Source organism: Jeotgalibacillus alimentarius, assembly GCF_000829445.1.
In the GTDB taxonomy this organism is placed as follows: Bacteria; Bacillota; Bacilli; order Bacillales; family Jeotgalibacillaceae; genus Jeotgalibacillus; species Jeotgalibacillus alimentarius.
This window is the reverse complement of record NZ_JXRQ01000012.1, coordinates 1-49,924: the sequence shown is the minus strand read 5'-3', so window position 1 is coordinate 49,924 and position 49,924 is coordinate 1. Positions and strand designations below refer to the sequence as shown.

At 44.9% G+C, this 49,924-nt stretch carries 51 protein-coding genes and 10 tRNA genes; 10 read left to right on the top strand and 51 right to left on the bottom strand.

The window, feature by feature from the left end; genetic code table 11:
• Positions 1–128: 128 nt before the first annotated feature.
• The 26 genes from KP77_RS03570 to acpS form a co-directional block, all read right to left on the bottom strand.
• Positions 129–202, bottom strand: a tRNA-Gly gene (locus tag KP77_RS03570).
• An 18-nt stretch (positions 203–220) separates the two neighbouring features.
• Positions 221–297: transfer RNA gene (locus KP77_RS03565), tRNA-Arg, on the bottom strand.
• Between the two features lie 9 nt (positions 298–306).
• Positions 307–392: transfer RNA gene (locus tag KP77_RS03560), tRNA-Leu, on the bottom strand.
• A gap of 72 nt (positions 393–464) precedes the next feature.
• Positions 465–546: transfer RNA gene (locus tag KP77_RS03555), tRNA-Leu, on the bottom strand.
• An 11-nt stretch (positions 547–557) separates the two neighbouring features.
• Positions 558–633: transfer RNA gene (locus KP77_RS03550), tRNA-Lys, on the bottom strand.
• A 9-nt stretch (positions 634–642) separates the two neighbouring features.
• Positions 643–717, bottom strand: a tRNA-Gln gene (locus tag KP77_RS03545).
• Between the two features lie 8 nt (positions 718–725).
• A tRNA-Asp gene (locus tag KP77_RS03540) sits at positions 726–801 on the bottom strand.
• Between the two features lie 30 nt (positions 802–831).
• Positions 832–906: transfer RNA gene (locus KP77_RS03535), tRNA-Glu, on the bottom strand.
• 6 nt (positions 907–912) lie between these two features.
• Positions 913–1,003, bottom strand: a tRNA-Ser gene (locus KP77_RS03530).
• 7 nt (positions 1,004–1,010) lie between these two features.
• Positions 1,011–1,085, bottom strand: a tRNA-Asn gene (locus KP77_RS03525).
• A 480-nt stretch (positions 1,086–1,565) separates the two neighbouring features.
• Positions 1,566–2,039, bottom strand: a complete 474-nt coding sequence (locus tag KP77_RS03520; RefSeq protein ID WP_041121362.1) for a SprT family protein — start codon at positions 2,037–2,039, stop codon at positions 1,566–1,568.
• A 12-nt stretch (positions 2,040–2,051) separates the two neighbouring features.
• On the bottom strand, positions 2,052–2,465 hold the full coding sequence (locus tag KP77_RS03515) for a hypothetical protein (protein ID WP_041121361.1): 414 nt from the start codon (positions 2,463–2,465) through the stop codon (positions 2,052–2,054).
• 15 nt (positions 2,466–2,480) lie between these two features.
• A complete protein-coding gene (locus tag KP77_RS03510; protein WP_041121360.1) occupies positions 2,481–4,649 on the bottom strand; it encodes a Tex family protein in 2,169 nt (722 codons plus the stop codon).
• 267 nt (positions 4,650–4,916) lie between these two features.
• The gene (locus KP77_RS03500; protein ID WP_041121358.1) at positions 4,917–5,513 is read right to left on the bottom strand and encodes a PP2C family serine/threonine-protein phosphatase; all 597 of its coding nucleotides are present in this window, start codon (positions 5,511–5,513) and stop codon (positions 4,917–4,919) included.
• Complete coding sequence (sigB, locus tag KP77_RS03495) at positions 5,513–6,307, bottom strand: RNA polymerase sigma factor SigB (protein WP_041121357.1); 795 nt, start codon at positions 6,305–6,307, stop codon at positions 5,513–5,515. The genes KP77_RS03500 and sigB overlap by 1 nt, the downstream gene beginning before the upstream one ends.
• A complete protein-coding gene (rsbW, locus tag KP77_RS03490) occupies positions 6,285–6,755 on the bottom strand; it encodes an anti-sigma B factor RsbW (RefSeq protein ID WP_456152085.1) in 471 nt (156 codons plus the stop codon). Before rsbW ends, sigB begins: the two co-directional genes overlap by 23 nt.
• The gene (locus tag KP77_RS03485; protein ID WP_041121355.1) at positions 6,755–7,090 is read right to left on the bottom strand and encodes an STAS domain-containing protein; all 336 of its coding nucleotides are present in this window, start codon (positions 7,088–7,090) and stop codon (positions 6,755–6,757) included. Before KP77_RS03485 ends, rsbW begins: the two co-directional genes overlap by 1 nt.
• Before the next feature lie 143 nt (positions 7,091–7,233).
• Positions 7,234–8,244 carry a PP2C family protein-serine/threonine phosphatase gene (locus KP77_RS03480; RefSeq protein WP_041121354.1) on the bottom strand — a complete coding sequence of 337 codons (1,011 nt, stop codon included), beginning with the start codon at positions 8,242–8,244 and terminating at the stop codon, positions 7,234–7,236.
• A 16-nt stretch (positions 8,245–8,260) separates the two neighbouring features.
• The gene (locus tag KP77_RS03475; RefSeq protein WP_039807354.1) at positions 8,261–8,662 is read right to left on the bottom strand and encodes an anti-sigma regulatory factor; all 402 of its coding nucleotides are present in this window, start codon (positions 8,660–8,662) and stop codon (positions 8,261–8,263) included.
• A gap of 4 nt (positions 8,663–8,666) precedes the next feature.
• Positions 8,667–9,023, bottom strand: coding sequence for an STAS domain-containing protein (locus tag KP77_RS03470; RefSeq protein WP_039807352.1), 357 nt, complete (start codon positions 9,021–9,023; stop codon positions 8,667–8,669).
• Positions 9,024–9,026: 3 nt separating this feature from the next.
• Positions 9,027–9,854 (bottom strand): STAS domain-containing protein, encoded by an 828-nt coding sequence (locus KP77_RS03465; protein ID WP_041121353.1) that lies wholly within the window; start codon positions 9,852–9,854, stop codon positions 9,027–9,029.
• Positions 9,855–9,969: 115 nt separating this feature from the next.
• Entirely contained in the window at positions 9,970–10,320 is a 351-nt protein-coding gene (locus KP77_RS03460) for a type II toxin-antitoxin system PemK/MazF family toxin (RefSeq protein WP_041121352.1), read from the bottom strand.
• Positions 10,321–10,324: 4 nt separating this feature from the next.
• Positions 10,325–10,606: a CopG family ribbon-helix-helix protein gene (locus KP77_RS03455; protein WP_039807347.1), complete on the bottom strand. Its 282-nt coding sequence runs from the start codon at positions 10,604–10,606 to the stop codon at positions 10,325–10,327.
• Between the two features lie 154 nt (positions 10,607–10,760).
• The gene (gene alr, locus KP77_RS03450; protein ID WP_041121367.1) at positions 10,761–11,906 is read right to left on the bottom strand and encodes an alanine racemase; all 1,146 of its coding nucleotides are present in this window, start codon (positions 11,904–11,906) and stop codon (positions 10,761–10,763) included.
• A 52-nt stretch (positions 11,907–11,958) separates the two neighbouring features.
• Positions 11,959–12,972, bottom strand: coding sequence for a LolA family protein (locus KP77_RS03445; protein ID WP_041121351.1), 1,014 nt, complete (start codon positions 12,970–12,972; stop codon positions 11,959–11,961).
• A 523-nt stretch (positions 12,973–13,495) separates the two neighbouring features.
• Positions 13,496–13,852 carry a holo-ACP synthase gene (gene acpS / locus KP77_RS03440; protein ID WP_041121350.1) on the bottom strand — a complete coding sequence of 119 codons (357 nt, stop codon included), beginning with the start codon at positions 13,850–13,852 and terminating at the stop codon, positions 13,496–13,498.
• 65 nt (positions 13,853–13,917) lie between these two features.
• Here acpS and KP77_RS03435 point away from each other — a divergent pair, with 65 nt between their 5' ends.
• Positions 13,918–14,514, top strand: coding sequence for a rhomboid family intramembrane serine protease (locus KP77_RS03435; RefSeq protein WP_041121349.1), 597 nt, complete (start codon positions 13,918–13,920; stop codon positions 14,512–14,514).
• 37 nt (positions 14,515–14,551) lie between these two features.
• Here KP77_RS03435 and KP77_RS03430 read toward each other — a convergent pair whose 3' ends face one another.
• Positions 14,552–16,069, bottom strand: a complete 1,518-nt coding sequence (locus KP77_RS03430) for a PH domain-containing protein (protein ID WP_041121348.1) — start codon at positions 16,067–16,069, stop codon at positions 14,552–14,554.
• A complete protein-coding gene (locus KP77_RS03425) occupies positions 16,062–16,544 on the bottom strand; it encodes a PH domain-containing protein (protein WP_041121347.1) in 483 nt (160 codons plus the stop codon). Before KP77_RS03425 ends, KP77_RS03430 begins: the two co-directional genes overlap by 8 nt.
• 163 nt (positions 16,545–16,707) lie before the next feature.
• Here KP77_RS03425 and KP77_RS03420 point away from each other — a divergent pair, with 163 nt between their 5' ends.
• Positions 16,708–17,265: a hypothetical protein gene (locus tag KP77_RS03420; RefSeq protein ID WP_041121346.1), complete on the top strand. Its 558-nt coding sequence runs from the start codon at positions 16,708–16,710 to the stop codon at positions 17,263–17,265.
• Positions 17,266–17,886: 621 nt separating this feature from the next.
• Here KP77_RS03420 and KP77_RS03415 read toward each other — a convergent pair.
• The 5 genes from KP77_RS03415 to KP77_RS03400 form a co-directional block, all read right to left on the bottom strand.
• Positions 17,887–19,341, bottom strand: coding sequence for a DEAD/DEAH box helicase (locus KP77_RS03415; RefSeq protein ID WP_052473937.1), 1,455 nt, complete (start codon positions 19,339–19,341; stop codon positions 17,887–17,889).
• Positions 19,342–19,701: 360 nt separating this feature from the next.
• Entirely contained in the window at positions 19,702–20,415 is a 714-nt protein-coding gene (locus tag KP77_RS03410; protein ID WP_041121345.1) for an alpha/beta hydrolase, read from the bottom strand.
• A gap of 77 nt (positions 20,416–20,492) precedes the next feature.
• Complete coding sequence (locus tag KP77_RS18075) at positions 20,493–20,651, bottom strand: hypothetical protein (RefSeq protein ID WP_160289498.1); 159 nt, start codon at positions 20,649–20,651, stop codon at positions 20,493–20,495.
• 37 nt (positions 20,652–20,688) lie between these two features.
• On the bottom strand, positions 20,689–22,050 hold the full coding sequence (locus KP77_RS03405; RefSeq protein WP_041121344.1) for a UDP-N-acetylmuramoyl-tripeptide--D-alanyl-D-alanine ligase: 1,362 nt from the start codon (positions 22,048–22,050) through the stop codon (positions 20,689–20,691).
• Between the two features lie 13 nt (positions 22,051–22,063).
• The gene (locus KP77_RS03400) at positions 22,064–23,125 is read right to left on the bottom strand and encodes a D-alanine--D-alanine ligase (RefSeq protein ID WP_041121343.1); all 1,062 of its coding nucleotides are present in this window, start codon (positions 23,123–23,125) and stop codon (positions 22,064–22,066) included.
• Between the two features lie 283 nt (positions 23,126–23,408).
• On the opposite strand from KP77_RS03400, the gene KP77_RS03395 reads away from it, so the two are divergent.
• Complete coding sequence (locus KP77_RS03395; RefSeq protein WP_041121342.1) at positions 23,409–24,596, top strand: dicarboxylate/amino acid:cation symporter; 1,188 nt, start codon at positions 23,409–23,411, stop codon at positions 24,594–24,596.
• Positions 24,597–24,837: 241 nt separating this feature from the next.
• On the opposite strand, the gene KP77_RS03390 is transcribed toward KP77_RS03395, so the two are convergent.
• The gene (locus KP77_RS03390) at positions 24,838–25,923 is read right to left on the bottom strand and encodes an NAD(P)/FAD-dependent oxidoreductase (protein WP_041121341.1); all 1,086 of its coding nucleotides are present in this window, start codon (positions 25,921–25,923) and stop codon (positions 24,838–24,840) included.
• Positions 25,924–26,058: 135 nt separating this feature from the next.
• Between KP77_RS03390 and KP77_RS03385 the strand changes: the two genes are divergently transcribed.
• Positions 26,059–27,792, top strand: a complete 1,734-nt coding sequence (locus KP77_RS03385) for an ABC transporter ATP-binding protein (protein WP_041121340.1) — start codon at positions 26,059–26,061, stop codon at positions 27,790–27,792.
• Between the two features lie 77 nt (positions 27,793–27,869).
• Here KP77_RS03385 and KP77_RS03380 read toward each other — a convergent pair whose 3' ends face one another.
• The 7 genes from KP77_RS03380 to KP77_RS03350 form a co-directional block, all read right to left on the bottom strand.
• Positions 27,870–28,451 carry a CDP-alcohol phosphatidyltransferase family protein gene (locus KP77_RS03380; protein ID WP_041121365.1) on the bottom strand — a complete coding sequence of 194 codons (582 nt, stop codon included), beginning with the start codon at positions 28,449–28,451 and terminating at the stop codon, positions 27,870–27,872.
• A gap of 12 nt (positions 28,452–28,463) precedes the next feature.
• Complete coding sequence (locus KP77_RS03375) at positions 28,464–29,129, bottom strand: TVP38/TMEM64 family protein (protein WP_041121339.1); 666 nt, start codon at positions 29,127–29,129, stop codon at positions 28,464–28,466.
• A 109-nt stretch (positions 29,130–29,238) separates the two neighbouring features.
• Positions 29,239–30,204: an ABC transporter ATP-binding protein gene (locus KP77_RS03370; protein WP_052473936.1), complete on the bottom strand. Its 966-nt coding sequence runs from the start codon at positions 30,202–30,204 to the stop codon at positions 29,239–29,241.
• Positions 30,204–30,992: an ABC transporter permease gene (locus KP77_RS03365; RefSeq protein WP_052473935.1), complete on the bottom strand. Its 789-nt coding sequence runs from the start codon at positions 30,990–30,992 to the stop codon at positions 30,204–30,206. Before KP77_RS03365 ends, KP77_RS03370 begins: the two co-directional genes overlap by 1 nt.
• A gap of 9 nt (positions 30,993–31,001) precedes the next feature.
• On the bottom strand, positions 31,002–31,865 hold the full coding sequence (locus tag KP77_RS03360) for an ABC transporter permease family protein (protein ID WP_041121337.1): 864 nt from the start codon (positions 31,863–31,865) through the stop codon (positions 31,002–31,004).
• Positions 31,846–33,063: an ABC transporter substrate-binding protein gene (locus KP77_RS03355; RefSeq protein WP_041121336.1), complete on the bottom strand. Its 1,218-nt coding sequence runs from the start codon at positions 33,061–33,063 to the stop codon at positions 31,846–31,848. The genes KP77_RS03360 and KP77_RS03355 overlap by 20 nt, the downstream gene beginning before the upstream one ends.
• 287 nt (positions 33,064–33,350) lie before the next feature.
• Complete coding sequence (locus KP77_RS03350) at positions 33,351–34,115, bottom strand: hypothetical protein (RefSeq protein WP_041121335.1); 765 nt, start codon at positions 34,113–34,115, stop codon at positions 33,351–33,353.
• Positions 34,116–34,343: 228 nt separating this feature from the next.
• On the opposite strand from KP77_RS03350, the gene KP77_RS03345 reads away from it, so the two are divergent.
• Entirely contained in the window at positions 34,344–35,525 is a 1,182-nt protein-coding gene (locus KP77_RS03345; RefSeq protein ID WP_041121334.1) for an FtsW/RodA/SpoVE family cell cycle protein, read from the top strand.
• 41 nt (positions 35,526–35,566) lie between these two features.
• Here KP77_RS03345 and KP77_RS03340 read toward each other — a convergent pair whose 3' ends face one another.
• Both KP77_RS03340 and KP77_RS18490 read right to left on the bottom strand, forming a co-directional pair.
• Positions 35,567–36,478, bottom strand: a complete 912-nt coding sequence (locus tag KP77_RS03340) for a diacylglycerol/lipid kinase family protein (RefSeq protein WP_041121333.1) — start codon at positions 36,476–36,478, stop codon at positions 35,567–35,569.
• Positions 36,479–36,592: 114 nt separating this feature from the next.
• On the bottom strand, positions 36,593–36,727 hold the full coding sequence (locus tag KP77_RS18490) for an Lmo0850 family protein (protein WP_268747443.1): 135 nt from the start codon (positions 36,725–36,727) through the stop codon (positions 36,593–36,595).
• Between the two features lie 448 nt (positions 36,728–37,175).
• Between KP77_RS18490 and KP77_RS03335 the strand changes: the two genes are divergently transcribed.
• The gene (locus KP77_RS03335) at positions 37,176–37,583 is read left to right on the top strand and encodes a CBS domain-containing protein (RefSeq protein ID WP_041121332.1); all 408 of its coding nucleotides are present in this window, start codon (positions 37,176–37,178) and stop codon (positions 37,581–37,583) included.
• Positions 37,584–37,673: 90 nt separating this feature from the next.
• Here the strand turns inward: KP77_RS03335 and KP77_RS03330 are convergent, their stop codons facing one another.
• The 3 genes from KP77_RS03330 to KP77_RS03320 all read right to left on the bottom strand — a co-directional run bounded on the left by KP77_RS03330 (position 37,674) and on the right by KP77_RS03320 (position 40,703).
• Complete coding sequence (locus KP77_RS03330) at positions 37,674–40,076, bottom strand: heavy metal translocating P-type ATPase (protein ID WP_041121331.1); 2,403 nt, start codon at positions 40,074–40,076, stop codon at positions 37,674–37,676.
• Positions 40,077–40,153: 77 nt separating this feature from the next.
• Complete coding sequence (gene copZ, locus KP77_RS03325) at positions 40,154–40,360, bottom strand: copper chaperone CopZ (protein ID WP_041121330.1); 207 nt, start codon at positions 40,358–40,360, stop codon at positions 40,154–40,156.
• A gap of 19 nt (positions 40,361–40,379) precedes the next feature.
• A complete protein-coding gene (locus KP77_RS03320) occupies positions 40,380–40,703 on the bottom strand; it encodes a metal-sensitive transcriptional regulator (protein WP_327063101.1) in 324 nt (107 codons plus the stop codon).
• A gap of 259 nt (positions 40,704–40,962) precedes the next feature.
• Between KP77_RS03320 and cls the strand changes: the two genes are divergently transcribed.
• Positions 40,963–42,426, top strand: a complete 1,464-nt coding sequence (cls, locus tag KP77_RS03315) for a cardiolipin synthase (RefSeq protein WP_041121328.1) — start codon at positions 40,963–40,965, stop codon at positions 42,424–42,426.
• 273 nt (positions 42,427–42,699) lie between these two features.
• Here the strand turns inward: cls and KP77_RS03310 are convergent, their stop codons facing one another.
• The 4 genes from KP77_RS03310 to KP77_RS03295 form a co-directional block, all read right to left on the bottom strand.
• Positions 42,700–43,686 (bottom strand): NAD-dependent epimerase/dehydratase family protein, encoded by a 987-nt coding sequence (locus KP77_RS03310; RefSeq protein ID WP_152614659.1) that lies wholly within the window; start codon positions 43,684–43,686, stop codon positions 42,700–42,702.
• A gap of 15 nt (positions 43,687–43,701) precedes the next feature.
• A complete protein-coding gene (locus KP77_RS03305) occupies positions 43,702–44,592 on the bottom strand; it encodes an ABC transporter permease subunit (RefSeq protein ID WP_041121327.1) in 891 nt (296 codons plus the stop codon).
• Positions 44,589–45,533 (bottom strand): ABC transporter permease subunit, encoded by a 945-nt coding sequence (locus KP77_RS03300; protein ID WP_041121326.1) that lies wholly within the window; start codon positions 45,531–45,533, stop codon positions 44,589–44,591. Before KP77_RS03300 ends, KP77_RS03305 begins: the two co-directional genes overlap by 4 nt.
• A 139-nt stretch (positions 45,534–45,672) precedes the next feature.
• Positions 45,673–46,575, bottom strand: coding sequence for a D-alanyl-D-alanine carboxypeptidase family protein (locus KP77_RS03295; RefSeq protein ID WP_041121325.1), 903 nt, complete (start codon positions 46,573–46,575; stop codon positions 45,673–45,675).
• A 168-nt stretch (positions 46,576–46,743) separates the two neighbouring features.
• On the opposite strand from KP77_RS03295, the gene KP77_RS03290 reads away from it, so the two are divergent.
• From KP77_RS03290 to KP77_RS18070, 3 genes are all read left to right on the top strand, one after another.
• The gene (locus KP77_RS03290; RefSeq protein ID WP_041121324.1) at positions 46,744–47,160 is read left to right on the top strand and encodes an organic hydroperoxide resistance protein; all 417 of its coding nucleotides are present in this window, start codon (positions 46,744–46,746) and stop codon (positions 47,158–47,160) included.
• 231 nt (positions 47,161–47,391) lie between these two features.
• Complete coding sequence (locus tag KP77_RS03285; RefSeq protein WP_041121323.1) at positions 47,392–48,531, top strand: MFS transporter; 1,140 nt, start codon at positions 47,392–47,394, stop codon at positions 48,529–48,531.
• A gap of 66 nt (positions 48,532–48,597) precedes the next feature.
• Entirely contained in the window at positions 48,598–48,771 is a 174-nt protein-coding gene (locus KP77_RS18070; protein WP_160289497.1) for a hypothetical protein, read from the top strand.
• Between the two features lie 393 nt (positions 48,772–49,164).
• On the opposite strand, the gene KP77_RS03280 is transcribed toward KP77_RS18070, so the two are convergent.
• Complete coding sequence (locus tag KP77_RS03280; RefSeq protein WP_041121322.1) at positions 49,165–49,764, bottom strand: pyroglutamyl-peptidase I; 600 nt, start codon at positions 49,762–49,764, stop codon at positions 49,165–49,167.
• Between the last annotated feature and the right edge of the window lie 160 nt (positions 49,765–49,924).

Genomic DNA, 49,924 nt, shown 5'->3' with positions numbered 1-49,924 from the left:
TCTCCGTAAAGTGTTTGAAAAGCTCATTGTCTTTTTTGTTCGAAAAAGACTTAAAATCTTAAAACGTTGACGTTTGGTTGTTTAGTTTTCAAGGTTCAAGGTTCAAGGTTCAAGTATTTCAAAAATAATGGAGCGGGTGATGAGAATCGAACTCACGACATCAGCTTGGAAGGCTGAGGTTTTACCACTAAACTACACCCGCATATAAGGTTGTAAAATATGGCGCGCCCGAGAGGAGTCGAACCCCTAACCTTTTGATCCGTAGTCAAACGCTCTATCCAATTGAGCTACGGGCGCTTACTTGTTTGGTGCGGTCGAGAGGAGTCGAACCTCCACGGGATTTCTCCCACTAGGCCCTCAACCTAGCGCGTCTGCCATTCCGCCACGACCGCTCGGTTTCGAGCGACAAGTAATATTATATCAATATAACTTCTAAGTGTCAATACTTATTTGTAAAATAATAATGCGGGTGGAGGGACTTGAACCCCCACGCCTTGCGGCACTAGATCCTAAGTCTAGCGTGTCTGCCAATTCCACCACACCCGCATGAAACAAAATGGTGAGCCATGAAGGACTCGAACCTTCGACCCTCTGATTAAAAGTCAGATGCTCTACCAACTGAGCTAATGGCTCCAATAAAAATGGCTGGGCTAGCTGGATTCGAACCAACGCATGACGGAGTCAAAGTCCGTTGCCTTACCGCTTGGCTATAGCCCAATAAAAAATGGCGGTCCCGACCGGGATCGAACCGGCGATCTCCTGCGTGACAGGCAGGCATGTTAACCGCTACACCACGGGACCAGATGAAACTATGTATTTTTCAAAAATAAGTGGTGACCCGTACGGGATTCGAACCCGTGTTACCGCCGTGAAAGGGCGGTGTCTTAACCACTTGACCAACGGGCCATGTTCTGGCGGAGAAGGAGGGATTTGAACCCTCGCGCCGCTTACGCGACCTACACCCTTAGCAGGGGCGCCTCTTCAGCCACTTGAGTACTTCCCCATAAAAATGGCTCCACAGGTAGGACTCGAACCTACGACCGATCGGTTAACAGCCGATTGCTCTACCACTGAGCTACTGTGGAACGATATCATTCAATTGTTGCAGCAAGCCTTTATGTAAGTTATTCACTTGGCGTCTCTCTTTCCGACGTATAATATCATAACAGATACTCAAAACATAAGTCAATAACTTTTATAAAATAATTTTAGTTATTTTCGTTTGTGTATGCCGTCCGCTTCAAAGGCTAGTGAATGTAATTTACCACATTTAAGAGGCGATGTCAAAAGCAATCCACAAATATCACGAAGAAATCACTCCTTGTCTCTCCCACCTTTCTTCTATTAGAAATGCTCAGTTAGAGCGGGCTCGTGATTTCCACTCCGGGTGAACGCTTTTCGCATAGTTCCTCCGCTTTATGTGCCCTCATGCCTCACTACCCTTCTATTACTGGAGTCACCCTCATGCCTCTACAACCACTTGCTCCGTTCGAACAACATTTAACTTTAATATACCTTTAGAAATAGAAAAGCTCCCGAAGGTTAACACCCAAGGGAACTCTCTACTATACTTTCGACTGATCCACACCTAGAAAAGTCAGTTTGCCGCTGCATTTACCACAGCGGTATTTACTGGTATCAAACCTTCTCTTACGGTGATACAATTGACCGCAGCCTACACATTCATATACCTTGTTACGCGGAAGCTGCCTTTTCTTTTGTGAAGGGAGCGGCGTACAGAACCTTGGCGCTCCTACATTTTTAATCAGTTCTCTGAAGTCGCGGTCACGGTGCTGATACCCTTTTCCTTCTATATGAAGGTGGTAATGGGCAAGCTCGTGTTTAATAATACCTGTCAGTTCTTCATAGCCGTGTTCATCCAGATACTTTTTATTGATTTCAATATGGTGGCTTACCAGCAGGTATCTCCCGCCTGTTGTTCGGAGCCTTGCGTTAAAGTAGGCCTGATGCCGGAATGTTTTTCCGAACGATTCAAGTGAGATATGTTCTGTCAGTTGCTGTAATTCTTCGTTTGTCATGGGATGCCCCTTTTAGATGAACAGAAAAATGAGCGCGACAAGCGGCATTGATGTGATGAGCTGTGTGCTGATCAGTGAAAAAGAACGTACCTGCCCTTTTACTTCTGCCGGCACTTGCTGATTCATTCTGATCAGTACCTGAGTGACACCAAACGCAGCTGAGGCAAGAATGATGATAAGCGGAATGAGTGGCAGCCCGTTATCCGGTCTGTCCATCAGTACATATGCAAGCAGCATAATAACGATTGGTACAAGCTCAATGATCATAGTTGAAAAGAAGAAGCGTGTAAGTACAGCTGATACTGTCATACCCTCCTCGCCGCGTCCTTCTGCGGTTTTTATGACGGTACCCAGGTGCGCAATATAGTTGAATGTGATGCCAAGTGCCGCAACGGCTGCAGCAATGGCGATAACATAATAGACCATTTTTTATTCCTCCAATTAGTCAGTCTGGTCGGCTGGCTGCAGCATGGTGAGTGCGATTCTGCCTTTTTTGACGTCAACCTGTTCAATCCAGACAGTTACGACGTCTCCGAGTGATACAACATCAAGCGGGTGTTTTACAAAGCCTTTTTTCAGTTTTGAAATATGCACAAGTCCATCCTGTTTGACACCGATATCCACGAATGCACCAAAATCTACTACGTTGCGGACTGTTCCCTGCAGTTCCATGCCAGGCTTGAGATCTTCCATTTTAAGCACATCTTTTTTCAGGATCGGTTTGTCAAGCTCATCACGCGGGTCACGGCCAGGGCGGATCAGTGCTTCAATAATATCTTTCATCGTATGAATGCCGATACCTGTTTCCTCTGACCACTGCTCAGGTGTTTTTTGAATGATCGCTTCTTTCAGCTCTTCAGTACCGATTGCATTCAGGTCATACCCCGCCTGCTTGATCATGCGCTGTACATCCTGATAGTTTTCAGGGTGAATCGCTGTTTTGTCGAGCGGATTTTCCCCTTCTGCAATTCGCAGGAAGCCGATACACTGCTCATATGTTTTTGCACCGAGACGCGGAATTTTTATCAGCTGTTTGCGGTTGCTGAATTTACCTGCTTCTTCACGGGCTTTTACGATATTTTGTGCAACGGTTTTTGAGAGACCTGCTACATACTGAAGTAGTGAAGGTGATGCTGTATTCACGTTCACCCCTACTTTATTTACCGCTGTCTCCACAACAAATGTCAGAGATTCATTCAGCTTTTTCTGTGACACGTCATGCTGGTACTGTCCGACGCCGACTGATTTCGGATCGATTTTCACGAGTTCTGCGAGTGGATCCTGCAGCCGTCTCGCGATCGATACAGCACTTCTTTCCTCAACCTGCAGATCCGGGAATTCTTCACGCGCAACGTCAGAAGCAGAATATACACTTGCGCCGGCTTCATTCACAATCAGGTAATACACTTCCTGATCAATTTCCTGAAGCTGATCCGCTACGAATTGTTCCGTTTCTCTTGAAGCAGTACCGTTCCCAATTGCAACAAGCTCAATATCAAAGTCTTGTACCACCTTTTTAAATGTAGCGGCTGCTTTGGAAGGATCTTTTGTTGTATGCGGATAAATCACGCCGATGTACAGCATCTTCCCTGTCTCATCTACGACTGCCAGCTTACAGCCTGTGCGGTAGGCAGGGTCAACACCGAGTACTTTCTTTCCTTTAAGTGGCGCCTGCAGCAGAAGATTTTTCAGATTTTCAGAGAAAATGTGAATCGCCTGATTTTCCGCTTTTTCAGTGAGTTCATTTCTAATTTCTCTTTCAATTGATGGGAGGATCAGTCGTTTGTAGCTGTCTTCAATGGCTTCCGCGATCTGGTCAGCTGATACTGACTGAGGATATTTTACGTGCTTGCGCTTTAATTCTGAAAGGATTCGTTCCTGATCCGGCTGGATCGAGACGCGAAGCACATCTTCTTTTTCACCGCGGTTTAATGCGAGTGTACGGTGCGGAACGATTTTTGAAACCGGCTCTTCGTATTCATAGTACATCTCGAAAATGCCTTTTTCATCAAGCTCTGCTTTCTTGACTGCAGAAGTAATCTTACCGCTTCTGAAAGTCTGATTTCTTATGTATTCACGGATTTTCGCATCATCTGCATACATTTCAGCAATGATATCTCTTGCTCCGGCAAGTGCTTCTTCAGCATTCGGCACTTCTTTTTCCTCTGAGATAAATTCAGATGCTTTTGCTTCCACATTCCCGTTTCTAGGGAAGGATAAGAGCCATTTTGCTAATGGTTCAAGACCTTTTTCCTTCGCTTTGGTTGCCCGTGTTCTTCTTTTTTGTTTATAAGGACGGTAGAGATCTTCTACTGCCTGCAGTTTATCAGCATTTAGAATGGATTGTTTCAGTTCTTCTGTCAGTTTGTCCTGCTCTTCAATCAGACGCAGCACTTCTTCTTTTCGCGTCTCAAGGTTTTGAAGGTAGACCCAGCTGTCAGATATATTTTTGATTTGAACTTCATCAAGTGCCCCTGTCATTTCTTTGCGGTACCGCGCGATGAATGGTACGGTATTTCCTTCATTCAGAAGTTCAATTACTTTTACTACTTTGTCAGCACTAATTGAGATACTGTTTGCCAGACGGGCGATCTGTTGTTTTTGGTCCATGCCTTTCACTGCCTTTCTATAATCATATCCGAGATTAATTGTACCATAGAGTATTTAGCTCTGTTGACCCTGGCTGTTGATTTCCGCTGCAGGGGGACGCTTTCCGCATGAGCCGTTTTCTGGCTCCGGTTCAATTGGACCTCCTCAGCGCTAGGCGCTTGCGGGGTCTCACCTGTCCGACTTCTCCTGCTGGAGTCGCCCCCTTCCGCTTCAATCAACAGCTGTGCAAATTCTAAAGCATGTTTTTTACAAAAAAAAAGAGACTCCTTAATGAGGCAGTCTCCCAATGATAAAGGTTGTATCGTCGCTTCCCGAAACGATTGAATCGAGATAAGTTGAAATATAGTCAATTGAGCGTCCTGACTGTAGCAGCGGTCGTACACGTGTAATCTGCAGTCCGTCTGAATGAATGAGAAATGATGCGCCATCTTCATAAGCAAAGCTCTGCGTCTTATAGCGCTGTGGCCTGCCGGATAAATATCCGGTTACCGGCAACGGGTAGGTCAGCTTGCCTGCTTCTGAATAAAAATAAAAGCGGATATTTCCAACACAGCTGTATGTAACCTGTCTTGTGGCATATTCGATTTTCACAATCGCAACTGCCGCGCCCCTTTTCTTCGCAAGGGACTGATTGGCTCTTTCCATCAGCTGGTCAACGTCTTCATCCATGTTTTCCTCTACTGCACTGCAAACTGCCTGGGAGGCTTCATGTGCATACTTTCCGCTCCCAAGTCCGTCTGCCAGTACGCATATAAAATAGTCATCAGTTGCTGCAAAATAATAACTGTCGCCGCAATCCTGTCTTCCATCCTTTGCGTACTGTCCAGCATGTACGGTAACTAAACTGTGGTCAAGTACTTCCATCAGGCAAAATCCCCATCTTCAGCATTTTCCTGCTGAATGGCATCACGCAGTTTTTTGATGGCTCTTCTCTGCAATCTTGACACATGCATTTGAGAAATGCCGAGCATATCACCCGCGTCTTTTTGACTCATATTTTCTAGATACGTAAATTGTATAATCTGTTTTTCTCTATCACTTAACACATGCAGCACTTTCTCAAGTACCATGCGCTGATCTGTTTTTTCATAGTTATCATCCATGCTGCCAACGATATCGAGCAGTGTAACTGTACTTCCGTCAGAGTCTGCTTCAATCGAATGGTCAACTGATAGTGCCTGATAACTTTTACCCATTTCCATTGCTTCGAGAATTTCTTCTTCAGAAACTTCCAGATGCATGGCAATCTCGCTTACTTTTGGGGAGCGCTGCAGATCTGTTGTAAGCTCTTCAACTGTTGCTTTGATTTTCGGGCCGAGTTCTTTGATTCGGCGCGGTACATGAACGCTCCATGTCTTGTCGCGTAAAAATCTTTTAATCTCACCGATAATCGTTGGAATCGCGAAAGCTTCGAAGCTTTTTCCAAAGGTATCATCATAACGGCGGATCGCACCAAGGAGACCGATCATGCCAACCTGTGCGATATCTTCGTGATATGACTTTCCCTTGGAATATTTTCTGGCGATGGACTCTACAAGATTCTTGTAATGAACAACAAGCTTATGCTGTGCATCTTCATCCTGTGTTTCCTGATAGGCTTTGATCCATTCCAGTACTTCACTTTTGCTTGGTTGATTAGGTTGAGACAGTTTCCGCATCCCTCTCCACCTGCTCTTCCTCAATGTACTTTGTCATGAAGACCGTTACACCCTCTTTTTGACTGATCTTCACGTCATCCATCAGGCTTTCGATCAGGTAAAGACCAAGCCCCCCTTCACGGAGCATGTCAACCTGCGAGCCCTCATTGTAAGGCCCTACTTCTTCTTTTACTTTCACAAAATCAAAACTTGAACCGTGGTCTGCCACGATTACTTCAAGGCGATCGTTGTATAATGCAAATCCGACAACGATTTCTCCCTCATCATCACCTTGATAAGCATGCTGAACAGCGTTGGTAATTGCTTCACTTGTCGCAATCTTCAAATCTTCAATATCATCATAAGTGAAGCCCATGCGGCTGGCCACACCTGAAATCGTCAGGCGGGTCACACCGACATACTGAGCTTTGGCGGGTATCTTCATTTCAATGTAATCAAATGGTTTCATCATTCCATTCCACCTTTTACTTCGGAGTTAATATCCATGATGTCTGCAAGTCCAGTGATGTCAAAAAGGCGTTTCAGGCGATCTGAAAGACCAATAAGCTGAAGATGTCCGCCATTTGCTTTAATTCCTTTGAACAATCCGACAAATACACCAATGCCCGTACTGTCCATATAACTTACATCAGAAAGGTCAGCTACTACGTGAATGCCTTCCTGTTTCGATAGAGGTTCTGTTTTCTCTCTTAAAGCCGGTGCAGTATAAGCATCAATTTCCCCTGCAATTTCAAGTCTTGCAAAATCTTCTCTCTGCTCTGTTATATCAACTTTAATATTCATATTAGTTCCACCTTTTTTTCGAATGTCCAGCCCCCCTGGCCCTCTGATCGTGCAGCGAGGCGCCGGCGCTTTTACACAAAATCTCCGTAAGACGTACTTGTAAACTACCCTAACTGCAGGGAGTTAAACGTAATCAGCCGGAACTATTTTGTTCTTTTTAAAATGATAATTGTAAAGTCATCCCTTAATTGGAAGTGCTGAAGGCGTTCCAGGTCACGGAAAATTTTATTTACAATTTCCTGCGGCGGGAGTTCTATGTACTCATTGATATAGGAAATTAACGTTTCACGTTCAATGAACCCTTCATCGGTACGGCACTCTGTTACCCCATCAGACATCAGAATGACCATATCTCCTACTTCAACTGCCTGCTCATAGCGCTTATACTTTGCGTTTTTATCAACACCAAGTAAAAGCCCTCTCGCTTCAAGGTCAAGAAACTCTTTATCTTTTCCGCGGTAGAAAAAGCCAGGCTCATGGCCTGCAGAAGCAAAGTGCAGGATATTACTGCGCAGCTCATACATACCATAGAACATCGTGATGAACATAGAATCGTCGATGTTCTGTTCTACTACTCTGTTGAGACTTTCAAGCACGGCGCTTGGGTCTTTACGATATTCAGGAAGACTGTCCATCGCATACTTGATCATAGACATGCAGAGTGCTGCCGGAATCCCTTTACCGATGACATCCGCAATAGCTACATTCACAGAATGATCGCCGTCATGAACAAAGTGATAATAGTCTCCGTTCATCTGTTTGGCAGGAACGCTGAGTGCTCCGATTTCGAGACCATCCACTGTTGGAACCGATGTCCCAAGGAGTGTATCCTGTACATTGGAGGCGATTTCCATTTCATTTTTTAATTCCTTTTGTGTATCAAGCAGACTTTGATGCTCTCTGAAAGCGAATCCGTATGCTGTCATGACTTCTAGCAGAATATCAAAAGAATGCCAGACTTCCGGTGAGAGGTCAGGCATTAACTGCTGCATTGCATTCTTTTGAAGACTGATAACTTCCTCCGGCGGCACCTTTTTCGCAAGGGCAGTCCGGCTGAATTGCTGAGCAGCATATAAAGCCTGCTCAGACTGGTTGTTCATATATTCCTGCAAAATTTTACTATATTGTGCTTCTAGTGTCTCTTGTTTATTCATTCGTCAAATGCCCCTCCTATCGGAGCCATTTTGTTGCGCGGATATCTGTACCTTCGCCAGGGTTTGAATCAATGTTGAAATCATCCATTAATCTTCGTACACCCGGCAGGCCAGCTCCTAGACCCCCTGAAGTTGAAAAACCGTCTTCCATTACTTTTCTAATATCTGGAATACCCGGACCTTTATCCAGTGCAATAATTCTGAGCCCTGCTTTACCATTTTCATTCAGCCGGTCAATACATAATTGACCTTCTCCTGCATACAGGTAAATATTTCGGGCGAGTTCACTGATGGCTGTTGTAATTCTAGCCTGATCCACGGTTCCAAATCCCAGCTCTTTCGCTACATTTCTGCCAAGCTGGCGAGCAGCTACGATATCCCACTCGTTCAGAATGGATACACAGGATTGGATTTCCATATGGTCAGTCCCCCAATTCCTGTTGAAGTTTCTCTAAACCTTTTTCCAGATCAAGTGCTGTCATTACATCATCAAGTCTGATGCCAAGCTCGATCAGTGTAATGGCAACTGCCGGCTGAATTCCTGTAATAACAACTTTCGCACCCATTAACCTGGACATATTAATTACATCGCCAAGCACTTTAGCGATAAATGAATCGATAAAATCAATTGATGTAATATCAATGACAACACCGCGCGCATTGGTTTCATGGATTCTTTTTAGCAAATCTTCCTGAAATTCAAGGGCAGTCTGATCATCTAACTCCCATTGAATTGAAATTAAAAGGCAATCATTCAGTTTTAGGATCGGAATTCTCACCGTTTACCCCTCCAATTCCACTATTTTTCTGCCTGTCATCTCTAACGCCAGCTCAACACCCTTTTTCATTGTGCTGGTTGTAATAAACTTGTCCAAATCTATCCCCAGATTAACAATCGTCTGGGCAATTTCAGGCCGGATTCCGACCAGCATGCACTTCGCCCCAACCAGGTGAACCGCTTCTGCTGCCTGGATAATATGGTGAGCAACCATTGTGTCTACTACTGGCACGCCTGTAATGTCTATCAGCACGACTTCAGAGCGGTGGCTGACCACTCCGTCAAGCAGATTTTCCATCACAAGTCTTGCTCTTTCAGTATCAATGGTTCCTACAAGCGGCATAACTGAAATCTGTTCCATCACCGGAATTAACGGGGCAGACAGCTCCTGAAGGGCCATCTTCTGCAGAGATACAGTTTTCTCCCATGTTTCTGCATATGTCTGGATGATTTCATTCGAGATTGGTGTCATCCATTTATCGAGGAGTTCCAGATAGTCTCCTTCTCTTTCTTTATCTATACTTCCATATTGGACTAAGTTTTCCTGCACAGTATGTACAAATTCTCTCAATCCTTTTACAACCAGCGCAACCGGCCAGCCGAGTCTGACTACTTTGTCAGAAAAACTCTGAAGCTTTTCTTTATATTCTCTATCTTTATCTTTCAGATTGAGTAGAATAATATCAAAAAACTCTGAGCTCGTTGATTCAAATATGTGCTCTGGCATAATGTCAATGATGCGCGCATCTGTATCGCTCGTAAGCTGCTCTTTCCATAACCGTTCGAGCTCTTCACGATGATCTTCAATGTGCGCAGTGATTTTGTTATACAAATAGTTCACCTCTAACTTATCATTCTGTATTCGTACTTATGTTCTATTATAGAGGAGTGTTGCCGCCGGGTCTATCGATATGAAAAAAAACGCTCCTGAAAGAGCGTTTTCCACATTAGAGGTCTATCAAGCCAAGGCTGATCTGAAGTGCCTCGTCTACCTTTTCCATCGTCTCGTCATCCAGATGGGTTATTTTGTCTGTTAGTCGTTGTTTGTCTAGTGTTCTGATCTGTTCCAGCAAAATAACTGAATCACGTTCAAAGCCATTGCGCTTTGAACTGATTTCAACATGGGTAGGAAGCTTGGCTTTTTGAATTTGTGCTGTAATTGCTGCGACCACTACTGTGGGACTAAACCGATTTCCGATGTCGTTTTGGATGATGAGAACGGGGCGGACTCCACCTTGCTCTGAACCGACAACGGGAGATAGGTCAGCAAAAAATACGTCTCCACGCTTCACTATCAAAGCGTTATCCTCCACTTACCAGACGTTCAATGGTATGGTCTGCTTCGTATTCTGCCTGTAGTGCCTCCGAAGCCATTGATAAGTTGATCTTCGCCATTTCCATATAGCCCCGGCGCATCGCATCTTGAGTTTGTTTCCTGCGTCTGTCACGGACATAAGCTTTTGTTGCGCGATAAATACAGTCACTGCAGCTTAATTCTTCCTGTTCGGCAAACGCTTCCAGTTCTGTTAGCAGTTGCTTTGGTAATCGTACCAAGATTTCTGATGTTGCGCTGGATTCCGACACAAACTACACCTCCACCATCATATGCATACCTATTTTTTCTGAAACATTTATTCTTTCGTTCATTCATCATTCAAGTCCATGTTTATATTAACATTAAAAACCCGTACTGAAAAGGTTCTCTTTTAAAATATCTGACAATTCTTTGCAAAAATGATTATTTCAGATGATTAAAGACCTTTTTTATCACACCGTTTTCCCAATAGATCCGGGGCAGCCTTGCAGCCAGCAGACAGGCAGATTCATAGTGAATCGTTCCATTGTGGGCTGCAACATCATCAAGCAGGATACAGTCATTTTCAGTACTCCCGACTAGCGTGACAACTGTGCCTTCTTCCATTTCAAAAGGCAGCCTGATCATACACTGATCCATACAGACCCGTCCGATGATTTCTGCGCGGTGCTCTCCTGCAAGTACTTCAAAACCCTGCATCTGCCTGATCCATCCATCAGCATAACCAATTGGCAGCGTTGCAATCCATTCATCCTGCTCCGCTGTGTAGGTTGCGCCATAACTGACTTTATCCCCCTTGTTCAGCTGCTTTACCTGAACAATCTTAGTGTAAAGGGAGAGTGCCGGCTGAAGCGTAACGGGCATCTCACTCCGGATATCTCCTGAAGGCACAAATCCGTACATTGAAATACCGAAACGTACAGCGTTAAATGCTGTATTATCTCTGAGAAATGCACCTGCGCTGTTAGAAGCATGAACCATTTCCGGCTGCTGCTCAAATACCTCAAGGAAGTCATGGAAACGTTCATGCTGCCAATCAGCATAGCTGCGGTCAGGCTCGTCCGCTGTCGCGAAATGAGTGAAGACCCCTTCTATCGTTAAATGGGAAGAATCAGCTACAAATCTTTCTGCTTCCTTTAAAGCTGCTTTTTCTCTAAATCCGATCCGCCCCATTCCTGTATCTATTTTCAAATGTACGTTCAGCGTCTCGCGATCAAGAACATTTTCTGCTTTTCTCAGCCAGTCACCTGAAAACACAGTCAGGCGGATTCCATGCTGCGCAGCAAGTGCGGCATCTTCAGGGCGTGTGGCACCAAGCACCAGGATCGGAGCGGTAAAGCCGTGCTTTCTAAGAAAGAGCGCTTCATCAAGAAAAGCCACTGCCAGCCATTCCGCTCCGCTTCCAAGTGCTGTCTCTGCTACTTCAAGATAACCGTGTCCATACGCATTCGCTTTTACAACAGCCATAATCACTGTGTCTTTTTTCAGGCGGCCGGACAATTGAGTGATATTATGTCTGACTGCATCCAGGTCTACCTCAATCCATGTGTCTCTGTGGAATTCATTCATCATCATCTGGCACCTTCTCTTGTCACAGGATTTGCTCCTGTTTTGGATGCCGTTATTTTATCATAGACCCTTGCACTGAGCGAGCGACTTCGAGCATTTCCTCTTCTGTTAGATCATTCGAAGCAAGCATGTAGTTGACTCCATTAAAGGTCCATTCCAGTGAATTCTCAGTCATAGAGCCCACTGCAAAGCCGAGATCCGCTATTTCTCCCATAGCCTCAGATGTGGTCAACATGACAGGTGCAGCATCGAGCTTCTCCTGAATGATCGTATAATTCTTCGCACCTTCATACGTCAGAATCACACGGCTGCCGTTATCTGTCTTCACTTCTTTTTCCTCTTTCAGTGCAGCGCCTTCGATCTCAGCAGTCGGATACAATACCGCCCACTCTTCCGTTTCTTCGCCGTCACCTGAAACAGGCATTTCAAGCTGGGCGCCCATCATATTTTTCTCAAGGTTAAAATCGCTTTTTTCAAATGTTGCTTTGTAATCAACTTCACTGAAGCTCAATTCAATTTTCACATTTCCTTCTTCATCTTTCACTTTTACATCAGTCGGTGCAAGTGTCTTCTTATCAAATGTAACCTGCTGAAGCGGGAACATCTGCTGATGCTTGTACCTTGTCTTCGTATCAAATACATACTGCCCTTCCTGTTCTTTAAATACTGCTTCCTTATCCTCCTGAATATCCTTTACAAGCGATTCAGCCAGATAAGCCTGACTGCCATTCGAAGGCCAGTCACTCTGAAAACGGAAGCTCTTGTTCAACGCAGGCGTCAGAACAAATACACCTTCATCATTCCTGATAATCATCTGACTCTGCTTGTCTTCAGCATGCTTCAGATGGACCCTGTAATAATGGGGCTTCATGTGCCAGACTTCCACATCATATTCCTGTGGTGTCTCTCCTGTATTAAAGGTCATCTTCGCTTTTGCCTTGTAGCTTTCAGTCTCCTCCACCTTGTCCATCAGATCCTGAGCCGCTTCTTCCCTCGTCTTCTCACCGCACGCAGCCATCAGCATCACTAAAAAGACCATTATCAAACAGAGAGCGGTTTTCTTCATGGTTTCCTCCCCTTCACTCATTAAGCATCGTTGCCAGTGCACTTTCAGTGTATGAAAGGAAATGGGCTTGTATGACATAGAAAAGCGGAAGCAGGCGTTAAGGGGCGTATGCGCTGGACTGAAGCGGATTGAGATAAAGGAAACACGATGAACGCAGTGAATCGATGTTGACTTATCTTAAGGAGCTGAGGGAAGCGCACTAGCCCCTGCCTGCTGGAGCTGGACACCTTCGAAAAGCGGAAGACCCTTGGTCGGCTCCGACGGGCGTAAGACGCGGTACCGGCGGGGCGGTCGAATTATTGAAAAGGTGATTGAATTAAGGCGCGAGGTGATACTAATATTCATAAAGGTGATTGAATTCCTTCACCTTTTTCGAATACATGTCTAAGATGACGCAATTATAAGCAAAGGCGATTGAATAAACAAAAAGGTGATAGATAAAACTGAATTGCTGATATATTTCCAAAACCAACCCTTTCATCAGAGATCCATCTCCACAAACCAAAAATAAAAACAGGCGCACCTAAGCACCTGTCCCCTCAATCACCACCTGCGCAGCGGCATATTCTTTTGTATGGGTGATGCTTACATGTACCTGATAATCCGTATGACTGATGTAAGGTTTGCCGGATGAGGCTTTTTCAATCTCAATATCCTGAAAAGACAGCTCACGTCCAATGCCGCACCCAAATGCTTTTGCATATGCCTCTTTTACAGCAAAGCGCCCTGCCAGAAATTCAATTCTCCGTCTTTCACCAAGCTGCATGAACTGCTGCTGTTCACGTTCAGTGAGGACACGCCGGATGATTTTCGGCTGTCTGACAAGCAGTTGGTCTATCCGTTCAATTTCTACAATATCCAAGCCGATTCCATGAATCATCTGAGTCACCTTTTTCGTATAGAATCCTGTATGATAGAACTAATCAGTTACAGGGAGGATTTCATTTGTTTGTACGTACTGAAAGCTTATCACAGTTTATCAGGTTTTACCCTGTCGTATCACTGCTGATCCTGATCCACGCGCTCGTATTTATTGCGACTTCACTTCCGGGCGGCATTGGATCTTCAGTCCTGTTTTCACTCGCAGGTATTAACGGATTAATTTCTCAGGGGGAATACTGGCGTCTTGTTACACCGATCTTTGCACACGCTGACTTGTTTCATGTGCTGTTCAACACATTTTCATTAGTGCTGTTTGCACCTGCACTTGAACGGCTGCTTGGATCTTTCCAGTTTTCAGTTGTTTATTTACTCACTGGCATTATCGCCAACGTTGCTACTTGGGTATTACAGCCACCTTTTTACTCTTCCGTCGGAGCCAGCGGTGCGATCTTCGGCCTGTTTGGATTATACGGAGCGATCTGGCTCATTTATAAGCAGGCAGCACCTCTCGAGATCAGACAGGTTATGGTGCCGATCATTGCGATCAGCGTTGTGATGACATTTTTCGGTTCAAATATTAATATAACCGCGCACCTTGCAGGGCTTGCAGCAGGCGTTTTGATTGGCCTGTTCATTTTTCAGCAGCGGCGTCGGGAATAGCAAAATGCCTGGAGCTTTTAACGCTCCAGGCATTTTCTTATTGTCCCTCAAATTCAGGATTCGTCATAATCGGTTCATGTACCTTTTTCACTTCTGCTTCCGGGCTGTACCAATCCATAACGAGATCCGTGTCTTCTTTTGCAACATGCGCAATACTGCTGTGGCTGCCGCTCGTGTAGGATTTAATCGTTGCATGCAGTGTCGCAACGTCACCTTTACGCTGGAAAAACGTCTGGGTCCATTCGACTGACTGAATCCGTTTCTTTTTGAGATAAACAATTTGCTTGCTGATGCCTCTGTATTTCAATGTCAACTGATCACGTGATGCGCTCCATCCGGCTGTTTTATACTGCATCCAGCCAAGGGCCACTGCCACTGGGATCAATATCAGCGAGATCAGACCGAGCGGGAAAAAGAAATAAGAAACCGGCACGATGACGATCAGCGAGAAGAATACTTTCCAAAAAATATATCGCTTAAGGGCACGTCTCGGTGCACCGGTAAATTCAGTCTGCCAATGATATTCAGGTAAAATTTCATCCAGAATCGCATACGTTTCTTTTTCACGGATCATCGGCAATAATCTGATCGCATTAGAGTCTTTTTCAAGAACAGACCCGCCTGCACTTTCAATCGTCACGGATGTATATCCAAATGGCTCCCGCATAATATTCTGATCAAACGTGATTCCCTGAATTCTTTTAAGTGGCACAGTCGTCTGCTTTTTCTCAAGCAGTCCACGGGTGATTACAATGTCCTTATCCACAAGCCTGACTGTAAAATGCGCATAGCGCAGAAACGTCAGTCCGACTGCAATGAGCCATGCGACAAAAAAGACCAGCACAGCCAATATCCCCGCAAGCAGGAAGCCCGCTTCCACAAAATCAATCAGCTCCTGAAATACAGCTTCATATGGAATAATCTCTCCAAACTGTGAAAGGAAGATCAGGATACCACCGATGACAACGCCGGCTCCCCCTGAAGTAGTTGCCATGACCACAAGATCTTTCGGGCTCATTTGATACAGGACCTGCTCATCAGGCTCCTGCTCCACTGTTTCCTCACCCTCAGGCAATTCAGCATTTCCTTCTTTGAGCCGTTTTTTAGCAGCAGCGATCATGCGGTTCAGATCATCTGCTTCAACTTTTGTAATCGCCGTCAATTCTGCCTCTGACTCTAACGTTGAAGAACTGCCGGCTGTCTCCACCTTTACTTTTACAAGCTTTAAAGGCCTGTGCAGCACGCCTTCTGTATAGTTCAGGCTCTGTATTCGTTCAAAAGGAATATAACGTTTTTTCTTTACTAATAAACCCTGTTCAATTTTAAGTTCATCTTCTTCAACCCAGTACTTAAAACGCCACCATTTGATCACGCCAAGAAAAAGAAACAGAATGACCATGGCACCCATAATTAAAAAAGGCAGAAAATCAAGAAAGGATTCTCTTTCCCCGCGATTTAAAAAGATCAGGATCACAAATGGAATAAATGCTTCTTTCAGCGTTTTCAGTGCATTCATCACTGCGGTAATCGGGTGCAGGCGTTTTTCTTCAGACATCGTCTTCAGCCACCCTTGCCAAAGCAGAAATTGAATCTCTTAATGCATCTGCTTCATTAATATCAAGCGCAGGAATCTGATGCAGTGTGGCTGCTGTTGAAATACTGACTGTGGCAAGTCTGTATTTACGCAAAATCGGTCCCTGCTCTGTTTCTACGTGCTGCACACGAACCATTGGCACCAATGTACGTGTCACAATGAAGATTCCATGCTGCAATTCAATCTCTTCTTCCCTCACTTCATAGCGCCAGCGCTTCCACTTCAGCGTTGGCAGAACAAAAACAAATAATACAATTTCAAGTATTAGTGCGATCGCTGAGCCGATGATAAACCAGATCGACCAGTCAAATATGAGTGTGAGCGTTGTTAACCCTGCCCCAATTAACAGGGTGACTGCTGCAGAAATCCAGCCATACAACTTCCAGACGGTTAACGCCCGCTCAGAAATTCTCATCTTAGGCTCCTGTCTCCCCATCTTTTTCTCTCCTGTCTATATGTATCATTTATGTATCTACTTTATCATACGAATTGCAGGTCATATACGTTTCAAAAGTTTTCATGGAAATATTTTAAAAAACGAAACTTTTTATCAAAAAATTCTGTATAGTAGATATGAAATTATTGTAAGGAGGATGTTTATGCACCGCGATTTTACAGAAGGTAATATCATGTGGATTGTTTTAAGCGTGATCACCTTTATTGTCAGTCTGATCTTTGCTTTTATCGGCCCAAATCTGCTCCACTATCTGTTCTTTTCCTATGGAGATGTCATCACCATACGTACGCCTGCTCTATCTAATATCCTTTTCGGCGCTTTTGGACTCCTATTGTCTGTATTCTTTTTCATGATGTATAAAGAAGGAAAGGTATTCAAAGGAACCGGCTTCGGACTTCTGGCAGTTTCACTTGTACTGCTTGTGCTGAGCTTAACAAATTATTCTGTATTGAGAGAAGAGAAAATCATCCATAATGATCTTTTCGCTGTCACTTCAAATGAATATGCATGGAGTGATGTAGAGGATGCTGTTCTGCTCAAACAGAATGAAGAAGTGAAATACGATACTCTTATTCTTAAAATGAATGATGGGGAAAACCTTGAATTTGACCGTAATGCACAAATGCAAACCGCTTTCTCTAAAATCGACGGCATGCTGCAGGCAAACGGGATTGTTTTTACATTTCAGGAGAGAGAATAATGAGGAAGCTGTCCGGATTTTTGGGCGGCTTTTTTTGTTAGGGATGGTGTGGATGAGGAAGATGTAAGGCCGGGCCGGTCTCGAGGATGAGATGGGAGTGGGCATAATTCCTTCAACAGGGCTGCTTTTTCCATCAATTTAGAAATTATTCCTTCAATCTGCTAGGCGTTTCCTTCAATATTAAAATTAATTCCTTCACCTGCCATGATTCCCTTCAATCCGTTCATGATTTCCTTCAGCCGCAAGCACAATTCAATCAGGCCAAGTCACTTTTCCTTCAGACCTTTTCTCCCGCATAAAAAAAGGCTGCACCGGAACAAGTCCGTGTGCAGCCTTTTGTATATATGTCCAGCTTCAGCGCCCAACCCCTCGAGTCATAAGCCATCCATCGGTAAACGGGAAAGTTCACCCGTTTTCCGCTGCGCGTCTTATGCCCGTCGGAGCTGACCAAGCGCCTTCCGCTTTTCTATGTTGTCCAGCTCCGGTTCGCAGGGGCTAGCATGTTTCCTTCAGCTCTGTCCGATAAGTCAACATCGGCTCACTTCGTTCACCGTGTTTCCTTTATCTCCGGCGCTTCAGTCCAACATGTACGCCCCTAAACGCTCACCTACGCTTTTCTTATTATCCTTCGCGTGATTGACGCTTTGGCTGGCGCTGACGGCTGTTGTAAGGCTTGCCTCCGCCTTTCCCGCCACGGTTTCCACCGCGGTTGCCAAACTTTTTGTCGTCTTTGCGATACGATTTCTTCTTAGAAGAAAGTGGGCGCTCAGGTGTGATGTCTACTGGTGTTTCATCTGGCTCTTTTGTAAGAATCTTAAGAGCAGCTGCGATTAGATCCAGTGATTCTTCACCATCGTTTAATAATTCACGAGCAAGTACTTTGTACTCTTCAAGGTTGTTTTTCTTAAGTGTTTCTTTCAGTTCGTCAACTGCTGCGCGCTGAAGACCTTCAAGTGCTTCAGATGAACTTGGTGGACGCATTTGCTCCATCTTCTTCTTCGTTGTTTGTTCAACAACGCGAAGGTAGTTCATTTCACGTGGTGTAACGAATGTCATCGCCATACCTTTTTTACCTGCACGGCCTGTACGTCCAATACGGTGAACGTAGCTTTCAGGGTCCTGAGGAATGTCGTAGTTGTATACGTGTGTAACGCCTGAAATATCAAGTCCACGCGCGGCAACGTCTGTTGCAACAAGTACGTCGATACGGCCTTCTTTGAATTTCTTCAGTACGCTCATACGCTTCGCCTGTGTCAGGTCACCGTGAATTCCTTCAGCCATATAGCCGCGGATTTCAAGTGCACGAGCAAGCTCATCAACACGGCGCTTTGTGCGTCCGAATACAATTGCAAGCTCAGGTGACTGAACGTTGATCAGACGTGAAAGTACGTCGAATTTCTCACGCTCATGTGCTTTTACGAAGAACTGCTCGATATTTTCAACAGTCATTTCCTTCGCTTTTACTTTCACAACTTCAGGCTCTTTCATGAAGCGTTCAGCAATCTTGCGGATCGGTCCAGGCATTGTTGCTGAGAACAATAGCGTCTGGCGAGTTTCCGGAACGTTTTTAAGGATTGATTCGATATCATCGATGAATCCCATGTTAAGCATTTCATCTGCTTCATCAAGTACAAGAGTCTGAACCTGATCAAGCTTCAGTGTGCGGCGGTTAATGTGGTCAAGCAGACGGCCCGGTGTACCAACAATGATATGCGGGTTCTTTTTCATTGCACGGATCTGGCGCTGAATATCCTGACCTCCGTATACTGAAAGAACGCGTACACGCTTGTCGCTTCCGATCTTATAAAGCTCTTCTGATACCTGGATCGCAAGCTCACGAGTCGGCGCGATGATCAGACCTTGGATATTTGGTGATTTTGTATCCACTTTTTCAAGCATTGGAATACCGAAAGCAGCCGTTTTACCTGTTCCTGTCTGCGCCTGCCCGATAATGTCTTTTCCTTCTGCTGATAGTGGAATTGTGCCAGCCTGAATCGGCGTTGCCTCTTCAAATCCCATACGTTTAATTGATTTCTGGATTACTGGACTAATTGGTAGTTCTGAAAAAAGTGTCAAATCCTTCATTCTCCTTTGTTTTGTGAATCATCTATTTCATACACATAGCTAAGATCGCTCAGAAGACTGCGACAGCCTTTGTTCGTTGTCCTTAACATTTAAAATAACAGGGGCATTTCTTCCCCAAAAAGAAAACCCGGTCATAGGCCGAGTGCGTCAGAGATGCCAATATGTCAATTGGTCTTTCATGCTGGTTAAAGACAACCATCAAAAATACGCAGGACAAAATACGTCCGTCACGAGATGATCCCGCTTTGCGCATTTAAAAGTTATATCACACTCTTCTTATAAATAAGAGAGCTTTTTGCTAATTGTAGCAGATGTCTTACGTATCTTATCATGTCTATTTTCAAAAAACAATCATCCGTTGTCAGGAACTTTCTCCTGTTTTAAAAAGAAAGCGATCTCATGAAAAAGCTGATCACAGTCGGACCCATAGCATATCAGGTGTTTAGACGATTTTGATAAATATAATCTTTTTTGGTAAGTTCCGACCCGGTCGTAGACGAATCTGGCCGCTTTTGGAGGCACGATTCCATCCATCTGTCCCTGCGCAATGAAAACAGGCACTCTGATTTTGGGCAGCAGCGGAACGACATACGTTGCCAGGCGTCTGAACTCTCTTGTGGAGCGGATTGGTGTATGAAAAAGCTTATACTTATAATGACCAAACCATTCGTTTTCATTCAGCTTACGTCTTAATGTATCTGCAAATACTGTTTTAACATCACTCAGGATCTGTTTCGGATTAATATAAAGAGCTGCCGCGCTTAGCAAGACCAGTTTTTTCACCGGATAGTGGATGGTCAGATAAGCTGCGATGAGACCGCCCATTGAAAAGCCGACCACATATATTTCATCACAATACATATACAGCCTTTTCAGTTCTTCTTCAGCATATGTGATCCATTCAACTGCGTTCGTTTCATGCAGCCTGAGATGTCTGCCATGCCCCGGAAGCACCGGCACTGAAATAATCCAGTCTGTATGCTCACGCAGGTATCTGGCAAGCGGGTTCACCTCATAAGCGCCCCCTGTGAATCCGTGAAGCAGCAAGCATCCTGTCTGTCCCATGACGTCCCTCCGTTCAATCTTCTACCGTTTTTTATACCCATAAATGATGGTTTTAAATCTTTAGCGGATGCTGTGTTTTAACTGCTGGTGGTTGTATCATCGCCGATTGTGGTCGTGTTGCGGCTGCTGATGGTCGCATCACCGCCAATTATGGTCGCATCGTCTCCGCTGATGGTCATATCACCACCGCCCAAGGTCGCACCCTCTTCGCTGACAGTCTGATCACCCACATCCACACAAAAAGCCGCCCCACAGGACGGCTTTTCAAATGCTTTATTTAAAAGCTTCGATCACTTTCTCAAGCTCCATTCCGCGGGATCCCTTCACCAGCACAAGGTCTCCTTTAGACAGATGCTTCTTCAGTTCCGCCACGAGTTCATCATGATCCTTGAACCAGTAGACGAGCGGCGTTCTCTGCAGGGCTTCTTCAGCAAGCCACCTCGAGCGTGGACCGTACGTGAGCAGGACCGGAATCTCATTAACGTTGATCTTCTGGCCGATCTCACGGTGGAAAGTTTCTTCGTCGTCACCAAGTTCAAGCATATCTCCGAGAACAGCGATCTTTTTCCCGGATGTTTTCGCCTCTTCTAAAAACTGAAGTGCAGCAAGCATGGAGGTCGGACTTGCATTGTAGGCATCATTAATAAATACTTCTCCATTTGCCCCTTCCACACGTTCCATGCGCATAGCTGTCATTTCAGTTTTCGCAAAGCCTTCTTCAATCTCTCCAAGCGTCAGACCGAGATGAAGCGCTGTTCTGATAGTGGCAAGACCGTTCAGGACATTATGTCTTCCCAAGACTGGGATAGAGACCCACGTTTCTTCCGTACCGAGCTGGATACGGCTTCCCGATTCATCGATCTCAGTATTTCTCGGGTAAAGACCGTTTGTATCTTCATAGCCATACGAAGCGCTTTTCAGCCCCTCCGTCTGTTGAACGAGCGCTTTTAATAATGGCTCATCGCCGTAGTAAAACAGAATCCCGTTCTGATTCAGGCCTGCAATGATTTCGAACTTTGCCTTCGCAATGTTTTCTCTTGATCCGAGGTCCTGCAGGTGCGATTCCCCGATATTCGTAATGACTGCGATATCAGGTGTTGCGATGTTGCTGAGCAGTTCGATCTCACCAAATCCACTCATACCCATTTCAAGCACAGCCACATCTGTGGATTCTTTTATATTCAGAAGCGTTAACGGCAGACCCAGGTTATTGTTAAAGTTTCCTTCTGTTTTCTGCACGCTGTATTTTGTTGAAAGGACGCCTGCAATCATATCCTTGGTCGTTGTTTTCCCATTACTGCCTGTAATCGCAACGACTTTAAAATGGTTTTCCTGTCTGTAAGCTGATGCGAGCTGCTGCAGTGCAGCTTCCGGGTCATCCACAAGAATAATCGGCAGGTCATGTGGGACATCAGGTACATCTTTTTGCCATAGTGAAATACCCGCACCTTTTTCAAAAGCCTGACGGACATATTTGTGGCCGTCGGTTTTTTCTCCCTTAAAAGGCACAAACAGATTGCCGGGCTGGATTGTCAGGGTATTAATGCTGGCTCCTTCAGCAACTGCATCCTCAAACCCTTGTGCAGGAACGTCAGCTTTCAGGATCTCAGCAATTTCTTTTAACGTTTTTTTCATGACTGGCTTCTCCTCAGATTGAAGTTTTTAGTTTCTGTTTATCTTCATAGCGTTCCATTCCGAACTGAACCAGCTTTTCAATCAGTTCAGCGTAAGGCACACCAGTGTTTTCCCATAATAGCGGGAACATACTGTAAGGAGTGAATCCTGGCATTGTGTTAATTTCATTGATATAGATCTCATCGTTTTCAGTTACAAAGAAGTCTGCACGTACAAGTCCAGAGCAGTCAACTGTCTGAAATGCAGTTTTAGCCATTTCCTGAAGCTTTTCAGCCATACCGTCCGGCAGCTCAGCTGGAATGATCATGACAGAATCGCCGTCTACATACTTCGATTTATAATCATAAAAGTCCTTTTTTGCTACGATCTCGCCCGGTACTGATACTTCAGGGAAGTCGTTGCCAATGACACCAAGTTCAATCTCACGCGCTTTGACGCCTTCTTCAATCACAATCTTGCGGTCAAATTGAAACGCTTCTTCAAAGCCTGCTTCAAGCTCAGCACGGTTTGTACATTTGCTGATGCCGACACTTGAACCAAGATTGGCCGGCTTAATGAAGCATGGATAACCGATTTCTTTTTCTGTTTTCACGTAGCTTGCTTCCTTATCCTTTTCCCAGGCAGAGCGAATAAATGACGTGTAGCCTACCTGAGGAAGCCCGGCATCTCTGAACAGGTTCTTCATGATTACTTTATCCATACCGGCTGATGAAGCAAGAACACCATTCCCGACATAAGGAACATTCAGCACCTCAAGCAGCCCCTGGACTGTTCCGTCTTCCCCATTTGGTCCGTGCAGCAGTGGAAACACGATATCGTATGAAGCTTCCTGCGCAGGAACGAGTCCTTCAGCAGGCGATACTTCTGCCTGCGCTTCAAACTGGAGCTGCTTCACATCTTCCACCGGTTCAGTCAGTGCGGCACCTTTTCTCCATTCACCTTCTTTTGTAATAAATACAGGGTCAATATCAAATTTAGTCAGGTCCAGTGCTTTAATTACGGCTTTCGCTGTCTGTAATGACACTTCATGCTCTGCAGACTTTCCGCCGAACAGCAGACATAGTTTTGTTTTCATTTATATAGTCCTCCGTTTATCTCGTGATCTATGTAAAAAGTTCATTTCAATTTCCTTCTCCATCTTACCACGTTTTTAATTTTTCTAAATGAGTTTGATGAATCGATTTTTTGTTTTTTCACTATAACAAAAACACTACTTTAAGGGTTCAAAATCATTTATTTTACTGACAATTCTAAATTATTTTATTATTACTAATTAAACTTTTTCCCTTAACAACGTATAATCATCGCGTTATAATCCATCTATCAAATACAACTGTACACAATAGGAGGACTTTACCATGAAAAAACTTGGATTACTTCCCCGCATTGTGATTGCGATTGCACTTGGTATTGCAATCGGGAGCTTCAGTCCTGAATGGCTGATCCGTGGGGCAGCAACTTTTAATGATTTATTCAGCGGCTTTCTGTCATTTGCTATTCCACTCATTATCATTGCATTTATCGCGCCGGGTATTGGTGCGATGGGACGCGGTGCCGGTAAAGCACTTGGACTGACGGCCGGTATTGCTTATGCATCAACAGTAATCGCAGGTTTGATTGCATTCTTAAGTGCTACTATCCTATACCCCATTCTTCTCGGCTCTCAAGCATCAAGAGCATTCGAGAATCCGGAAGAAGCACTGCTTAGCGGGTATTTCGGTATTGAAATGACACCAGTTATGGGCATTATGTCGGCACTGCTGCTGTCTTTTGTTCTTGGAATCGGAATTTCTGCTTTTAAAAACAGCATCCTTCAAAAAGGATTGGAAGAATTCCGTACGATTATCCAAAAGCTGATTGAAAAAATCATCATTCCACTCCTTCCTATTCACATATTCGGAATTTTTGCGAATATGACTCAGGGTGGACAGGTCAGCGCAATTATTAACGTATTCCTGCTTGTGTTCGTGATGATTATTATTTTGCACGTGTTATATCTAGTGATGCTTTATACTACTGCAGGATCACTGCACGGTAAGAGTCCGTTCAAAATGCTGAAAAATATGATGCCTGCTTACTTTACAGCGCTTGGTACACAGTCTTCTGCTTCAACGATTCCAGTCACACTCGAGCAGTCGAAGAAAATGGGTGTACGTGAGAAGACAGCTGACTTCTGTGTGCCGCTCCTGGCTAATATTCATTTAGCAGGAAGCACGATTACACTTGTGAGCTGCGCGATGGCCGTGATGCTGATTCAAGGCGATGTAGCGACATTCGGTCAGATTTTCCCGTTCATTCTGATGCTTGGTGTGACAATGATCGCTGCACCTGGTGTACCTGGTGGCGCAGTGGTTGCTTCACTCGGACTGCTTGAATCCATGCTCGGCTTCTCAGGCGCAATGACATCACTGATGCTTGCACTTTATCTGGCGCAGGACAGCCTTGGTACTGCAGCGAATGTAACGGGAGATGGCGCGATCAGCTCCATTGTGGACCGTTTTACGAAACGTAAGGTGAAAAGTGAGAATGCGGTGAAGGCCGGATAAGGTTGTGTTGTGTTGTGTTGTGTGGTTCGTGGTTCGGCGTAAAACATGTGGTGTTCGACGCAAATGTGCGGGTGTTCGACGGATACAGCGTCGTGTTCGGCGTAAAACCGCCGATGTTCGACGCTCACACACGCATGTTCGACACTTCAGGCCTTTTGTCCTAACCCCATTTCATATTCATAACCTCACACAACAACCCAAAAGCCCGTAAACGCACACACGTTTACGGGCTTTTATCTGCTTATTGATACTTCCGCATATAACCACGATCAATATAATCCTTCCACATCCATGCCCAGCGCCCGGCTTTACGCCAATTACCATAAAGCATGAGTGCTTCCATACCGCCTGTCGAGAGCAGAATAAGCGCTCGTTGTTGCGGGGTGTAATCAGCGAGCGGCTCGCGGTTAAGACTTGCGAGCAGGTTATGATAGAGCACTTCACCCTGTCTGACTGCATAAACCCCGCTCTTTGGCAGATCAGGATGTGTCACAAGGGCTACGCAGTCGCCAGCTGCAAATATGCTGCTGTCATCAATTGTCTGCAATCCTGCGTTTACTTTCATAAATCCTTTCTGATCTACGGGCAGCCCGGATGCTTCGAGCAGTTTTGGTGCCTGGGCCCCGCCGAGAAAGATGACTTCCTGATACAGAATGTTTTTCTCATTTTGCGTCAGTACGTAACGATCAGTTACTTTCACAGCATAATCATTTTTTATAAAATGAATGCCTTTTTCCTCGAACATGGATTCAATGACCTGATCTGATTTACGGTCAATGAATTCGTTTGAGGCGATCACTGTGATACGGTCGTATTTGCGTCCGTGCTGCTGTTTCCACTGATGGAACGAAAACGCCATCTCACAGGCTGCTGCACCGCCTCCGATGATAACGAGTTCTTTTGCTTTGCGGCAGGCTTCGATTCTGTCTGGAAAAAGGTGTGCAGGCTTCATCTGCGTCTGTCTTTCTGCAAGTCCTTCGATCTGTTCGGGTGCTGTATGAGAGCCGATATCGAGCGAAAGCCGGTCGTATGCAAGTGCAAGCTGTTCTCCATCTGATAGCGTGACAGTCTGATGTTCAGGATCGAATGATTCTACTGCTGCTTCTATAAAATGAATGCGTTTCTTTTCGCATAATTGTTTGAGATCAATCCGGATATCTTCTATTGAGTATAACCCTTCGGCAAAGCCTGAAAACATACCGGAATAGTAATGGTAGCGTGAGGCTGACACGAGGATCCATTTTACTGAAGCATCATGATGTGATGACAGGCGCTTCAGCACTTCAAGATGCGTGTGACCGCCCCCTGCAAGAATAACTGTTTTCATAAAATCCTCCTGTGTGTTTTCTCTATCATAGCAGGCGTGAAGCCTGAAAATAAAGTATACAGGCACCGCCTCACTTCTTCGGGGTTAAATAAGATATAATTCACCTATACATATTTTTAAGAATAGGAGTATATCATGGCAAATAATGAAACGAGTTTGAAACCATTTATTCAGTTAATTTTATCGACAAAAGTGCCACGGCTGGCGCTGTCGCTCGGTCTTGCAGGGAGTATCCTCACAACACTTGTAGGGCTGACAATTCCTTTACTGACAAGGGAGCTGGTTGATGGTTTTTCTGTAGAGCTGAACGGCTGGCTTGTGGCTGCGATTGCGATTGTGTTTATCGTACAGGCGCTGATTGACGGGGGATCGATGTATTTACTCGGCTATACCGGACAGGTTGTTGTGGCAAGGTTGCGTGAACAGATGTGGGAAAAGATGATCCGGCTGCCTGTCAGTTATTATGATCAGAAGGCGAGCGGTGAATCTGTGAGCCGGGTGGTCAATGACACTGGAATTGTGAAAGATTTGATCTCACAGCACTTCCCTCAGTTTATCACCGGGATTATTACGATTATCGGTGCTGTCATTATTCTGCTGATTATGGATTGGAAGATGACGCTGTTGATGCTGATTTCTGTACCTGTGACAGTCGGGATTATGATTCCGCTTGGACGGCAGATGTCTAAGATTTCACGCGGACTGCAGGATGAGACGGCAACCTTCACCGGAAAGATCCAGCAGACGCTAAGTGAGATCAGGTTGATGAAGGCTTCAAATGCAGAGACATTCGAGTCTGAGAAAGGTAAAGGCGGGATTATTAACCTGCTGTCATTTGGATTAAAAGAGATGCGGATTTTTGCGATTGTCGGACCGCTTATCTATCTGATTATGATGGCTGTTATTGTCGTGATCATCGGTTACGGGGGGATCCGGGTTGCTGAAGGGTCTATGACAACCGGATCGCTTGTGGCATTTTTGCTTTACCTGTTCCAGATTGTCTTTCCGATTACGTCGTTTGCGATGTTCTTTACACAGCTTCAAAAAGCAAAAGGTGCGACTGAACGGATTATCGGGATTATAGATACACCTCAGGAAACAGGTCGTTCCGGTGATGAGATGGATATCAGCGGGCTGCCGGTTCATGTACGGAATGTTTCTTTCTCTTATGAAGAAGGTGAACCGATTTTATCTAACGTGTCATTTGAGGCGCAGCCGGGTGAGATGGTTGCCTTTGCGGGGCCAAGTGGTGGCGGAAAAACAACCATGTTCGGGTTGATCGAGCGTTTTTATGAGCCTTCTGATGGTGCCATTTTCATCGGAGACACGCCGGTGACCAGTCTTTCTATGGATGCGTGGCGCAGCCAGATTGGCTACGTGTCCCAGGATAGTCCGATGATGGCGGGGACGATTCGAGATAATTTAACTTACGGGTTAACAGATGCGGAGTCAATCAGCGATGAACGATTGTGGGAAGTTGCCGCAATGGCTTATGCAGAGCCTTTTATCAGGGAATTCCCTGAAGGACTGCATACAGAGGTTGGCGAGCGTGGCGTGAAGCTGTCAGGCGGACAGAGACAGCGGATTGCCATTGCGCGGGCTTTTCTGAGGGATCCAAAGATTCTGATGATGGATGAAGCGACGGCCAGTCTTGATAGTCAGTCTGAGGGCATTGTACAGCAGGCGCTGACACGGCTGATGGAAGGCCGAACAACATTTGTCATTGCACACCGCTTGTCCACGATTGTGGATGCGGATAAGATAATCTTTATTGAAAAAGGCCGGATCACAGGGATCGGTTCACATAGTCAGCTGATTGAGACGCACCCGCTTTACCGGGAGTTTGCTGAACAACAGCTGGCGCAATAGGAAAAAGCACAGAGCGGTCCATCGCTCTGTGCTTTTTTGTAACCGCCTTTCTTCTCTACGGACGATGAGAACAGGGCTCATCCCAACAACCTCTTCGCCTCCATAAACCGCTGTCCTGCGGTAAATATTTCGACTGCGAAGAATGTGAGGGTTGTCCATAAAACGATGGATGGTGCGAGCATCATCACGCTCAGGAAAAGAAAGCCTTCCGTTCTTTCAGCAAGTCCTGCCTGATAGCGGAAGGACTTTACCCCATTATTCTCAGATACGTTCCCGACTGTTAAAAAGATCGTCATTGAAATGACAATAGACGCCATTAACAAAAGCGCCGCCCACATGATGTCAGGATAAAGAAAAGCGACACCAAGGATGACACTGATCTCAACAATACGGTCAAAGGTGACATCCATCACTGTTCCAAAAGGTGAGGTCTTCGTTGCGCGTGCCATTGATCCATCCACAGCATCAAGAAATCCTGAAAGCCACAGGACAATCACAGCAAGAATCGGGAAGCCGAGATAATAAATGATGCCGGAAGCTGATCCGATGATAAATGCGCCAATGGTGACCTGATTAGCGGTCCAGCCAAATGTTAAAAACCGGTCCGCCGTTTTACGAATAACCGGCTCCGCATACTTTCTTCCATATGTATCAAGCAGTGTCAGCACCCCCTACTCTTCTTTTTTCTCTTTTTGAAGGCCAAGCCATACAGCTACTTTCTTTCTGAATATGAACGAAACCGTAATGAATGCGACAAGGAATGCAAGGCCAAGTAAAATAATTCTCATATCCCCTTCTGCTACACTGGATCCCAAAAAGCTGTAGCCAAATGTGCCGGGAATAATCCCGATGATTGTCGCCAGGGTGAAATCCTTCAGCTTGACGTTTGCGAGTCCTGCAGAGTAACTGACAAGATCAAAGTTCAAAAGAGGTGCCAGTCTCAGAATCAGCACGTACAAAAACCCCTTCTCTTCCATCTTTGACGTAACCAGCTGCACTCTGGGGTCCTGAATTTTTTTAACAAATGACCGATTAAAACGGCGGGCGATAAAGTATGCAACAATCGCACTCAGTACCGCTCCAATCATAATATAGATAAATCCGAATACTGCCCCAAAAGCAAGACCACCTGCGATTGACAGGACTGAAGCAGGAAACAGAATCAGGGGCCTGACCATATAGATCAGGATAAATAACAGTGGGCCCCACCAGTGCAGCGACTGGATCCATTGCTGAATATCCACAGGCGATACATTCAGATACGTTCTGTTAAACCAGTACAAGCCCGCTGCAGCGAGTAGTATCCCAATGATCGCTAACACTGTTTTTCTGTTCATACCCTGCCCCCTTTCTTATTTCTTTTAAGCTTTGTTAAAGGTGGCTGTTGATTTCCACTCCAATCACCAGCTGTGCTAAAACAATATTGGACTTTAACAAACCCTTCTTTTAAGATGACTCTCTAAAATATCTGATTGCTTCTGGTGGAATTGTTACATAGCCGCTCGCTTCTTTTCCCGACTCGCCTGCCGGGATTGTGATGCGGCGACCGGTTGCGGATAGCTTCACGTGCGCCAATTTCCTGCCGAAGTGATATGTTTCATTTACCCACTCTGCCTCAAACCACTCATGCCCCTCTTTTATTTCTGTATGCCAGCTGGCTTTTTCAGCCGGGCAGTACCGTGCTTCATCGAGTACGATCACATCTGAATACAGTTCGGCGACAAGTGCATTGTCCGGATTGTGGTAAAGCTCATGAGGGAGGCCGATCTGCTGCAGTCTGCCTTCAGCCATGACAGCTGTCCGGTCGCCGAGCAGCATGGCTTCGTCTTTATCATGGGTAACGAAAATGGATGTCATGTTTTCTTTTTTCAAAAAAGTTCTGACCCATTCTCTCAGTTCTTTTCTGAGACCCGGGTCAAGGCTTGAGAAAGGTTCATCGAGCAGCAGGAGCTTCGGCTTTAACAGCATGGCTCTGACCAGCGCTGCACGCTGCTGCTGACCGCCTGAAAGCTCGTGGGGATATTGCTTCACATGAGTTTCAAGCCCTACTTCCTTCAGATAACTGCGCGCCATCTCATACGCTTCTTTTTTGCCATGCGTAATCTTTTTCCCGTAAGCAACGTTTTCTAACAATGTCAGATGCGGAAACAGCAGCGCCTGCTGAAAAACCATGCCAACCGGACGCTGTTTCACCTGCATCGCTAACAGGTCGGAACCTTCGATCAGCACTTCTCCATCTGAAAAATGATCCAGTCCTGCCAGACAGCGAAGAAGCGTGGACTTCCCTGTGCCTGAAGGACCTGCGAGTGACAGTATCTCACCTTTATGAAGAGAGAATGACAAGTCATTAAAGATATTTGATGTATGAAATTGTTTGGAGACGTTTTTTACTTCCAGATAGGGGAGACTCACTATATGCTCCTCCTTTTTATGAATAATCTGCCTGCAAGTGCCATTGCAGCTGCTTCTGCAATGAGAATGGCGGCGGCAGGAATCAGTACAAATGCAACTGAAAATGCAGACATAACAGTATCATCTGCTGACTGCAAAAATGGATAATAAATAATCGGCATCGTAATCACGCTGCCTCCGCCAATAATAGCGGTCAATACATATTGACCTGCACTGATTGTGACGGCGAGAAAGATCGCACTTCTGATGCTTGGTATAAGAAGTGGCAGTTCAATCGTGCGGAAAGCGTGCCAGACTCCTGCTTTTAGCATTCTGCCCTGATTGAGCATATCCTGTGGAATCCGGTCATATCCTGCTTTTAATACTTTAATTGCATAGGGTATAGTCGGCACCAGGTGAACAACCGTAACACCGATCCACGTATTTGCGAGTCCGAGACGGATCATGGTGATGTGAAGCCCCATCGCAGCGGCCATTACCGGCAGGAAGAGTGGTAATAGCAGAAGCACCTCAATCGTGTTTTTCAGCTTAAAAGAACGGTGGGAAAGTGCTTTTGCAACAGGAATTCCCACGATCAAATTAATCAGTGCAACAGCAAGCGCAATGCCGAGCGTGATGATCATCGATTCAATCACTCTGCTATCCTGAAAGACTGTTTCCCAGCCTCTGAGTGTCCAGTCCGGCAAAGCACCTGAACGCCATGGAGTGGTCAGACTTTTTAACATCAGTAAAAGGACGGGAATTAAAAAGAAGATCACACAACTGATATAAAAAATATTCTTTTTCATTCTTCCCTCCTAATAGCGATGACTGCTCTTTGACAGCAGCATTCTTCTTTTATTCATCAGCGCGAAGCCTGTCAATGCGCATGCACCTAATATAAAGGCGGTAAGCATTAAGAGCGCGAAGGCCATTGACCTCTCTTCAACTGCAGCGCTGTAGAACCACTCATAGGCAATGACTGGTGTCATTTGCGGGTAAGACACCCCGAGCAGCCCAGGCACCTCATAGGCAGTAAAGATAAATGCCGTAATAATCAGTGCAGTCTCAAACATCACCGGCTTTACCCACGGCCATTCAACCGTTTTGAACCAATCTCTCCGGCCTCCGCCAAGCACTGTATTCACTTCCTGGAACTGACGCGGGAGCTGCATATATACAGGAAGCAGCATTAAGATGACGAAGGGGATCTCCTTCCATACATAGGTGATAAAAATACCAATCCCGCTTCTGTCCTGTACGAGCACTGGAAATAATGTCCGGTCCTCAAGCAGGCCGCTTTGAACCAGTGCAGTTGAGATCAGTCCGCTCTGTCCAAGTAAAAGGAGCACAAAATACCCCCACACAAAATGCGGAAACAGCATCGGAATCCACACGAGCCACTTTGCATTCCCATAAATCAGACGGTAAAAGCTTCTGACGATCAGCCAGCCAATGATCAGGGCAACGGCTGTAGAGCTGACTGTAATCCATATACTGTAGGTCAGACCGTCTGTCAGCTCGCGACGGTCGAATAGTGATAAGTAATAAGTCCATGTGAATCCTTCACCGTTGCCCGTACTTTCGATGAAGGCGAGTATAAAACTTCCTCCGGCAAGCAGTAAGAATGCATAAGCCGGCAGAAGCAGCAGAAGCAATCCGTTAGTCCGCTGCCACTTCATTACGCCACTCCGATTCGATCCATTCCACGTAGTCTGCGTCTACTTCAGAAATATACGTGTCAGCAAGCTTTTCTGCATCCGGAACGGTTTGTCCGCGATCAAGTTCATCAAATGCTGCACGCTGTTCTTCACTTAAGCTCGCCGGATCAAGCGGGGTGCTTTCTCCCCAGTAATCAGGCTTCAGTTTTTCAAGCTGAGCATCCGGGCTTAAAAAGAAATCGATCGCTGCCATAGCAGCTTCTTTATTCGGGCTGTTATAAGGAATTGATAGAAAATGTGTATTTCCGATTGAGCCGGGATCTTCAAGCACAAACGATTCAGTTGTTTCAGGGAAGATACCGTCACGCACGAGTGATTCAGCACGCGCCTCATTGTATCCCATCGTCATCCACACTTCCCCCTGGCTGTACAGGCGGTCAAGCTCTTCAAGTGAAGCAGGATAGGTCTCCCCGCCTCTCCATAGATCAGGTTCAAGCTGATTCAGAAAGTCCCACATAGCTGCTGACTGCTCTTCTTCCAGCGGCTCATAAGGTTCACCAAGCAGTTCCTCAGCTTCTACAGCTTTGCCGAGCATTACGTGTCTGATGAAGGCATTGCCTGTAAAGTCACTTGCTTCAGGATAAGTGAATCTCCCGGGGTTTTCTGCTACCCAATCTGCAAGCTCATCAAGTGTTGAAGGCGGCGTATCTACAACTGCCGAATCATATTGGAAAACAAACTGAACTTTTCCCCACGGTGCTTCGTAGCCTTCAGTCGCTGTACCGAAATCATACTCATAATCCTCTGCCTGGTAATAATCCTGATACGAGGGAATTTCTTCAACAAAAGGTCCAAATAGAAGGTCTCCCTCTTTCGCACGCTTAAAGTTCTCACCATTCATCCAGATCAGATCAATCGTCCCTTCATCCTGATCCGCTCTTTTTTCAGTTTCAAGCTTCTGAATAATTTCATTTGTATTAAGTGGAATTCTCTCTAGTGTGACGTCATATTCTTCTTGCAGCGCAGGAATTGCATACTCATCAATGTAGCTGTTAATCCCTGTGTCCCCGCCCCACATATAAAGACGCACCGTCTCACCTGCTGCCGTTTCTGTAATGTCTTCCCATGACTGACTTGAAAGGTCAATCTCTTCTGTATCTGACTGTGCACTGCAGCCGGCGAGCAGCAAACCAGTTAAAAGAATAGTTGTTTTTTTCATCGATTAAATCGCTCCTTTAAAGCAACTTCACTATTTAATATATTTTACTTATTATAGAGACTGATTATCATTCAATCTGTTAGGTGTGTCATAAAACTGTGTCCAGCTCCACCAGGCAGGGGCTAGTGCGCTTCCCTCAGCTCCTTAAGATAAGTCAACATCGATTCATTCCGTTCATCGTGTTTCCTTTATCTCAATCCGCTTCAGTCCAGCGCATACGCCCCTAAACGCCTGCTTCTGCTTTTCTGATAAAAATAAGCACCTGCTTCATGCAAGTGCCTGTTCATTCATCCTGCCGACCATTCTTTTGTTTTCCTGTCATATGAGAATACTGCAGATGGCTCCCGCTTATATTTCTTCTGCATATCATCCTGCAGGTCGTCCATATTTGCGTAGTCACCTGAGACCCATACCGGCACCTCTACTTTTCCTTTATTAATCACACTGTGCTGGAATGAAATGACAACGCCTTCTCTTAAAAGGTGTGAAATTTTCATCACCACTTCTTTCGGAATCGGAGAGAGTGCTTTTTCTTTTTTAAACTGAAGCAGTTTCGTATTTTTGCGTACGGCTATTTTTTCAGGAATGACTTTTCCGATCATTAAAAAGAAGTCTGTCCACTCCTTATAATATGTACGGTTGAGCATACCGTCCTCCGTTGATAAATAAACAAACCGGTTATTCAGCTTTTTATAAAACGGCAGGTTCAGATGATACTTCATATGCCCCATATACAAAAGCTCCGCTAATTCCTGTGCGCTCATTTCATCAACGCCCGCTTCATCCTCAAAATCAATCCAGCAGAATTCACCGTAAGCCGCTATGTCCTCTTTTACGAGATCGCTTACTTCCTGTTCATGGACATACTCCAGATATGTATGCATGTTAAAAGAAGACTGCTCAAACTTATGCTTTAAGAGGAGCAGGTGATGCAGTCTGTCTGATAACGCACGATAAAAGTCCTTCATATCAATCCCGCTGGACATTGCAAAATCCTGTGCTGTATTCAGATGAAGATAAATCCAGCCCTGGCTGCTTCCCTGATTCTTCATGCCACCATCTCCTCCGTGTAACATCATATTTTCATTGTATCAAATTGTTTGAAAAAGGAGAAAAAGAAACTTTTTCGGATGCTCATCCGTCTATTAGTCAGATGCTTATGACAAAAGTAATGAAACATTTTCGGGCATTGTGACTTCTAGTGAATTGTGAAACAGTGTATAATCTGATACGCTGAATGCATTGTTCTTAGAGGAAAAATTAGAATTCAGGTGAATAGATTGAATACAAATAAACACTTTTCAGACAGAATAGACTGGACTCTTGCCTCGCTGCTGATCTTATTCATGATTGCAAGTGTGCTGGCGATTTCATCTGCCCAGACGACTGGTCAGTATGCAGCCATCGGGACCAATTTCGCAATCAGACAGGGCATGATCTACGTAGCAGGCTTTGTCGTGATTGGCATGATGATGTATTTTGATATGGATCAATACAGAAAATTAGCCTGGGTATTTTATGGGATAGGGATCGTTTTACTCGTCGGGCTGCTTGTCTTTCCGGAGTCGCTTGTCCCATATATCAATGGCGCTTACAGCTGGTACAACTTCCCGGTTATCGGGACACTCCAGCCTTCTGAATTTATGAAGACTTTTACCATCCTTGTTCTAGCAAGGGTTGTAGCTGGCCATAATGAAGCATTTATTAACAGGGATATAAAAAGCGATATGTGGCTGCTTGCGAAAATCGGCCTGATTGTCGGCATTCCTTTTATCCTGATTAATGAACAGCCTGACCTTGGGACCATGCTTGTCTTTATTGCGATTACAATTGGCATTATCCTTGTATCAGGTATTACATGGAAGCTGCTGCTTCCTACATTCGCTTCTGTTGGGGTAATTGCTTCTTCAGCAATCTATCTCGTTTTATTCAGGCGCGATCTGATGGAACGCTTCTTCGATGATTATCAGCTGCGTCGAATTTACTCATGGCTTGACCCTTACAGCTATGCTTCAGGTGATGCGTATCAGCTCACCACTGCAATGAGTGCGATCGGGTCAGGTGAAATTTTCGGTAAAGGCTATCAGGATCGTCAGGTATATGTACCGGATAATCATACTGACTTTATTTTTGCTGTCATCGGTGAAGAATATGGATTTATCGGCGCAAGTATTGTCGTCAGCTTATTCTTTTTGCTGATCTATCATTTAACAAAAGTAGCACTTGAAACAAAGAGTCAATTCAATGTATATGTGTGTGCAGGTGTAATCAGTATGATCACCTTCCACGTATTTCAGAATATTGGTATGACCATTCAGCTGCTGCCAATCACAGGTATTCCGCTTCCGCTGATCAGTTACGGGGGAAGCTCACTGATCGGTACATTGTTCGCGCTCGGATTGTTATTTTCAATGAAATTCCATCACAGAACGTATATGTTCTCAAATGAAGATGATGACTAAAAAACCGTGTTAGAGGCTGAGGCTTTTAACACGGTTTTCGTTTATTCATTTATATCGGCGACATCTGAAGGTACCATCACAGAGATATGCTGCTTCAGTATCCGGATGGTGTCATGCGCACCCTTATAGTGCTCTCCATCGAGATCAATTGTCTGTGCCTCATCAAGCGTCACTTTGCAGGCAGATGTCATATATTGTGTAATCGTCGATTCGTTTTCTTCCCAATCTACAGACGTTTTAGCAGTGAAGATTTCTTTTAAAAGTGTAAAACCTGCTTCCTTCACTACCAGGACATTTAACAATCCGTCATCCATCTGAATAGAGTCCATAGGAAATTCAGTCGCACCAATCGATCTGCCATTCATAAAAAGCAGCATAACCGCATCGTCTTCAACTGTACGGCCATCAAACTCCAGCTTAAAACGGAACGTGTCCTGTTCAGATAATGTTCTAAGCGCACTCATATAATAACTGAGACGGCCAAACATTCCTTTTGATGCCTCATCAATGCTCTCAGAAGCCGCTGCAATTAATCCTGTACCCCAGAAATTACTGAAATACCTGTCATCCGTCTCCACTAGATCCACTTCGCGTTCCACACCGTTGAATGCAATTAGTTCAGCAGCCTGCTTCAGATTAAGCGGAATATTAAGTGATCTCGCAAAATCATTGCAGGTCCCTGCCGGCAGGATTGCAAGACCTGGTCTTGTATCGAGCGGGGCAAGTCCGTTAATCGCTTCATGTACCGTTCCATCGCCGCCCATCACAATGACCAGTTCAACTTCTTCGCCATGCTGACGGCAAAAATGTTCAGCATCACCAGGTTTTTGCGTCTGATATAAAAACAGCTTGGGAATTTTGGATGCGAGAATCGGTGCGGTCTGACTCAGGATTTTCTCAGCATCCCGCTGTCCTGCATTGCCGTTATAGATCAGCATTGCTTTTTGAAACATCTCTGCCCCTCCTTTCCTTACCTGTTATATATGTATATTCCCACTATTTGAACAAAAAATCCTCCAAATAAAAAAGGCCCTCTCATATTGAGCACCTTTTAGTCCGTTAACGGATCATGTACTGGAAACCTGATGAGGCTCCTTGACAGCTTCAAGTATTTCAAGACGTGATTTTGTAGTGGTGATTTTAACGCCTACTTCAGTCATTTTTGTCATCATTTCTTTGATGCTTTCTCTGTTTCTTGACATCTTAGCAGCACCTCTCCCGCAAATGTAGTCTGAATAATTAATCATACGAATCAGTGGTTAAAGAAGTTTCGTTTTATTTATAAATGTTCTATAAGTTTCGCTTCTTTAAAGTTGGCTGCTGATTTCCGCAGAAGGGGGGACGCTTTCCGCAGGGCGTGCGGCGAGCCTCCTCGCGCTACGCGCTGTGGGGTCTCACCTGTCACGCTTCTCCTGCTGGAGTCGCCCCCTTCTGCTCCAATCAGCAACTGTATTAAAACAACAATAGATTTTAACGAAGCTAATTATTTAAATAAGTGTCATTACGATTATCATACCACCAGATACAATGATTTAACCTTGATTCCGCGAAAAATTAATTAATTTTACACATTTTCTGATGTGAGAGATTCATGCATAATCATTCAGCCCGGTGAAATAATAATGACGTACTACATTTGGAGGTGGAAAGATGAATATCAGAGAAGTAATGACAGATGAGATCTACACGTGCAAGATAACGGATTCAGTTGAAACAGCCGCTGAACTGATGAGGACGCATAATATCGGTGTGCTTCCAGTGCTTGATGAGAATGGCAGCCCAGCAGGTATGATCACTGACCGGGATATTGTGATACGGGGCGTGGCAGAGCATAAAGGGCAAACTGTGGATCAGGTCATGACACACGAATTAATTCATGTGACACCTGATACACCTACTGCAGAAGCCGCTGACCTGATGGCATCCACACAGGTGCGCCGTCTGCCGGTTATTGACAATAATCAGGTCATCGGCATCGTGTCACTTGGAGATTTATCTATACATCCACAATCTGATGATAAAGCAGGAGATACGCTGTCAGATATTTCGCAGCCTTAATCGAGAAAAAGCTGCAGTTGGTAAAGACCACTACCTATCCGGCAAAAACGTCAAAAAGCCTTTCAGCACCGCCGAAAGGCTTTTTTCCATTTAAAGCTTCACTCTCTGCAAACGCAGTGCATTCAACACGACTGATACAGAGCTGAATGCCATTGCTGCACCGGCTAACCATGGTGCAAGCAGTCCGATTGCTGCTACCGGTATACCGAGCGTATTGTAACCGAACGCCCAGAATAAATTCTGCCTGATATTTTTCATCGTGTTACGGCTCATCATAATCGCATCTGCAATGCTGTTAAGGTCTCCACGGATCAGCGTGATATCGGCTGCTTCCATTGCAACGTCCGTACCGGTTCCGATTGCAAGTCCCGTATCAGCTGTGGCAAGAGCAGGCGCATCATTAATGCCGTCTCCGACCATTGCAACGGTACGCCCTTGTTCCTGAAGCTTTTTCACTTCATTTGCTTTTCCATCCGGAAGCACTTCAGAGATTACTTTTTCAATTCCTGCTTCTGCTGCAATCGCGCGGGCTGTGCGTTCATTATCGCCAGTCATCATGATGACATCAAGACCCATTTGCTTCAGACGGCTGACCGCTTCTTTTGACGTATCCTTGATTGTGTCAGCTACTGCGATAATACCTGCAGGCTCTCCATCTATTGCTATCAGCATCGCTGTGCGCCCCTGCTCTTCAAGTTCGAGCAGGGTTTCTTCAAGATCAGATACGCTGATATTTTCCTTCATCATTAATTTGCGGGTACCGGCAAGAATTACCTTCCCATCAACAACTGCACGGATACCGAATCCAGATACAGCCTGAAAGTCTGTTGTCTCTATCAGTGCTGCCCCGCGCTCACGCACACCACTTACAATTGCTTTCGCTAAAGGGTGTTCTGATCCCGCTTCTGCTGAGCCTGCCATGATAAGCAGTTCTTCTTCAGTCCAGTTACCCAGCGGCACGACATCTGTAAGAACAGGCTCCCCTTTTGTCACTGTACCTGTTTTATCAAGCACAACTGTATCAATACCCTGAGCTGCCTCAAGGTGTTCCCCGCCTTTAAACAGGATGCCCGCTTCTGCTGCACGACCTGAGCCTGCCATAATGGAAACCGGCGTGGCAAGTCCGAGCGCACATGGACAGGCAATAACAAGAACTGAAATCGTCGCTTCCAATGCCGGTGCAACTTCACCAGGTGATACAAGTGAAATCCATACAATAAATGTTACGATCGCAATGCCGACAACAATTGGCACAAATATCCCTGAAATTCTGTCAGCCTGACGCTGAATAGGCGCTTTTGATCCCTGAGCCTGTTCTACCACGCGGATGATCTGGGCGAGTGCAGTATCTTTTCCTACTTTGACTGCCTCAATTTTCAGGAAGCCCTGCTGGTTGATCGTCGAGCCGATCACAGCATCGCCTGCAGTTTTGTCGACCGGAACACTTTCACCGGTAATCATTGATTCATTAACAGCAGACTGTCCTTCTTTAATCACGCCGTCCACCGGAATTTTTTCACCCGGGCGCACTGCAAGTAGGTCTCCTGCTTTTACCTGCTCAAGAGGGATCTCAACTTCCTCACCGTCACGGATGACAAAGGCAGTTTTCGCCTGGAGACCCATCAGCTTTTTAATCGCTTCAGACGATCTTCCTTTCGCCTTAGCTTCAAATAACTTACCAAGCACGATTAATGTAATTAATACAGCACTCGTTTCAAAGTACAGTCCCATCGTATGTCCCGGCATGGAAAGACTCTGAATAGCCAGATAGACACTGTAAAAGTACGCAGCTGACGTCCCGAGTGCGACCAGTACGTCCATATTCGCGCTGCCGTTGCGCAGCGCTTTATAGGCACCTGTGTAAAAAGGTCCCCCAACAATGAATTGAACCGGTGTGGCTAGTGCCATTTGTACCCACGGATTCATCAGCAGGTCAGGGACATACATCCATTTTGTAAATGAAAAGTGGCCCACCATTGTCCACAGCAGCGGTACTGCAAAGATTAATGAAAATAGAAACCTCTTTTGCTGACGCTTAATTTCAGTCTGGCGGTGATCTTCTTCCGGCGCGCGGTCCTGTTTGCGCGTTGCTCCGTAACCGATCTTTTCTACTCTTGCAATAATGTCATCTACTGAGAGCACGCCATCTGTATATTCAACCGTTGCCTGTTCGAGAGCAAGGTTGACAGTTGCACTTTTTACACCTTCAAGTCTGCTCAGTCCTTTTTCCACACGCGCCGAACATGCTGCACAGGTCATACCCGTAATATCAAATTCTTCTTTTTTGACAGAGACACCGTAACCAAGACTGGTGACTTTATCCTGAATATCATTCAGTGATACTTTGTCAGGATCGTACGAAACCGTTGCACGCTCTAAAGCAAGATTCACACTTGCCTTTTCCATACCGTTCATCCTGTTCAGCCCTTTTTCCACTCTGGTTGAGCATGCTGCACAGGTCATACCTGTAATGTTCAATTCCTTTTGAGCCATTTTTGCAGCCTCCTTATATACCTACATGGGGTATATTTCATTCTTAAGAAAATGCGCAGGGTCACTGCGCACTGAGATTATTTTACGTCATAACCCTGATCTTCAATGACATTTTTGATCTGATCAACTGTTACTGAAGAATCCTGATAGTCGACATCAACTGTGCCTTGATCAAGATGAACTTTTACTGAATCAACACCGCTCATTTCCCCTACATTTGATTCAACAGCCTTTACGCAGTGCTGGCATGACATTCCTTCTACATTCAATGTAACTTGAGACATTTGTTATTCCTCCTGAGCGTTATTTTTTCATTAATCTTTTCATTGTAACTAGAAGCTCATCTACCACTTCAAGGTCACCTTCCTGAATACGGTCAACGATACAGCTTTTCATGTGTCCTTCAAGAAGCAGTTTTGATACGCTGTTCAGTGCAGACTGAGTTGCTGCGATTTGAGTAATCACATCGTCACAGTACGTATCCTTATCAATCATTCCTTTAATTCCACGTACCTGCCCTTCAATACGGTTCAGACGGGTTGTCAGGTTTTTCTTCATATCTTCAGAGTGATGACTTTTACGATCACTGCTGCAATGTGTATATTCATTCAATTCTGTCGCTTCCAAACACATTCCCCTCCCTGCACTGCATTCTTACTATCTCCATCATAACATACCCCTATAAGGTATACAACAAAAAGAATCAGAATGCTCTATACTCTATATAACAAAAGTATCCCATATAACTGAAGATTTCAACACTTTAAAGTGGATTAATGTTGAAATCTTCCTGAAACTTTTCCGCGTGTCATCCGTAATTAGAGATTATCAGGGATTAAGCGTATAATAGATAGAAGAAGAAATTTCAGATAGGCAGGGGCTGAATATGGACTTTATCTCTTTTGATTGGATCTCAATTTTTGTTGGATTTATTTTTATTTTGAACTTTTTCTTTGCAGGGATCCTTATTTTTCTTGAAAGAAAGGACGCCAGTGCTACATGGGCATGGCTGATGGTCCTGTTTTTTATCCCTATCGCCGGGTTCGCACTTTATCTGCTGCTGGGCAGAAGCCTCAGAAAAAAACACCTTTTCAATTGGGAAGGCAGAATGCGTGTGGGAATTGAACAGCTGATCCGTTATCAGATTGATGCAATCCATGAACGTAAATTTCATTTCAAATCCGAAGAAACTGAAAAAATGCGTGATTTGATCTACATGCAGCTGGTGAACAATGCCGCCGTCCTGACCCAGGATAACCAGGTTGATATATTAATAGATGGCAGAAAGAAGTTTAAAGCACTGTTTGATGATATTGAAGATGCGAAAGATCATATTCATATCCAGACTTATATTCTAAGAAAAGATAACCTCGGCCGCGAGCTATACCAGCTGCTTGTTAAAAAGGCAAAGCAGGGAGTAAAGGTTCGTGTACTCTATGATGATATGGGGTCACGCGGGATGACTAAGAGTTATTTCAGGGAATTACGTGCTGCAGGCGGTGAGGTGGAAGCTTTCTTCCCGTCAAAAGTGCCAGTCATTAATCCGCGCCTCAATTACAGAAACCATCGAAAAATTTCTATTGTTGATGGGCGGGTGGGGTATATTGGCGGCTTTAATATCGGTGATGAATATCTTGGTCTTGATAAGCGTTTCGGTTATTGGCGGGATACACACCTGAGAATTGAGGGAAGTTCAGTACACCCGCTTCAGACAAGATTTATACTTGACTGGAATCAGGCGTCGCACCGCTATGATATTGAATATTCGGATGTTTACTTCCCTCCGATTCCGCAAAAAGGCGATGTAGGTCTGCAGATCGTCTCAAGTGGGCCTGATTCGGAATGGGAGCAGATTAAAACAGGCTATCTGAAACTGATTAATAATGCTGACAAGTATGTCTACATTCAGACACCTTATTTTATTCCTGATGTCAGCCTGCTCGATGCGCTTCGTGTAGCAGCTCTGTCAGGTGTTGATGTAAGGATCATGATTCCGAATAAGCCTGACCATATGTTTGTATACTGGGCCACTTATTCTTATGTTGGGGAACTGATGAAAGCCGGTGCAAGGATTTATGTATATGAGAAAGGATTTATACACGCAAAAACACTTGTGACTGATGATGAAGCAGCATCTGTTGGAACTGCAAATATTGATCTGCGGAGCTTCAGTCTGAACTTTGAGGTAAACGCGTTTCTCTATCACCAGGAAACTGCTACTTCACTTGCGATGATTTTCGAAGATGATATGAAGGACTCAACTGAGCTGACGCCTGAGATTTATCAGCAGCGTTCGAATTTGATTAAATTTAAGGAGTCGATTTCAAGATTGCTGTCTCCGATTTTATAAGGTAAACAAACAACGGCTGGGACAATGATGTCTCAGCCGTTGTTTTTGTATCCGTTTCACTTCTAAGATTAGTTGAAAGCATTCTTCTCTTATACTTTTCATGTCTAACTCACTGCAGCTTTTGTTAGTAGAACACAATAAAATCAAAGGTCAGGTTAAGGAAAAACAACGTATGCAAAGTTGTAAAGATATACCCTGCGCGTGAAATACGATTCATTTTTTCCACCCCCGCAAATATTTAACTTCATTATATCATATTTTCAGAAAAGTAAGTCAATTTAGTTTCAACAAAGTCTGCTCTCTTTCTTTTGTCAGACCTGCTTTCCATTCATGATCCCGCTGCTCATTCAGCCAGAGCAGGGTGTCGCTGATGGTTTCTTCGAGCGGTCTGAATGTCAGTCCTTTATCAATCGCTTTTGATGCGTCAGCCAGAAGGAAGCCATCCGGATGAGTATCTGAGATCGGAAGCCAGAATGGAAGTTCCACAAAAGGCCCTGCATCATGTTCAATCAGTTTCCGGTCACTGACCCAATGATACTGAACGTCGGTATTGGCTACTTTCTTTGCTGTATCCAGATATTTTTCCATTGTAGGAAGCGGGTCTCCGCCGGCAGCATTATATGTACCGGTTTCCTGACGTTCGATCATGGTAACAGCCCATTCGCTCAGGTCCCGAACATCGATCCACTGAACTTTACGATCCGGTTTCCCGGGCGCCAGTGCTTCTCCACCCTGTTGTGCACGCCAGACCCAGTAAGTGAACCGGTCAGTCGGGTCATGTGGGCCGACAATCAGGCCGGGCCGGATAACCAGTGAGCGCCCGTCATACAGCTCTTCAATGATTTCCTCGCTCTTCTGTTTCAACGGTCCATAAGTCTCACCGTTTACTTCTTCTGTGTCCTGCTTCAGTTCAGCAAGCTTTGTCACGCCCTCTACTGCCGGGCCATTCGTATAATCCTCATAGACAGAGATCGTTGAAATGAACGTATAGTGTTTGACATGATCTTTTAACAGCTCAGCAGTCTGTCTGACCTGTGACGGGGTATACCCGGAAACATCTATGACTGCATCCCAGTTTCTGTTTTCAAGCGCACTTAAATCTCCGTTACGGTCCCCGGTCAGCTTTTCAACATCAGGAAAGAGCTCCGTATTCGTCTGTCCCCGATTAAACAGTGTTACCTCATGACCTTTATTCACTGCACTTTCTGTCAGGTGTCTGCCAAGAAATTTCGTACCGCCTAAAATTAAAAGTTTCATCATACATGAACACTCCTTTTAACTGGATTGATGGTATTTGTCCTGGTAATAACGTCTGATGCCACTGCTCAGCAGATAAAATGTCAGCATCGTAAATGTGATAATTCCTACTGTTGATAATACTACCCATTCAGCTGTAAACACATCATGATGAATATTCTGTAAAAGGGTTGGCCAGATAAATGAATCATTTACCGCCTCAACGCCACCGCCTCTGATCGACCAGAATGCATTTTGCAAATAGACACCGATAATCGCAAACTGGGCAATTAAAAATAACGTCCGGCCCATATCACTGATAAAATTAGTGACAATCGTCAGTCGCAAATCCGGCCAGAAGTAGTTCTTAAAAAGCGTCCACTGAGAACAGCCCGATACAATACCCGCTTCAAAAAAGGTTTTCTTCGCACTATACTCCATTGACGTCTTAATCATATCTCCTGTCCGCCCTACTTCTACCGCTGCAATAATGACAACCATCCATATCTGCCTGTGTTCTGAAAACACCACAAAAGGCAGTCCGGCGAAGAAGATCACAATAAAAATAGACGGCATAAAAGAGAAGAGCTGACTCCAGATTGAAAGAACCGCCCTGATTGTTTTGGAATAATAACTCCCTATGCCAAGAACAGCTGACACTGCGAACCTGATCACAACAATCGCAAGTATAACAAGCAGTGTTTCTTCTGCTCCTGCGACAATCAGACTCAGTATATCTCTGCCTTCTCTGTCAGAACCAAGCGGATCTTCAGCTGAGGGAGGAAATGGCGGCACTTCGATTTCCCCGCCGGAAAAACGCATTCCTTCCTGCGAAATGCTATTGTCTATTACAGGTAGCAGCGGTCCTATAAAAGTAAGAAACAGCAGAAATGCCAGCATGAGTCCGCCAATCGTTAAATGTTTATTCATCCGTTTCCACCTCTTTCATGAGGCAGAAGAAATCCTCTTGCCACCTGACTGACTAAACCGGCCAGTAAAATTAATATCGTAAAGAAAAAAGCAAATGCAGCAATCGCGCCTGTATTCAGTAACAGTGAATCCGGTCCGTTTATCACGTTCGATACTGCAATATATTCCTTGAAGTAATAAGCCGCTCCCCTGTAGTTTGTAAAGTATTCAATGACAAACAGATTTGATAGCAGATACAGCACAATGGTATTTGTGTGTACAAAGAGCTTCGCAAGTCCATTTCTCAGCATATGTATATAAAGAAGCTTAAATGATGAACTTCCTTTTGCCCTTGCTGTTCTGATATAGTCGGCACCATTTTCATCACTGAGTGCAGAATATGTAATATTAGCCAGATAAAACATCGGAAAAATGGACAGATAAATCACATTCAGCACCACTGCTTCCGGATTCCCTGCTCCGTAAAGGCTCAGCCCAGTAATGATTCCTTTCATATTCAGATACATTAAAGCCATCTGAATAAAGATGATAAAAACTAAATCAGGAACGGAAAGACCAACCCAGGTCGCCTGCAGTCCTGCAAGCTTTCTTTTCCCGTGACGGGTTTTAAAGTCAAACACACCTTTTGCGACTCCAGTGAAAATACTGATGAAAAATGCCGGTATAATCAGCCATAGACTGCGCTGCATCATGTCCCAGGCATGACTGATAAAAGGTCTGTTATAGCTGTCAGTGCCAAACCCTTCCCCATTCATCAAAGGTGTAAAAAATTCTTTAATACTTTCCACGTGTGCCCCTATTGAATAGTGGTAATGCGCAGCTTCGAATTCTCCGGAAGGACCGGATTCAATCTCCACTTCCCGTGGGAGTAATAGTAAAAGCATTAGTACGCTAAAAGCTGCTACCCACTGTAACAGCAACTTCAAAATCCTTGTCCCCATTTCACCCTCCATTATTTGACTGTTCTGAATAGTAGTATAACTGATATTTTTGTTTAGGGAAACTAAGAAAATAGAAAAAAGCTGAACAGCATTTCTGCTATTCAGCCTTATTTCGCATTTCCCGGGAAATAGTTCCTGATCAAATGCCAAGATATTCTTCGAGCGTCTGCCCGCTGTTATACACTTTTCCGGCAAGATCCTTACCGATGTACCGGAAATGCCATGATTCATACTGGTATCCCGTAATATGCTCTTTTCCTGCAGGATAACGAAGAATAAAACCAAATTTGTGCGCATTTTCGGCAAGCCATTTCGCTTCCGCTGTATCTTTGAAGCTGTCGCTCGCCCAGTGCTGTTCCTGACCTTCTGCCCCAATATCAAAACCGAGTCCTGTCTGGTGTTCAGAATAGCCAGGCCTTGCACTGAATCTGTCAGCCTCTTCCTGTCCATGCTGTGCAACGTAGTTGTTATATAGATCTGTCTGGTAATCATACGAACGGTAAGTACTGAATGCTACAAGGCTGTATCCCGCTGCAGATGCAGCCTGCTGCATTTTATTATAGGAAGCACGGGCTTCCGGATCTTCACCTGGCGCGTAATCTGTCGGGAGCGGGTATTCTTTATTCGCAATCAGCACGCCATCTACATACAGTGGTTCAGTCATGGTTTCAGGTGTTCGCTCCACCGTTTCTTCAGGCGTCTCAATATCTTCTGCCGGAGTTTCTGATTCATCCGGCACTTCTTCAGGTGCTTCTGTTTCATCCTGATCTTCTTCAGGTGGCTCTGTTTCGTCCAGGGTTTCGTTCTCTTCTTCCTGACGCGTCATTTCCTTCACATCTTCATCTATATTGCGTTCCTCGTGGCTGCTTTCAGTAATGGATTGCTCTTCACTGCTGCCAAACAATCCTTCTATTGCCTCTTCAGGCGACCAGTTATAGGCGCTGAGCGCACCGAGTGAAGCACCGGCAAATATCGTAACGCCAGCCCCAAGTGCAATCCACCATTTTGTTTTTTTCTTTTTTTGATTCTGTTCAAGTCGCATGATGTCCAAGTCCCTTTCCTGTTGCGTGTCTTCCATTCATTCAGTTTATCAAAAATCTGCTGATCATTATAGCAATTCGCAGAATGTCCTTAAATGTTTAACTAATTGAATAAAAGTGAATCATACAAGAGAGTAAAATTTTTAATAAATGAAATGGAGATGAGATTAATGGCAATTTTAACAAGCACCGCAACAGCGAAAAACGGCAGAAATGGACATGTGAAATCTTCAGATGATTTAATCCAGCTTGATCTTGCAATGCCTGGTGACGGTCAGGATCCTGAAGGCAAATCGAATCCCGAGCAGCTTTTTGCAGCCGGCTATTCAGCCTGCTTTGACGGAGCATTCAATCTCATGGCTAAAAATGCAGGTAAAAAAGTAGAATCAACGACAACTGCACATGTAAGTCTGAATAAAGACGAAGATGATGATGGTGTGAAAATTTCTGTGAAACTCGAAGTTGAAGTCAGCGGCGTGTCTCAGGATGAAGCAGAAGACCTGCTGAAAAAAGCACACGACTTCTGCCCATATTCCAAAGCAACACGCGGCAACATTGACGTCGACTTGAGCATCACAGCTGTATAATACTGAATGATTAATAATAGCACTTCTTTTTTTAGGAAGCAGATTGCAGGTGAGCGGAAGACGGTGACTCCGGGACGATTAGCGACCGCCGTCCGGAAAGCACCGTCTGCAGCGCAGTGAACCGGGTCATAAAACAAGAGGCTGAAACGATTATGTTTCAGCTTTTTTTATGTGGAAATATGCTATACTAGCTCAGGACAAACGTTCATTTGTCAGATGGAGTGTGATGATATGAAGGCACAATCCTGGCTTTCAATTAACTTTTTTACTTTCTTTTTTACATGGGGAATTTTCCTGCCTTATTGGACAGGCTGGCTTGTATATGAAAAAGATCTGACAGTAGCTGCTGCGAGTTCGATTATCGCTGCAGGCTTATTCGCACGATCATTTTCAACACTGTACTTATTTCCTGAACTGAGCAAACGTTTTTCACTGGCTTTCCTGATGAAGGCATTGCCAGTCATTTCAACCTGTATTCTGCTGTTGTTTATTCCTGTCGATTCGTTTACAGGATTAATGGTTGTCATGATCTTATTCAGCTTATTCTATCCGAATATCCTGCCGATGATGGAAAGTAATGCTTCACTTTTAATGCGTACTGACAATATTCATTATGGCAGAAGCCGCTCGTGGGGATCTGTCGGTTACACTGTGGGACTGATTGTAGTCGGGCTTGTGACTGCGATCTGGACGGAGTCAGCGATTTTCGCAGTGATGGCCGTCGGTTCTGTGATGATGATTGCAGGGGCCTTTCAATATGCACCTGACGCCCTGCAGGAAAAGGTGAGTCCAAAGCGTGGCAGCTATAGGGCTGTATTAAAGACGCCTGGATTTATTCTGGTCATTTCAATTTGTGTGTTAATTCAGGGAGCTCATGCTTCTTATTATAATTATGGATTTATCTATCTGCAGGAATTAAATGTTTCTAATGCATACATAGGTTTCATCTTAAATATTGCGGTGCTTTCAGAGATTCTGTTTTTTGCTGTGGCAGACCGCTTCTTTAAAGATCGTCCTGCTGCTTTTATGTTCTTCATTGCTTCAATTGCAGCTGTGGTCCGCTGGGCATTAGTCGGGCTGTTTCCGTCACTGTGGATCTTCCTGATTACACAGCTGTTTCATTCCCTGACATTCGGTCTCGCACATTATGCATTTATCCGCTACCTCTACAGATCAGTGGATAAACAGCTGATCCCGACTGCACAGGGTGTGTATGCGTCACTTGGAATGGGGCTTAGCGCTGCAGTTCTCACGCAGGTTGGAGGACTGTTATACGATATTGATTCCGGGCTGGCTTTTACAGGGATGAGTATTGCTGTTATGCCGGCAATTGTGCTTTCGATCCTGATGCATCAAAAAAGAATTGCGTAATACCCCCATATAATAAAAAAGCCTCCGTATGTTTTAGTAAATCATAAACATATGGAGGCTTTTTCTATGAGAAAAGAATCTTCTTTTAATAAAGATCATGTACTTTCACTAATTGATTCGATTGACCGGCTGACGGCTGCGAGGAAGAGAGACCGTGCTGCGCTGCTTGCGTCTCTTGATGAGCTTGAAGAGAAGCTTGCGATGTGTGATGCGCGTATCCGGAACATAAAGGATGCTTAAGCTTTGAACCGGCTCACTGCGCTTCGGGCGGACGCTTTCCGCAGGGCCGGCGCTAAGCCTCCTCGGACTTCGTCCTGCGGGGTCTTAGCTAACCGGCTTCTCCTGCTGGAGTCACCACCCTACGCTCCGTTCGCCTCAGTCTGTCTCTTCTAAACTACTTTTCATTTTAATCATTTGGCTATGTTAAAGCCCAATGTTGTTTTAGCACAGCTGGTGATTGGAGCGGAAGGGGGACGACTCCAGCAGGAGAAGCGTGACAGGTGAGATCCCGCAGAAGCGTAGCTTCGAGGAGGGCCGATTGAACCGGAGCCACAATACGGCTCATGCGGAAAGCGTTCCCCCTGCAGCGGAAATCAACAGCCACCTTTAACAGAGCTAATCATTTAAAAATACTCATAACTTCTCAATACACAGCCTGATTGCTGTTTTAAGATCTTGCTCTGACCAGCTTGGGAGTCTTCTGGAGGCTGTAGCCATGTCGTGGGAGGCAGGGATGTGAATAAAGCCTGAAGGGATATCTCTGCCTTCCTGCTGCAGATGCCACAGCATCCGGTACATGACATGGTTGCAAAGATACGTTCCGGCAGAGTTCGATATGCTTGCCGGCAGTCCGTTGTCATGTAAATGATCAACCATTGAGCGGATCGGCAGCTTTGAGAATAGTCCATCCGGTCCTTCTTCCGCGATCTTCTCCCCTGCAGGTGTGTAGCCATTGTTATCTTTTTCGCCTTCATTACAATTAATTGCGATACGCTCAGGAGTAATGTGAGTACGCCCTCCTGCAAGTCCAAGTGACATCACCGCATCAGGTTTTACATCTTCATAATATTGAATAATCTGATCCCCTGATATTGCAAAGTCCACTTGCAATATGCGTCCTTCAATTTTCCATCCATTGATGACCTGACCGTCTAATTCTTTTACGATTTCCATAGTCGGGTTCTTTTTGAAATGTAAAAATGGCTCGAAGCCGGTTAATAATAGTGTTTTCATGATATGTACACCTCTTTTTGTTCAGCTTATCATTTTATTTCGCCTAACGAAAGAGAAGTTCAAAAAAGAGGCTGGGACAAAAACTAGCCAAAGACTAAAATAAAAGGCGCTGATCATCTAAAAAGATGGTCGGCGCCTTTTATTACCAAATATTTGTGCT

Coding starts and splice junctions, on each gene's coding strand:
- KP77_RS03400 (WP_041121343.1), bottom strand. CDS start 23,125: ATGAAAACAAAACTATGTCTGCTGTTCGGCGGAAAGTCTGCAGAGCAT.
- KP77_RS03520 (WP_041121362.1), bottom strand. CDS start 2,039: ATGACAAACGAAGAATTACAGCAACTGACAGAACATATCTCACTTGAA.
- KP77_RS18070 (WP_160289497.1), top strand. CDS start 48,598: ATGAGAAAAGAATCTTCTTTTAATAAAGATCATGTACTTTCACTAATT.
- KP77_RS03385 (WP_041121340.1), top strand. CDS start 26,059: ATGGCAAATAATGAAACGAGTTTGAAACCATTTATTCAGTTAATTTTA.
- KP77_RS03350 (WP_041121335.1), bottom strand. CDS start 34,115: ATGAAGAATCAGGGAAGCAGCCAGGGCTGGATTTATCTTCATCTGAAT.
- KP77_RS03295 (WP_041121325.1), bottom strand. CDS start 46,575: ATGCGACTTGAACAGAATCAAAAAAAGAAAAAAACAAAATGGTGGATT.
- KP77_RS03405 (WP_041121344.1), bottom strand. CDS start 22,050: ATGAAAAAAACGTTAAAAGAAATTGCTGAGATCCTGAAAGCTGACGTT.
- KP77_RS03360 (WP_041121337.1), bottom strand. CDS start 31,865: ATGAAGTGGCAGCGGACTAACGGATTGCTTCTGCTGCTTCTGCCGGCT.
- KP77_RS03390 (WP_041121341.1), bottom strand. CDS start 25,923: ATGAAAACAGTTATTCTTGCAGGGGGCGGTCACACGCATCTTGAAGTG.
- sigB (WP_041121357.1), bottom strand. CDS start 6,307: ATGCGGAAACTGTCTCAACCTAATCAACCAAGCAAAAGTGAAGTACTG.
- KP77_RS03375 (WP_041121339.1), bottom strand. CDS start 29,129: ATGAACAGAAAAACAGTGTTAGCGATCATTGGGATACTACTCGCTGCA.
- KP77_RS03335 (WP_041121332.1), top strand. CDS start 37,176: ATGAATATCAGAGAAGTAATGACAGATGAGATCTACACGTGCAAGATA.
- cls (WP_041121328.1), top strand. CDS start 40,963: ATGGACTTTATCTCTTTTGATTGGATCTCAATTTTTGTTGGATTTATT.
- KP77_RS03410 (WP_041121345.1), bottom strand. CDS start 20,415: ATGGGACAGACAGGATGCTTGCTGCTTCACGGATTCACAGGGGGCGCT.
- KP77_RS03355 (WP_041121336.1), bottom strand. CDS start 33,063: ATGAAAAAAACAACTATTCTTTTAACTGGTTTGCTGCTCGCCGGCTGC.
- KP77_RS03475 (WP_039807354.1), bottom strand. CDS start 8,662: ATGGAAATCCAATCCTGTGTATCCATTCTGAACGAGTGGGATATCGTA.
- KP77_RS03515 (WP_041121361.1), bottom strand. CDS start 2,465: ATGGTCTATTATGTTATCGCCATTGCTGCAGCCGTTGCGGCACTTGGC.
- KP77_RS18490 (WP_268747443.1), bottom strand. CDS start 36,727: ATGTCAAGAAACAGAGAAAGCATCAAAGAAATGATGACAAAAATGACT.
- KP77_RS03340 (WP_041121333.1), bottom strand. CDS start 36,478: ATGTTTCAAAAAGCAATGCTGATCTATAACGGCAATGCAGGACAGCGG.
- KP77_RS03510 (WP_041121360.1), bottom strand. CDS start 4,649: ATGGACCAAAAACAACAGATCGCCCGTCTGGCAAACAGTATCTCAATT.
- KP77_RS03310 (WP_152614659.1), bottom strand. CDS start 43,686: ATGATGAAACTTTTAATTTTAGGCGGTACGAAATTTCTTGGCAGACAC.
- KP77_RS03300 (WP_041121326.1), bottom strand. CDS start 45,533: ATGGGGACAAGGATTTTGAAGTTGCTGTTACAGTGGGTAGCAGCTTTT.
- KP77_RS03395 (WP_041121342.1), top strand. CDS start 23,409: ATGAAAAAACTTGGATTACTTCCCCGCATTGTGATTGCGATTGCACTT.
- KP77_RS03280 (WP_041121322.1), bottom strand. CDS start 49,764: ATGAAAACACTATTATTAACCGGCTTCGAGCCATTTTTACATTTCAAA.
- KP77_RS03430 (WP_041121348.1), bottom strand. CDS start 16,069: ATGTCTGAAGAAAAACGCCTGCACCCGATTACCGCAGTGATGAATGCA.
- KP77_RS03485 (WP_041121355.1), bottom strand. CDS start 7,090: ATGAATATTAAAGTTGATATAACAGAGCAGAGAGAAGATTTTGCAAGA.
- KP77_RS03420 (WP_041121346.1), top strand. CDS start 16,708: ATGCACCGCGATTTTACAGAAGGTAATATCATGTGGATTGTTTTAAGC.
- KP77_RS03285 (WP_041121323.1), top strand. CDS start 47,392: ATGAAGGCACAATCCTGGCTTTCAATTAACTTTTTTACTTTCTTTTTT.
- KP77_RS03305 (WP_041121327.1), bottom strand. CDS start 44,592: ATGAATAAACATTTAACGATTGGCGGACTCATGCTGGCATTTCTGCTG.
- alr (WP_041121367.1), bottom strand. CDS start 11,906: ATGAATGAATTCCACAGAGACACATGGATTGAGGTAGACCTGGATGCA.
- KP77_RS03425 (WP_041121347.1), bottom strand. CDS start 16,544: ATGGGGAGACAGGAGCCTAAGATGAGAATTTCTGAGCGGGCGTTAACC.
- KP77_RS03480 (WP_041121354.1), bottom strand. CDS start 8,244: ATGAATAAACAAGAGACACTAGAAGCACAATATAGTAAAATTTTGCAG.
- KP77_RS03500 (WP_041121358.1), bottom strand. CDS start 5,513: ATGGAAGTACTTGACCACAGTTTAGTTACCGTACATGCTGGACAGTAC.
- KP77_RS03445 (WP_041121351.1), bottom strand. CDS start 12,972: ATGAAGAAAACCGCTCTCTGTTTGATAATGGTCTTTTTAGTGATGCTG.
- KP77_RS03290 (WP_041121324.1), top strand. CDS start 46,744: ATGGCAATTTTAACAAGCACCGCAACAGCGAAAAACGGCAGAAATGGA.
- KP77_RS03330 (WP_041121331.1), bottom strand. CDS start 40,076: ATGGCTCAAAAGGAATTGAACATTACAGGTATGACCTGTGCAGCATGC.
- copZ (WP_041121330.1), bottom strand. CDS start 40,360: ATGTCTCAAGTTACATTGAATGTAGAAGGAATGTCATGCCAGCACTGC.
- acpS (WP_041121350.1), bottom strand. CDS start 13,852: ATGATTCATGGAATCGGCTTGGATATTGTAGAAATTGAACGGATAGAC.
- rsbW (WP_456152085.1), bottom strand. CDS start 6,755: ATGAAACCATTTGATTACATTGAAATGAAGATACCCGCCAAAGCTCAG.
- KP77_RS03365 (WP_052473935.1), bottom strand. CDS start 30,992: ATGAAAAAGAATATTTTTTATATCAGTTGTGTGATCTTCTTTTTAATT.